The organism is Enterobacter cloacae complex sp. BZL2005, assembly GCF_049238885.1.
GTDB classification, from domain to species: domain Bacteria; phylum Pseudomonadota; class Gammaproteobacteria; order Enterobacterales; family Enterobacteriaceae; genus Enterobacter; species Enterobacter roggenkampii.
In genome coordinates this window covers 228,267-285,937 of record NZ_JBMKGI010000004.1, presented here as the reverse complement: position 1 = coordinate 285,937, position 57,671 = coordinate 228,267, and the positions used below count along the sequence as shown (strand labels likewise).

Sequence of the window (57,671 nt, the reverse complement as noted above, 5' to 3'; positions counted from 1 at the left end):
GCTCACCGCGTTTCACCTGGCCATACTGCACCATCTGCGCGGTCAGGTTTTTCACCATGTTACTTGGGATAGCAAAGCCGATCCCGATGTTGCCGCCGTCCGGTGCCAGGATCGCGGTGTTGATACCGATCAGCTCGCCGTTCAGGTTCACCAGCGCGCCGCCGGAGTTACCGCGGTTGATCGCTGCATCCGTCTGGATGAAGTTTTCATAGTTTTCGGCATTGAGGCCGCTGCGGCCCAGTGCAGAGACGATACCCGAGGTCACGGTTTCACCCAGACCGAACGGGTTACCGATCGCCACGGTGTAGTCACCCACGCGCAGCGCGTCGGAGTCGGCAATTTTAATCGCCGTCAGGTTTTTCGGATCCTGAATCTGGATCAGCGCGATGTCGGAGCGCGGATCTTTGCCGACCACTTTGGCGTCAAACTTACGGCCATCGCTCAGCTGAACCTTAATGCTGCTCGCGTTATCGACAACGTGGTTGTTGGTGACGACATAGCCTTTCGCTGCATCAATGATTACCCCCGAGCCAAGCGCCATGAATTTCTGCTGCTGGCCGCCGCCCTGGCTGTCATCCCCTGCGCCACCGCCCTGACAGAACGGAGAGCTCTGGAATGGCGAACCGTCCTGGCAGAACGGCGAGTTGTCGCCGAAGAACTGCTGGAAGTTACGCGGCATGCGCGGCGTATTGACGGTCGTGCTACCCTCAACGTTAATACTCACCACCGATGGCATCACTTTTTCGAGCATCGGTGCCAGGCTTGGCATCTGCTGCGCGGTTGCTGCCGACGACGCGGTCTCGGCTGCAGTAGCAGTCAGAGGAGACAGCGCTAAACCTAAACTCAGAGCCAGTGCACTCATTGCTAATGTGGTTTTTTTCATGTTTCTCAATCTCGATTTACAGGTAACGCAAAATTGCTGTGTAACTCAGATTCGTTTTATACCGCTTAGTTCCGGCGATAAGTTTATGGAAAAGGTAAAAATTTATTGGCCGTCTTTACAAAACTCCGGAATTATTCCACCGCCATCAGCTTGCGGTATTCATCCCAGGCATACAAATCCGTCATGCCGCTGATATAGTCCTGGATAAGACGGCAGCGGTAATAATATTCCATCACCGGCCACTGCGGTGACTGGCGATCCAGCTTGCCAATCGCTTCGACATACGCCAGACGGTGTCGGGTAGAAAGTTTTTGATAAAGTCGTGATTCAATGGGAATACGGCGCACGCGCTCGTGTTCTACCAGCTCGCTGAATTCGTCGACCGACAGCTGGAGCAGCGGAGCATAAATTTCCAGTAACCCACTGATCACTCTATATCCCTGCAGCTCTAACTGTTCGACATCCGGATGGCTGAATACATGCCGCATCGCCACATGTTTATAAAGCTCGAGGAGCTGGCTGAAACTGCTGTCATCTTCCAGCAGGGCGTGGTTGAATTCCCCGCTGAAAATCAGCGGCAAATTATCAATAAAGCGTGACGCCGCGTACGGCACCAGCTTATTTAATGTATTGACCCGCAAATACATAAAGAACTGGTCTTCCGTACTGCGGCTTAATGTATTTGAGCGCGATTTTTCCCAGGCATTTTCGACAACCTGCGCAAACAGCGAGCCTTTTTCATGGGTGCCCCAGGCCGTATAAAGATGCTGATAAAGCTCCTCGACGCTGAAAATTCTTTTCTCAACGGCGTCTTCCAGATCGGCCACGCAATAGGAAATATCATCGGCGGCTTCCATAATCCAGGTCAATGGAAAACGGCCGTTTGGCGTCAATGAAAGTTCTTTACGTAACCGTTCAATATAAGCCTCTTCGGAAAGGTAATAGCCCGGTTTTTTCATTAAATAACTGTGGGACGCGGGCGTCTCCCCCATCCACCACGCGGGGCGCGTATATTTAAGAATGCAGCCGACCTGCGCCCAGGTCAGGTTCATACGCATCAGGGAATGCACCAGCCGGATCCCCTGCGCGTTACCCTCAAAGTGACAGAGGTCCTGGCGCACCTTGCGGCGCAGATCGTTCAGCCCCTCTTCCCCTTCACGCAGGCGTAAATCGCGTACGATGCAGCGGTCGTCGCTCAGCGGCTGGCTTACCGCATCCGAAGGGTAAAGCCGTTGCTTAAACCAGTCATTGATAGCCGCCTCTCCAAAGTGACCGAAAGGCGGGTTGCCAATGTCATGCATCAGGCAGGCCATCTCAACGATGCTCTCAAAAGGCCCCGTCAGCTCGTCCAGACCATAGGTTTCCAGTAAGCGCTGCTCTTTGAGACGGCTTAAAATCTCTTTGGCGATGTAGCGCCCGACCTGCTGCACCTCCATGGAGTGGGTTAAGCGCGTGCGCACCGCGGCGTTACGCTCCAGCGGAAAGACCTGGGTCTTTTGCTGCAGACGGCGGATGGCGGGCGAGTTAATGATCCGCCCGCGATCGCTTTCGAAGATACGCAGAATCTCATGTTCGCTCTTGTCGCCCTGCGGCGAACGGAAACGTCGGTGCCAGTTAATTTTGGTGCGAAAATCGATTGGTGACATGTGCTCCCCCGCGTGAGAATGCGTTTCCCCTTAACCGCATGATAGACTATGCATCTTAACAAGGCACATCGCGAGTAAATCTATGAAAATCGGCATTATTGGTGCAATGGAAGAAGAAGTTACGCTTCTGCGTGACAAAATTGAGAACCGTCAGACCCTCTCTCTGGGAGGTTGTGAGATCTATACCGGTCAGCTAAACGGTGTTGACGTGGCTCTGCTGAAATCAGGCATCGGTAAAGTCGCTGCGGCGCTGGGTGCCACCCTGCTGCTTGAGCGCTGCAAGCCGGACGTGATCGTGAATACCGGCTCTGCGGGCGGCCTGGCGCCGACGCTGAAAGTGGGTGACATCGTTGTTTCCGACGAAGCGCGCTATCACGATGCGGACGTCACCGCGTTCGGCTACGAGTACGGCCAGCTTCCGGGCTGCCCGGCAGGGTTTAAAGCGGACGACAAACTGATTGCGGCGGCAGAGACCTGCATTGCGGAGCTCAACCTCAACGCGGTACGCGGTCTGATTGTCAGCGGTGATGCGTTCATCAACGGCTCCGTTGGCCTGGCGAAAATCCGTCATAACTTCCCTCAGGCGGTGGCCGTTGAGATGGAAGCGACCGCGATTGCGCACGTTTGCCATAATTTCAACGTACCGTTTGTAGTGGTTCGCGCCATCTCTGACGTGGCAGATCAGCAGTCCCACATCAGCTTCGACGAGTTCCTGACCGTTGCGGCAAAACAGTCTACCGTGATGGTGGAACGCCTGGTGCAGAACCTGGCACGTGGCTAAACATCCCCTCAGGGCGCTGGCCGCCCTGCTTCTGCTCGCACCGGCGTGGCTTTTTGCCGCGCCGCGTGTGATTACCCTCTCTCCCGCCAATACCGAACTGGCGTTTGCCGCCGGGATCACGCCCGTTGGCGTGAGCAGCTTTTCGGATTATCCCCCTCAGGCGACAGGCATTGAACAGGTGGCGACCTGGCAAGGGATGAACCTTGAGCGCATCGTGGCGCTGAAACCGGATCTCGTGCTGGCCTGGCGCGGCGGCAACGCCGAGCGGCAGGTTAACCAGCTTACCTCCCTTGGCATCAAGGTCATGTGGATTGATGCCGTCAGCATTGAGCAGGTCGCTCAGGCGCTACAGGCCCTGGCACCCTATAGCCCTACGCCCAAAAAAGCCGAGGCTGCAGCGAAACAGATGCTCAGCGACTATGCCGCGCTGAAATCCCGATACGATACCCCTGTTAAAAAGCGCATCTTCCTGCAGTTTGGCAGCCAGCCGCTGTTCACCACCGGTAAAGGGTCGATTCAGAATCAGGTACTGGAAGTCTGTGGCGGTGAAAACATCTTTGCAGCCAGCCGGGTACCGTGGCCTCAGGTAAGCCGTGAGCAGGTTCTGGCGCGCCAGCCACAGGCCATCGTGGTGGTCGGAAATGCGAGCGAAATTCCCAAAATCGAGCAATTCTGGCAAAAGCAGCTAAAAATACCGGTAATACCCCTCAACAGCGACTGGTTTGAACGCGCCAGCCCGCGTATTATCCTCGCCGCAAAACAGCTCTGTGCCGCGCTGGCAGAGAGTCACTAACATAAGACCCTTTTCGAGGATTTAACGATGCTCGTTTATTGGCTGGATATTCTTGGCACAGCCGTTTTTGCTATCTCCGGCGTCCTGCTCGCCGGAAAACTACGCATGGATCCGTTTGGCGTGCTGGTGCTGGGCGTGGTGACCGCCGTGGGCGGCGGGACTATCCGCGATATGGCGCTGGCCAATGGCCCGGTGTTTTGGGTGAAAGATCCAACCGACCTGGTGGTCGCGATGGTCACCTGTCTGTTAACCATTGTGCTGGTTCGCCAGCCCCGTCGATTACCAAAATGGATATTGCCGGTACTGGATGCCGTCGGTCTGGCCGTGTTTGTCGGTATTGGCGTCAATAAGGCGTTTAATGCGGGCACCGGTCCGATGGTGGCGATCTGCATGGGCGTATTAACCGGCGTGGGCGGCGGGATCATTCGCGACATTCTGGCACGTGAGGTGCCGATGATCCTGCGTACTGAAATTTACGCAACGGCCTGTATTGCGGGCGGCATTGTCCACGCGACCGCTTATTACACCTTTGCCATTCCGCTGGAAAACGCCGCGATGCTGGGGATGATCGTGACGCTGGCGATACGTTTAGCGGCGATACGCTGGCACCTGAAGCTGCCGACGTTTGCGCTGGATGAAACTTCAAGATAGGCGTCGTTTATAAGCCCGGTGGCGCTTCGCTTACCGGGCCTACAATCCGCATTCAGGCTTAAATGCTGAACGAAGACCCACACCCGCAGGTGCTTGTTGCATTCGGGTTGGTCACCACAAAGCGTGAACCTTCCAGACCTTCGGTGTAGTCGACCGAACCACCTACCAGATACTGCAGGCTCATCGGGTCAACCACCAGCGCGACGCCCTGTTTCTCAATGGTCATATCGCCATCGTTAACCTGATCGTCAAAAGTAAAACCGTACTGGAAGCCGCTGCAGCCGCCACCGGTAATATAGACACGCAGTTTCAGATCCGGATTGTCTTCGTCGGCAATCAGGGTTTTCACTTTGTTGGCTGCTGCTTCGGTAAATTCCAGCGGCACAGCTACGTCATCACTCATCTTATGCTCCCATGAATACTGCTATTGGGTAAAATTCACCCAATTCTTTTCGTCATTATCTAATACCCTGGTAATTCATTCAAGTATTCTGCGCGGCGGCCCGCTCCGCCTCTTGTTTTGCCAGGGTACGCGCGAGGATGGTGGAGTATAGCGGTTTTCCACCCAGGAACTGGGCTAATAGTGTCGCCCCGAGACAGGTAATGATCATTGGCAAAATGAGCTGGTAATTGTCCGTCATCTCCAGCACCAGCACGATCCCGGTCAACGGCGCGCGCAGGGAGGCGGCCAGCAGCGCCCCCATTCCGGCTACCGCAAAGGTCCCTGCATCAAGGTGATAGGCGGGAAAGCCCGCTTGAGCCGCCATACCAAACGCGGTGCCCAACAAGGTTCCCAGCGCCAGCATCGGGGCGAATATCCCGCCGGGCGCGCCGGAGGAAAAACACAATACCGTGGTGATGACGCGGGAGATAAACATAAACAACAGCAGACCCACGCTGAAGTTCCCCGCCGCCGCAATCGGGATCAGCCCGAAGCCGCCGCCCGCGGCATTTGGCTCGATAAACCCGAGCACGCCACAGATTCCGCCAAGCAGGCCGCCCATCAGCACCCATTTAGTCGTATTCCCACCGTGAATACGCTGGAACATATCCTGAGCGCGCAGGATAAAGGTGTTAAACAGCGGTCCCACCACGCCAAAAATCATGCCGAGGATCAGGTAAAGCCACAGGGTGTTAACCGGCGCGTTGGTCAGTTTACCCACCTCAATGACCGCCCCTTCGCCATTAAAGAGGCGAAACACGATGCTCGACATAATGACGCCGGTAAAAACCGCTTTAATGGAGATCAGGTTGTAGCGAAACTGCGCGCGCATCTCTTCGATGATAAACAAAATGCCCGCCAGCGGCGCGTTAAAGGCCGCCGATAGCCCCGCCGCCGCACCGGTAGCCAGCAGCGTATGGCGCGCTTCGGCGCTGCGCATCCGAAAGAGATCGCCCACCATGCGGCCGACGTTCCCGCCCAGCTGAACCGTGGGCCCTTCCCTGCCGAGCACCATTCCCGCGCCCAGCGTACCCATGCCGCCGATAAATTTTACCGGAATGACTCGCCACCAGCGCACAGGACGCAGCTCCTCCAGCGCCCCTTCAATTTCCGGGATGCCGGACCCGCCCGCCTCCGGCGCGAATTTACGCACCAGGAAATACCCCACCATGGCAAACAGCGCCGACAGCCCGAACGCCGCAACCCAGACCAGCCATCGGCTGTCGGCGAAACCGGCCACGGTTCCCACTCGCCAGTTGAGCACGGCATTAACCGCTTTTTCAAACGCCACGCCCACCAGACCGGCGAGCGTTCCCACCACGGCAGCGGCCAGCAGGATCGCCAGCGGCGTTTTATCGCGATTGAGCAGCCGTCGAATACTGATTCGATGCTGGGCGCGCGTAAACTGTTGTTCTTCAAAAGACGGAGAATCTGATTTCATGTCCTGTACTTATTCGTCATACAAAAGCCGCGTGGATTTTACCAGAGACTGCCCCACCGTCTCCTGAAAATTACTTAACAAATCTTAAAGCATTACCAGGCTAAAAATTTCATAACCTTCCCCGAATCACTTAGAATAGTGGGCTTAATCATTTTATACGAACCAGGAACGACGCCATGAGCAAGTCTGAAAACCTCTACAGTGCAGCCCGCGAGCTTATTCCGGGTGGCGTGAACTCACCTGTGCGCGCCTTTACCGGCGTGGGCGGCACGCCGCTGTTTATCGAGCGTGCTGACGGCGCGTATCTGTATGATGTCGATGGCAAAGCCTATATCGATTACGTCGGCTCCTGGGGCCCGATGGTGCTGGGTCACAACCACCCGGCCATTCGTAACGCGGTAATTGAAGCCGCCCAGCGCGGCCTGAGCTTCGGTGCGCCTACCGAAATGGAAGTGAAGATGGCGGAACTGGTCACCGAGCTGGTCCCGACCATGGACATGGTGCGCATGGTGAACTCCGGTACCGAAGCCACCATGAGCGCCATCCGCCTGGCGCGCGGCTTTACCGGCCGCGATAAAATCATCAAGTTCGAAGGCTGCTACCACGGCCACGCGGACTGCCTGCTGGTGAAAGCGGGTTCCGGCGCGCTGACGCTCGGCCAGCCAAACTCGCCTGGCGTGCCTGCGGATTTCGCGAAGCATACCCTGACCTGCACCTACAACGATCTGAACACCGTTCGCGCGGCGTTCGAGCAGTATCCGCAGGAGATCGCCTGCATCATCGTTGAGCCGGTTGCGGGCAACATGAACTGTATCCCACCGCAGCCTGACTTCCTGCCGGGCCTGCGCGCCCTGTGCGATGAGTTCGGCGCGCTGCTGATCATCGACGAAGTGATGACCGGCTTCCGCGTGGCGCTGGCGGGCGCCCAGTCTTATTACGGCGTGGAGCCGGACCTCACCTGCCTGGGTAAAATCATCGGCGGCGGCATGCCGGTCGGCGCGTTCGGTGGTCGTAAGGACGTCATGGAAGCGCTGGCACCAACCGGCCCGGTTTACCAGGCGGGCACGCTCTCCGGCAACCCTATCGCCATGGCGGCGGGTTTTGCCTGCCTGACCGAAGTGGCGCAGCCAGGTATTCACGAAACCCTGACCGACCGGACCACGCAGCTGGCAAACGGCCTGCTGGAAGCGGCAGAAGAGGCCGGTATTCCGCTGGTGGTTAACCACGTAGGCGGGATGTTCGGGATTTTCTTCACCGAGGCGAAAACCGTGACCCGCTATCAGGACGTGGTGAAGTGCGACGTTGAACGCTTCAAGCGCTTCTTCCACCTGATGCTGGAAGAAGGCGTGTACCTGGCACCGTCCGCATTCGAGGCGGGCTTTATGTCCGTGGCGCACAGCGAAGAAGATATCAACAACACCATCGACGCGGCGCGTAAGGTGTTTGCGAAGCTCTAAGAGCATTGCCGGGTGGTGCTAACGCTTACCCGGCCTACGGTGTTCTCCCTCTCCCCGTGGGAGAGGGCATCAAGCCGCACCTGATTACCGACTCTGCTTTCTCAACAGATAGATAAAATACGGCGCACCAATAAAGGTCGACAGCAGCCCCGCCGGGATCTGATACGGGAACAGCACCATTCTTCCGCACCAGTCTGCAAACACCAGCATCACCCCACCCGTGAGGGCCGACATGACGATATGCGGCATCGTCCGGCGGAACCCCATCATTCTGGCGATATGCGGCGCCATTAACCCCACAAAACTCAACGGGCCAATCGTCATGGTGGCCGTCGCCGTCAGGCACGCGGCGAGCAGCAGCAGCGCTACACGTGCTGGCGTCAGCGCCATTCCCACCGCACGTGCGGTTTCACCGCCGAGCGGCAGAATAGTCAGCCAGCGTCGGCACAGCGGCACCATCGCCAGCAGTACGATCATCACGAGCCCGGACCCGATCGCCTGGCTGCCGGTCGCGCCGTACGTTGAGCCGGATATCCAGGTCAGGATCTTCGCCATACGCGGATCGCCGCTTGCCTGCAGCATCATCAGCAGCATGGTGAACGCGGTGCTGAGCGCCATCCCCGCCAGCAGCATGCGGTGCGGTGAAAACCCGCCGCGACCGGCGGCAATCAGGATAATCAGCAGCGTAACCGCCGCCCCGAGACTGCCGGCAGGCATCAGCCAGCCAAACGCATTGCCCGGCACAAAGAACAGCATCAGCACCACGCCAAAGGCGGCGCCAGAGCTGATCCCAAGCACTTCCGGGCTCGCCATCGGGTTGCCGGTCAGACGCTGAATAATGCACCCCGCCACCGCCAGCATTACCCCTGCAATCAGCGCAGCAAAGATACGCGGCCAGCGCCACTGCAGCAGGTCGTTGAGTAAATCGCCCGTTGCCCAGTGCCAGCCCGCGGCATCGCGACCGAATGAGAGCGCCGCGAACGAGGCGATAACCAGCACCGCCAGCCCGGCAAGGCTAAACCACAGTACCGACTGACGTTCAGCATGGACTTTATCGCCCGCATCCATCGCCGGCGCGCTCATGCTGCGCAGACGCGGCAGCAGCCAAAGCAGCAGCGGCGCACCGATAAGCGCCGTGACCGAGCCGGTAGAGACTTCCCGCCACACCCGCGCCAGCCAGAGAATAAGCTGATCGGAAAGCCAGAGGATCAGCGCCCCAATCAGCGAGGCCAGCAGCAGACGCGCCAGCAAACGGCGCGCCCCAAGCATTTTCGCCAGCAGCGGCGCAAACAGGCCGATAAACCCGATGATGCCGACCGCGTTCACCAGCAGGGCGCTTAATACAATCGCCAGCGTCAGCGCCGCCAGGCGAGCCAGCGACAGCGCCAGCCCCAGGTTACGCGCCACGCCATCATCCAGTCCCATCAGCGTCAGGGGACGCAGGAGCAGCAGCGTCAGCACAACACCGCCAGCCAGCTGCGGCCACAGGCGCAGCACAACGCTCCAGTCGGTTTGGGTGAGCGTGCCGGTACTCCACAGGAACATGCTTTGCAGCCTATCGTGGTGGAACAGCACCAGCAGCTGGTTAATGGCGCCACAGTAGAGGCTCACCACCAGCCCGGCCAGGATAAGCGTTACCGGAGAAAGGCGCTTGCCCCAGGCCACGCCAAAGACCAGCGCGCCCACTACGCACGCCCCCGCGAGTGCCGCAAACTGCGAGGTTAACGCTCCCGGCAGCGCCCACAGCGTGGTGATAGTGATCCCAAGCTGCGCGCCGGTCGCGACGCCGAGCGTGGTTGGCTCTGCCAGCGGGTTACGTAACACCTGCTGGAACAGCACGCCCACCAGCCCTAAGCCGGCACCGACTAAAAGGGAGATTGCCAGACGCGGCAGCAGGCTGTAGTGGAACAGCATCTGCTGAATATTGTCGATATCCGGCGAGGCCAGCGCGGCTCCCCATTGCGCGCGCGGTAACGCGGCAGAGAGGTTGAACCCGGTTAACGCCAGCGCGGCAAGAAAAATCAGCATCAGCAGAAGCGCCGGGAAACGGGCAATACGCGTACTCATGCTTTACCTCCCAGGGCGTTATCCAGCACGCGGGCAAAATGCATCGCCGACAGCGTCGCGCCGTAGAACCAGACCGCCGGAGCGCGCTGGAAGCGCCGCTCGCGCACAAACGGCATCGCCTGCCAGAGCGGGGTCGCCATCAGGGTTTGCATGTCGCGCTCGTTGCCGTGATCGAAGCACAGCACATCCACATCGCGAAACGCCGCGAGGCGATCGATACCCACAGCGGTACTGCCCCAGAACGTCATCTCCCCTTCCCAGGCGTTGCGAATGCCGAAGCTGTCCAGCACCTCCTGGAACAGGCAGTTTTTACCAAAGACCAGCATATGGCGGGCATCCAGCAGCGTCACCATCAGCAGCGGACGATCGCCCCGGTGAGCAAAACGAGGCTTGAGGGAGTCGATCAGGGCATCAAATTCGGCGAGATGCCGTTTGGCCTCCGCTTCCCGGTTAAGGAAATGCGCCATCTCGCCAATCGAATTTTTCGCTACGGCCAGCGGTTTTTTACCGTCGCTGAAAGCGAATCCGCGCCCGGGCGCAATGCGCGCCATCACCTCTTCTGACGGACCGTAGCCCGCGGACCAGAACAGGAACGAGGGTTTCATCTGGGTGAGCAGCTCGAGGTTTGGCTCCGTGCGCAGGCCGACGTCGATCACCGAGTCCGGCAGCTTCGGCTCGTTCACCCAGAGGTTATAGTTGGGAATGTCCGCGACGCCGTAGGGCGTAACGCCGAGCGCCATCATCAGCTCGACCGGCAACCACTCCAGCGCCACTATGCGGTGCGGATCGACGGCGGCGGCACGCGCCGTATTCATTTTTAACAGCAGCGGTGAGAGGGCCATCGCCGTCAGCAGGCGACGGCGGCTAATGCGCATGTTGTCCAGCATCAGTACACGAAGCTCACCGGTGCAGCCCCGGCCGGGTGAGGCAGAATACCCATCGGAATACCATAAATCTGTTCCAGCGTTTCGCTGCGCATCAGCTCGGACGGCGTTCCCTGCGCAATCATTTCGCCGCCGCGCAGCGCAACAAGGTAATCACAGTAGCGTGCCGCCATGTTGATATCATGCAGCACCGCAATCACCGTCAGCCCGCGCTGCTGGCTCAAGCGGTGCACCAGCGCCAGAACATCGACCTGATGGGCGATATCAAGTGCGGAGGTGGGTTCGTCGAGGAGCAGGCAGCGGCTGTCCTGGGCCACCAGCATTGCAATCCACGCGCGCTGGCGTTCACCGCCGGACAGGCTATCCACCAGACGGTGCGCCAGCGGCTTAAGCCCGACCAGCGCAATCGCCTCTTCCACTTTCTCTCTGTCGGCCACGCCAAAGCGTCCAAGCGCGCCATGCCACGGATAACGCCCAATCGCCACCAGTTCTCGCACCGTCATCCCCTCCGCCTGTGGCAGCTGCTGCGGCAGATACGCCACTTTGCGCGCAAAGGCTTTACTGCTCCAGCTCTCCAGCGGTTGGTCATCCAGCAGGATGTCGCCTTCTGACGGCGGCTGATGGCGTCCCAGCATCTTGAGCAGCGTGGACTTACCGGAACCGTTGTGACCAATCAGGCCAGTGACTTTACCTGCGGGAAACGTCAAAGAGAGCGGATGCAGTAGGGTGCGCCCGGGTACGCGAAAGGAGAGATGGTTGAGCGTAAAGGTGGTGTCGGGTTGCGTTTGATTATCCTGCATATCAGCCAACTTAAATAAAAAGGGCACGGCGAACCGTGCCCGAAGAGAGATTAGAAGCGGAAGGTCGCGGTAGCAACAACCTGACGTCCTGCTCCCCAGTAGCAGGCATATTCGCTGTAGCAGCTGGAGACGTATTCGCGATCGAAGATGTTGTTCACGTTGACGCCGACAGAAGAGCCGGGAAGTCCAAAGCGTGCCAGATCGTATTTCACGGTGGCATCCGCCAGGGCATAGCCCGCGACGTTGAATGACTGGTAGGCTTTTGGCGACGAGGCAGAGTAATAGGACACGGTGTTACCAATGTAACGGGTGCCAGCCCCTACCGTCAGACCGCTCAACGCCGTCTCATGGAAGGTGTAATCTGCCCACAGAGACGCCATATTGCGCGGCACTTCCGCCGGACGACGGCCTTCATACCAGGTATCGTGCGTGTATTCCGCATCAGTAAAGCTATAGGAAGCCGTCACGTTCACGTTGGCAGAGACGGCAGCTTTCGCTTCCAGTTCGAAACCGCGAGAGCGAATTTCACCGCCCTGCACGCTAAAGCCGCTGGTCGGGTTCGCCGGATCGGCCGTCAGGTTGTTGTTTTTGGTTAACTGATAAACAGCAGCCGTGACCACAACAGGCAGATCTTTCGGTACGTACTTCACGCCCGCTTCATACTGCTTGCCGCGTGCAGGATCGAACGGTTTGCCGCCCTGAGTGGTACCTGAAATCGGTTCGAACGATTCGCTATAGCTGAAATAAGGCGTGATGCCGTTGTCGAACAGGTAGTTAATCCCGCCGCGCCACGTGAATGCCTGATCGTTGATTTCCGCGGTAGTACCGGTTGTACGCGTCAGTGCTGAGGTTTTCGCAAAGTCATAGCGGCCACCCATTGTGAGTACCCACTTATCCCATTCAGCCTGATCCTGCGCATAAAGGCCGGTTTGTTCCTGACGGTTGAGCACTTTGTAAAGGTAGTAAACGTCGACATTTGGATTGCCGTACGCAGGCTTCGTCATACTGATGGGATCGGCCGTGCCGTAGTCAGCATCAATATCGTTACGCATGCGCAGGTAATCGACGCCCGTCAACAGGGTATGATCCACTGCACCGGTCGCGAATTTGGACTGAAGCTGAGTATCAACGGTAAACGAGTTGAGGTCCTCATCGGAGCGCACATACGCGCGGCTGATCTGAGCCGGTGCAATATAGCCGTTACCGTAGACGGAACGGTAAAGCGTATTGATTTTGGTGTAACGCAGGTTTTGACGCACGGTAAAGGTGTCATCAAACTGATGCGAGAAGCTGTAACCCACCATTTTCTGACGACGGGAGATCTTGTTATCTTCTTCACCTTCGTTGAAATCGGTCGGCAGCTTGTGTGCTTTGCCGTTGGCATCGTAGTAAGGCACAACGGTACCTTCCCGCGGCAGCCAGCCGTAATAGCCTGCATCCGGATCGCTCTGGAAGTTGCTCAGGAAAGTAAAATCGGTTTTATCGTCAGGACGCCAGCTGAAAGCAGGTGCAATGGCGTAGCGGGAAGATTTCACCATCTCCTGCTGCGCATTTTCGCTGCGCCCCAGACCGGTCAGACGGTATGACCACACGCCGTCATCATCAATCGCATCGCTGAAATCAAACCCGGTCTGCCACAGGTTATCGGTACCCATTTTGAACTGAATTTCTTTCAGTGGCTCGGTGGTTAGGCGCTTGCTGACCATGCTGACCACGCCGCCCGGGTGGCTTTTACCGTACAGAACGGACGTTGGGCCACGCAGCAGCTCGACGCGCTCAAGGAAATACGGATCCATGGACGCTTCAGAATAGTTATCTCCCTGCAGCTTCATCCCGTCCAGATACTGGTTAGTATTCACGGTACTGGAAGTGGTGAACCCACGAATAGAAACAACATCATACGTTGTAGACGCCCCGCGTGTTGCGAACACGCTCGGCGTATAGGCCAGCGCCTGTTTAACCGTCCCCGGCTGCTTCATGTCCATCTCTTCACGGGTGACGACAGAAATAGACTGCGGGGTTTTCTCAATCGGGGTATCGGTCTTGGTCGCGGTGGCGGTGCGTTTAGCCGCAATCGTGGGTGCCGGTCCCCAGGCACTTTCCTGTGCCGCAGGTGCTGCGGTTACCGTAATGGTTTCTTCTTTTTTCGGGGTTTCGGCAGCATGTGTATAAGCCGACATGCCGGCAACCGCTGTGGCGACGACGACCGCGATTTTACGCAGCGACGTATTGATTGGCTGAGCAGTATTGGAAAGCGCCATGGTGTATCTCTGATGGAAAAGTGAATGATAACGTAAACGAGAATTATTATTATGACCGCAGCATAATAGGCGAAACGCTGACTGCATAGCAAGCAGTAAGCGGCCCTACGAGAATTAAGGGTTTAAGAAATAACCAGGAGAGAACGAAGGGTTAATCAATATTAAAAAGAGGGTTAAAAAAAGGGGGGGAATGGGTAAAAAAATCCCCCCTTGCGGGGGGACCTCACGCGGTTAGTTACCGCCGAACATATCTTTAATCCAGCCTGCGACACCATCGCTGTCTTTCTTCTCGTTCTGCTGCTGCGGCTGTTGCTGCTGCGGCTGCTGTGGCTGAGAAGACTGCTCAAACGGGTTACCCGTTGGCTGTTCTGGCTGGCTTTGCTGGCACAGGGAATCCGGGTTGGTTGTCCAGACCGGCAGAGTACGCATTCCGCCGCCGCAGACGAAGTTACCGGAGCTGTCCACGCCCATATCGACGATATCTTCCGGCGCAACCAGGTTCAGCGGCACTGGTGACTGATTCGCCAGATAGCGCTGATAAATCGACATCGCCCCGCTCGCGCCGTACAGCTTGGTCGGCTGGTTGTTGTCGCGTCCTACCCAGGTAATGACCACTTCACGGCCATCGATACCGGCAAACCAGGTATCGACGTTATTGTTGGTGGTCCCGGTCTTACCAGCCAGATGCAGGCCCGGATACTTCGCACCCAGTTGACGACCCGTACCGCGCTGCACCACCTGCTGCATCGTCCACAGCGTCATATAGGCCGCCTGCGCAGGAACGGCACGTTCCGCCTGCGGGAAGCTCTGATACAGCACGGAGCCATCTTCGGCAATCACCGAACGCAGGGCGGAGAGCGGCGCGCGGTTACCGCCGCTGGCGATCGTCTGGAACGCCTGCGCCACTTCGATCGGCGTCAGGTTGAGCGCCCCCAGGATCATCGCCGGTACCGGGTGCAGCTGATCTTTCGCCACGCCCAGCTTCTGCCAGGTATCGACAATCGCTGGCAGACCCAGCGACATGCCCAGGTTCACCGTCGGCACGTTCATGGAGCGCGTCAACGCATCCACCAGCATCACCTGACCGCTAAACTGCTTGTCGTCGTTCTGCGGTGACCACACCTGGCCGTTAGGCTGGCGCAGGGAGATCGGCGCATCCGCAATCCAGGTATTCAGACGATACTGGTTTGGCTGACTCAGGGCAGTGAGATAGGTTGCCGGTTTTGCCAGAGAGCCGATCGAGCGACGCGCCTGCATGGCACGGTTATAGCCAGCAAACTGCGGCTCGGCGCCGCCCACCATCGCACGAACTTCGCCGGAGTTACGGTCAACCACCACCATCGCTGTTTCAAGATCGGAGAGCTTACGCTGTTTCTTCAGCGCCGGAATGCCTTCCACCGCCGCTTTTTCTGCTGCATCCTGCGCCACGGAGTCAAAGGTCGTAAAGATCTTCACGCCGGAGAGATCTTTCACCTTATCGCCAAGCTTGCTCTGCAGCTCCTGACGCACCAGCTGCATAAACGCAGGCTGAGGCGAGATCACCCCACCGCGCGGCTGCACGCCGAGCGGACGCGCGCTCAGCATGTCGTACAGCTCCTGGTCAATCACCTGCTGCTGTTGCAGCAGACGCAGAACGAGGTTACGACGCTCCAGCGCCAGTTTCGGGTTACGCCACGGGTTATAAATGGATGCCCCTTTCACCATGCCCACCAGCAGCGCCTGCTGATCCAGGCTCAACTCTTCGACCGGACGACCAAAGTAGTACAGGCTCGCCAGCGGGAAGCCGCGGATTTCGTTGTCGCCGCTCTGACCGAGGTACACCTCGTTCATATACAGCTCAAGGATACGATCCTTGCTGTAGCGCGCATCCATCAGCACGGCCATATACGCTTCGTTCGCTTTACGCCAGTAAGAGCGCTCGCTGGAGAGGAACAGGTTCTTCACCAGCTGCTGGGTCAGCGTACTTGCCCCCTGCACGGTACGGCCCGCGGTCAGGTTCGCCAGGACCGCACGGCCAATCGAGTAGAGGCTGATGCCGTCATGCTCGTAGAAGTGGCGGTCTTCGGTTGCCAGCAGGGTATCAACCAGCAGATCCGGGAAGCCGTTACGCGCCACGAACAGACGCTGTTCGCCGTTCGCCGACGAGAGCATGGTGATCAGACGGGGGTCGAGACGGAAGAAACCGAACTGACGGTTGTTATCCATGTTCTCGATGGTATCCAGACGATCGCCGTCAAAGGTCAGACGCGCGCGCACCTGACCCTCTTTGCTGTCCGGGAAATCAAACGGACGGCGGATCATCTCAATGCTGTTGGCCTGCACGGTGAATTCGCCAGGGCGCGTCATTTTTGACACCTGACGATACTGGGTGGCTTCCAGCAGTTTTACCATTTCGTTTTTCGTGATGGACATATCTGGCTCAAGATTCACCATACGGCCATACACGGCCGCAGGTAACTGCCAGACTTTACCGTCGATACGGCTGCGGATCTTCTGATCCAGATAGACGCCGTAAATTGCCATCAGCACAACAAAAACAATAAAGAGCTTCAGCAGCAGCCAGAACCAGCCGCGTTTGCCCCGAGGCTTGCGCCCTTTGCCTTTCCCTTTACGCGGCATCGGTTCTTCATCTTCATCATCGTCTTCATAGTCATCGTCATAGTCCTCATCTCTGAGGCGACGACGGCTTACCTTTTCTTTCGCCGGACGCGTTGGTCTTCCCTTACGTCCTATTGGCTCGCGGTCATTCCCCGCCATGCTTTTTCTCCGCAACTTTCAGGCGCAAGGGCCCGATTCTCTTTTCTTCCACCGGTCTGTGAAAGAAGAAATCTCTCAAAATTAGTTCTCCCTCTCCCTGTGGGAGAGGGCCGGGGTGAGGGCATCAGGCCGCACATCCCTATCAGGAATACTTCTTCGTCCGCTTCGTCGGCGCCGTATTCGCCGGATCGTCCGGCCAGACGTGTTTGGGGTACCGCCCTTTCATCTCTTTCTGCACGTCACGGTAGCTCCCCGCCCAGAACGCCCCCAGATCGCGAGTGATCTGCAAGGGTCGATGCGCGGGCGACAGCAGTTCAAGCACCAACGGCACGCGCCCTTCAGCGATAGACGGCGTGGTTGCCTCGCCAAACATCTCCTGCATTCGAACCGCCAGCGCCGGCGGATTATCCTCATGATAACGGATGGCAATCCGGCTTCCGGTCGGCACAGTGTAATGCCCTGGCAGTTCACTATCCAGACGTTGACGCAATGACCAGTCCAGTAAATTCTGTAACGCGACCTTAACATCAAGCGCTTTCAGCGCCCGCAGGGAGTGTACGCCGCTCATCTGCGGCAGTAGCCAGGTCTCCAGCGACGCGAGTAACGTTTCGTCATCCACCGCTGGCCAGGCGTACTCCGGCAACCAGCGAGCGGCGCAGTGCAGGCGAATGCGGTACTGCTCAGCCTCCGGTGTCCAGTTCAGCACGCTCAGCCCTTTTTCCCGAATGCCGTTCAGCATAGCCTGATGGAGCTCGTCTTCCGACGGCTTCGCCAGCGGCTTCGTTCCGAGTGTCAGTTTGCCAATCTGGCTGCGACGAAACGCCTTCAGCGTGCCCTGGGCGTCATCCCACTCGACGATGTCCGATTGCTGGAGCAGATGCGGACAGGTACGGGTCAGGGCGTCAATATCGACGGCAATCGCCTGCAGGATACGCGCATCCGGGGAGTTGCTCCCCTGCAACAGGAGCGGCGCAATCAGCCACTCATGACGCGTCAGGGCATCATCGCTGTCCAGCATCGCCCCCATACCATTTGCCAGCTGGTAGCGACCGTCCAGCCCGCGCCGACGCGCAATCCGGTCCGGAAACGCCTGCGCTAACAGCCGGGAGATGCTCTCACTGTCTGGCACGCCGCCGCGGCTGTTAAGCCGCTTACAGAGCTGCTGCGCCCGCTGCTGCCAGTTCCCCTGATTGCGCGAAAATGCCTGCCCCAGATCGCTACTGCCTCCGCGCGGCGGCTCCTCAAGGATAGCTGCCAGTTTGGCCGCCGTGGCAATCTCATCTTCCCCCTGCGCGGCCACCAGCATCGCGGCCAGACGCGGATCGTTGCCCAGTGCCGCCATTTTCTGGCCGCGTACCGTCAGACGTTCGCCTTCCAGCGCACCAAGCTGGGTCAACAGGTTGCGCGCAGCGGTGAGGTTCACGGCTGGCGGGGAATCAAGCCAGGTAAGCTGTCCAGGATCCGGGCAGCCCCACTGCAGCAGATCCATTACCAGGCCAGACAAATCGCTTTGTAGAATTTCCGGTGTGCTTTGCTGCGCCGCGCGTTCCGCCTGCTCTGCGCTGGTCAAATGCAGGCAGATACCCGGCTCAAGTCGCCCCGCGCGGCCCGCGCGCTGCACCATTGATGCCTGGCTGATGCGCTGCGTCAGGAGTTTAGTCAGCCCGGTGCGCGGGTCAAAGCTTGCCACCCTCTCCTGCGCGCTATCGACCACCAGGCGAATACCTTCGATGGTCAAACTGGTTTCAGCAATATTGGTTGCCAGTACCACCTTGCGCTGTCCAACCGGGGCAGGAAGGATAGCTTTACGCTGCTCCTGCAGCGACAGCGCGCCGTAGAGCGGGCAGAGCAGTACATCACCGCCTACGCGAGAGGAAAGCTGCTCCTGCACGCGCTGGATCTCCCCGACGCCCGGCAAAAACAGCAGCAGCGAGCCGGGTTCCTGACGCAGCAGTTCTGCGGTGGCAATGGCGACCGCTTCGTCAAAACGCTGATGGGAGGGAAGCGGTTGATAGCGGCGTTCAACTGTAAACGCCCGCCCTTCAGAGCTGATGACAGGCGCATCGGGTAGCGCCTGCCGTAGCCGCGCATTGTCCAGCGTGGCCGACATTATCAGCAGCCGGAGATCGTCACGCAGTCCCTGCTGAACGTCCAGCAACAGCGCGAGGGCCAGATCCGCCTGCAGGCTGCGCTCGTGAAATTCATCCAGGATCACCAGCCCGACGCCGGTCAGCTCCGGATCGTTTTGCAGCATGCGGGTGAGAATGCCCTCGGTGACCACCTCAAGGCGCGTTGTCGGACCCACGCAGGTCTCGGCGCGCATCCTGTATCCTACCGTTTCGCCCGGTTTTTCATTCAGCAGTTCCGCCAGGCGCTGCGCTACGTTGCGTGCGGCCAGCCTGCGCGGCTCCAGCAGGATAATTTTCCCGCTGATACTGCCCTCTCTCAGGATCTGCAGCGGCAGCCAGGTCGACTTACCCGCCCCCGTCGGGGCATTCAGCAAAACCTGCGGGGAATGGCGTAAGGCAGCGAGAAGGTCAGGAAGAACAACGGCGACCGGCAATGAGGACACTAACAGCTCCAGAGGGTTAACATTCGTCGGCGTACATTGTAGCATCGGCGCATATCATTACCGAGTCCTCCGTATGCCTGAGTCGAAACGGCTGTTTTTTGCCATTGAATTGCCCACCCCCTTACAGCGTCAAATTGTTCGCTGGCGCGCTGACCACTTTCCGCCGGAGGCCGGTCGCCCTGTCGCGGCGGCCAACCTGCACCTGACGCTGGCTTTTTTGGGCGACGTCAGTGCCGAAAAACAGCGGGCGCTAGCCGCCCTGGCAGGGCGTATTGCCCAGCCGGAATTTACGCTGCACCTCGACGACGCGGGCCAGTGGCTGCGTTCGCGCGTGGTCTGGCTGGGTACGCGACAGCCTCCGCGCGGATTATTACAGCTGGCGAACATGCTGCGCGCGCAGGCGGCGCGCAGCGGCTGTTATCAAAGCCCACAGCCGTTTCATCCGCACATCACCCTGCTGCGCGATGCCGGTCAGGCCGTTGCCATCCCGCCGCCGGGTTTTCACTGGGCCTTTCAGGTCAACACATTCGCGCTTTATGAATCCGTCTTTATTCAGGGACGCACCCGCTACACGCCGCTACAGCGCTGGACGCTGGGCGACACCGAAAGGAATTCTGATGAAGTTTAGTCCTCCCCTGCAGCACGCTACGCTTGTCCAACGCTACAAACGCTTCCTCGCCGATGTGATCACGCCAGAAGGCGAACAGCTCACCCTGCACTGCCCCAATACCGGTGCCATGACGGGCTGTGCGACGCCGGGTGACAGGGTCTGGTATTCCACATCAGAAAATACTAAACGCAAATATGCTCATACCTGGGAAATGACCGAAACCCAAAACGGGGCATTTATTTGCGTTAATACCCTGCGCGCCAATCAGTTAGTTAAGGAAGCGCTGACCCATGGCGTTATTCCCGAACTGGTTGGTTATGGCACGCATAAAAGCGAAGTGAAATATGGCGATGAAGGCAGCAGAATTGACTTCATGTTACAGGCGGAAGACAGGCCGGAGTGCTATATTGAAGTAAAATCAGTGACGTTAGCGGAACAGGAAAATGGCTACTTCCCGGATGCGGTAACGCTACGTGGCCAGAAGCATCTGCGAGAGCTAATGAGTGTTGCGGCGGCGGGCAAACGCGCCGTATTGCTGTTTGCGGTATTGCATTCAGCCATTGAACGTTTCTCCCCTGCCCGCCATATTGATCCTAAATACGCGCAATTGTTGAATGAGGCACAAAAGCAGGGGGTAGAGGTTTTCGCTTATAAAGCGGAACTTTCTGCCGATAATATGACTCTGAGATCCTCTCTTCCCATTGTCTTATAAGGGATTAGACGATTGACTATTAAGTGTTCTGGCCGCGTGCGCAAATACGCTTTTCCTCACAGGCTTGTCAAGTGTTACGTTTAGATAATTGCCATACGGAAAAGCATCTGCTATTTATAGCGACCTGATTTTTCCCCCAACACGGGGATCGATAGTGCGTGTTAAGGAGAAGCAACATGCAAGAAGGGCAAAACCGTAAAACATCGTCCCTGAGTATTCTCGCCATCGCTGGGGTGGAGCCGTATCAAGAGAAACCGGGCGAAGAGTATATGAACGAAGCCCAGCTGTCGCACTTCAAGCGTATTCTTGAAGCATGGCGTAATCAACTCAGGGATGAAGTCGATCGCACCGTTACTCATATGCAGGATGAAGCTGCTAACTTCCCGGATCCGGTAGACCGTGCCGCTCAGGAAGAAGAGTTCAGCCTCGAACTGCGTAACCGTGACCGCGAACGCAAACTGATCAAAAAGATCGAGAAAACGCTGAAAAAAGTCGAAGACGAAGATTTTGGCTACTGCGAATCCTGCGGTGTTGAAATTGGCATTCGTCGCCTGGAAGCGCGTCCAACCGCCGATCTGTGCATCGACTGCAAAACGCTGGCCGAAATCCGCGAAAAACAGATGGCCGGTTAACACCAGCGCTGTTTACACACTCCAAAGGCGGGAGTCTCTCCCGCCTTGTTACTGTTGATATGTCTGAATCACACTATATTGGGCGCTTCGCGCCATCTCCTTCCGGTGAATTACACTTCGGCTCATTAATTGCCGCGCTCGGCAGCTACCTGCAGGCTCGCGCCCGTCAGGGAAAATGGCTCGTCCGCATTGAAGATATTGACCCTCCGCGTGAAGTTACCGGTGCAGCAGAGACGATTCTGCGTCAGCTGGAACATTACGGTCTTCACTGGGATGACGAGGTTCTGTGGCAGTCGACACGTCACGAGGCGTATCGGGAACGTCTGGCCTGGCTTCGCGCTCAGGGGCTTTCCTATAACTGCACCTGCACCCGCGCGCGTATCCAGAGCGCAGGCGGCGTCTATGACGGCCACTGCCGCACGTTGAACAACGGTCCTGAAAATGCCGCCGTGCGAATACTGCAGCGCTCACCGGTGACGCGCTTTCACGATTTACTCTCCGGTGAGATTCATGCCGATGAACGTCTGGCGCGTGAGGATTTTATTATTCACCGTCGCGATGGCCTGTTCGCCTACAACCTGGCCGTGGTGGTGGACGATCATTTCCAGGGCGTGACGGAAATTGTGCGCGGGGCGGATCTGGTCGAGCCGACCGTACGGCAAATCTCGCTGTATCACCAGTTTGGCTGGACAGCACCGGACTACATTCATCTGCCGCTGGCGGTTAATGCGCAGGGCTTAAAATTATCAAAGCAGAACCACGCCCCGGCCCTGCCAGACGGCGATCCGCGTCCTGTTTTGATCGACGCGCTGCGTTTTCTCAACCAGAATGTAACCAACGAATGGCAGGATCTGCGTATTGACGAACTGCTGAAAATGGCCATCGCCAACTGGACGCTCAGGGCTGTGCCAAAAATCCAGCATTCTCAAATGCGTTGCGCTGAGCTATGATTAGCCGCTTTTTTCATAACAAAACACACTACGAGGTGTACCATTTTTACCCGAGTCGCTAATTTTTGCCGTAAAGTGCTAAGCCGCGAAGAGAGCATGGCGAATGATGCTATTGCACAGCCACACATGTCGGTTATTCCGCGTGAGCAGCACTCTATTTCCCGCAAAGATATCAGTGAAAATGCCCTCAAGGTACTCTATCGTCTGAATAAAGCGGGCTACGAGGCCTATCTCGTCGGCGGTGGGGTGCGTGATTTACTGCTGGGCAAAAAACCGAAAGATTTCGACGTGACGACCAGCGCCACGCCTGAGCAGGTGCGCAAATTATTCCGCAACTGTCGTCTCGTTGGCCGCCGCTTCCGTCTGGCTCACGTGATGTTTGGGCCGGAAATTATCGAAGTGGCGACCTTCCGCGGCCACCACGAAGCGGGCGCATCCGATCGCACCACGTCGCAGCGCGGCCAGAACGGTATGCTGCTGCGCGACAACATCTTCGGCTCTATCGAAGAAGATGCCCAGCGTCGCGACTTCACCATCAACAGCCTCTATTACAGCGTGGCGGATTTCACCGTGCGCGATTACGTCGGCGGCATGCAGGACCTGAAAGAAGGTCTGATCCGCCTGATCGGCACGCCGGAAACGCGCTACCGTGAAGATCCCGTACGTATGCTGCGCGCCGTGCGTTTTGCCGCCAAGCTCAATATGCGCATCAGCCCGGAAACGGCCGAGCCGATCCCGCGTCTGGCGACGCTGATTAACGACGTGCCGCCTGCTCGCCTGTTTGAAGAGGCGCTGAAGCTGCTGCAGGCCGGCCACGGTTTTGAAACCTATAATCTTCTGCGCGAATACAACCTGTTCCAGCCGCTGTTCCCGACCATTACCCGCTACTTCACCGAAAACGGTGACAGCCCAATGGAGCGGATGATTGCGCAGGTGCTGAAGAATACCGATACCCGCATTCGCAACGACATGCGCGTGAACCCGGCGTTCCTGTTTGCCGCGATGTTCTGGTATCCGCTGCTGGAAACGGCCCAGCGCATTACCCAGGAGAGCGGGCTCGCCTATTACGATGCGTTCGCGCTGGCCGCCAACGACGTGCTGGACGAAGGCTGCCGCACGCTCGCCATTCCGAAACGTATTACCACTCTGGTGCGCGACATCTGGCAGCTTCAGCTGCGCATGTCACGTCGTCAGGGCAAACGCGCCTGGAAGCTGATGGAGCATCCTAAATTCCGCGCGGCCTTCGATCTCCTGTCGCTGCGCGCGGAAATTGAACGCAACCAGGAGCTGCAGCGTCTGGCGCAGTGGTGGGCTGAATTCCAGGTCTCCGCCCCGCCAGAGCAGAAAGATATGTTGACCGGGCTGGATGAAGAGCCGGAACCGCGTCGCCGTCATCGTCGTCCGCGCAAACGCGCGCCGCGTCGTGAAGGGACAGCATGACCCTCGCGTATATCGCCATCGGCAGCAATTTAGCCTCACCGCTGGAGCAGGTGAATGCTGCCGTAGAGGCGCTGGGTGAGATCCCGCAAAGCCGCATCGTGGCGGTCTCCTCGTTCTATCGCACCCCGCCGCTGGGGCCGCAGGATCAGCCAGACTACCTCAACGCCGCCGTGGTTCTTGAGACTGAGCTGGGTCCCGAAGCGCTGCTGGACAATACCCAGCGTATTGAGCTTCAGCAGGGCCGCGTACGCAAAGCCGAACGCTGGGGGCCGCGCACGCTTGATCTCGATATTATGCTGTTCGGCCATGAGGTGATTAACACTGAACGCCTCACCGTACCGCATTACGACATGAAAAATCGCGGGTTTATGCTCTGGCCGCTGTATGAAGTTGCCCCTTCCCTTACCTTCCCTGACGGGCTCTCGCTAGAGGCCGTTCTCAACAGTCTCGGTGCGGAGAAACCCGCCCGCTGGTAAGGCTGTTTTTTTAGCGATTAACCATAAAATATTTATGGTTAATCGTTTACCTAAAATCATTGTTCCCTCGAATGTTACTGTTAGAATGCGCAAAGATTCGCTTTTGGGCTATCAGGAAACAGTATGAAACCAACCACCATCTCCTTACTGCAGAAATGCAAACAGGAAAAAAAACGCTTCGCCACCATCACCGCGTATGACTACAGCTTCGCCAAACTGTTTGCCGAAGAGGGGATCAACGTCATGCTGGTCGGGGACTCGTTAGGGATGACGGTACAAGGACATGATTCCACCCTGCCGGTAACGGTTGAGGATATCGCTTACCATACCCGCGCCGTGCGCCGTGGCGCCCCAGCCTGCCTGCTGCTTTCCGATCTGCCGTTTATGGCCTATGCCACGCCGGAACAGGCATTCGAAAATGCGGCGGCAGTGATGCGTGCCGGTGCCAATATGGTCAAAATTGAAGGCGGCGCCTGGCTTGTGGATACGGTGAAGATGCTCACCGAGCGCGCCGTGCCGGTGTGCGGGCATTTAGGCCTGACGCCGCAGTCCGTCAATATCTTTGGCGGCTATAAGGTGCAGGGCCGTGGCGATGCCGCCCAGACGCTGCTGGATGATGCCCTGGCGCTGGAAGCCGCAGGTGCCCAGCTGCTGGTGCTGGAGTGCGTGCCGGTTGAACTGGCGAAACGCATCACCGACGCGCTGTCCATTCCGGTGATTGGTATTGGTGCAGGCAACGTCACCGACGGTCAGATTCTGGTGATGCACGACGCCTTCGGTATCACCGGCGGACACATCCCGAAATTTGCCAAAAATTTCCTCGCCGAAGCGGGCGACATGCGCGCTGCGGTCAGGCAGTATATTGCCGACGTTGAATCCGGTGTTTACCCGGGTGAAGAACACAGTTTCCATTAAGGAGTCTCGTTGTGCTAATCATTGAAACCCTGCCGCTGCTTCGCCAGCATATCCGCCGCGCGCGACAGGAAGGTAAACGTATCGCACTGGTCCCGACCATGGGCAATCTGCATGACGGCCACATGAAGCTCGTCGACGAAGCCCGTGCACGAGCAGATATCGTGGTGGTCAGTATCTTCGTGAACCCCATGCAGTTTGACCGCGCAGACGATCTGGCACGCTACCCGCGTACCCTGCAGGAAGATTGCGAGAAGCTCAAAAAACGCCACGCGGATATCGTTTTCTCACCTGCACCGGCGGACGTTTACCCGCAGGGTACCGAAGAGGCAACCTACGTTGACGTCCCGGGCATTTCCACCATGCTCGAAGGCGCCAGCCGCCCTGGCCATTTCCGCGGCGTTTCCACCATCGTCAGCAAGCTGTTCAACCTGGTACAGCCGGACGTAGCCTGCTTTGGCGAGAAAGATTTCCAGCAGCTGGCGCTGATCCGCAAGATGGTTGCGGATATGGGTTACGATATCGAGATTGTCGGCGTACCGATTGTACGCGCCAAAGACGGTCTGGCACTCAGCTCGCGAAATGGCTACCTGACTGCCGAACAGCGTAAAATCGCGCCGGGCTTAAGCAAGGTCATGAACACCATGGCAGAGCAGATGCTGGCAAAAGAGTTAACAGCAGAAGAAATTATCGCCCTTGCCGAGCAGGCGCTTAACGATAAAGGCCTTCGTGCTGACGACGTACAAATTCGTGATGCTGATACGCTGCTGGAATTAACCCAGAACAGCAAGCGCGCAGTCATCCTGGTGGCGGCCTGGCTAGGTCAGGCGCGTCTGATCGACAATAAAGTGGTTGAGCTGGCGTAGTTCCCTTCACCCCTGATAATGATAGGTAAACGTAATGATTCGCAAAATGCTGCAAGGTAAGCTTCACCGTGTGAAAGTCACGCAGGCCGACCTGCACTATGAAGGCTCCTGCGCCATTGACCAGGATTTCCTTGATGCAGCAGGTATCCTCGAAAACGAAGCGATTGATATCTGGAACGTGAACAACGGCAAACGCTTCTCTACCTACGCGATTGCCGCCGAGCGCGGGTCCAAAATCATCTCCGTTAACGGCGCAGCCGCGCACTGCGCAGACGTGGGTGATATCGTGATCATCGCCAGCTTCGTGATGATGTCTGACGAAGAAGCGCGCCGCTGGCAGCCTAAAGTCGCCTACTTCGAAGGCGACAATGAAATGAAGCGCACCGCAAAGGCGATTCCGGTTCAGGTTGCATAAGCACTACCCCTGCGGCTGATTGCTGATCAGCCGCGACATCGTCTCCAGCGAATCCGTTCTTAAGATGTACAGGCGTTTCAGTAAGAACGGATTATCCCCCGGCTTCACCTTTCCTTTCACCGTCGTCACCGCCAGATGGAAACCGGCATCATTCGCCGCCTTTATCGCTTTATTGTCGTAGCCGCCGAAGGGGTAAGAGACATACAGCACGCGCGGGTTAAACTGCGCCAGCGCGCGACGCGAGCGTTCAAAATCAAACAAAATCACGTGATAGCTGCGGCTCAGTAAAATCGGATGCTTATTGGCATCCACGCGGTGCAGGAAGTGGGTATGAGACTGAATATCGAACACATCCTGAATCCCCTTAATCTCCTGCACGCTCATAAACTGCAGGGATTTAGGATCCCACTTCTGCGGATGGCCTTTTATGCGGGAAGAGATAATAAACGCGGTAGCCTTGAAGCCGTACTCTTTCAGCACAGGATAAGCATAGCGGCTGACAGATTTCAGGCCATCGTCAAAGGTTATCACCACCGATTTCGCAGGCAGGTTCATTTTGTTACGCACGTACCCTTCCAGCTGGTACATCGTCAGGCTGGTATAGCCCTGATCGCGAAGCCATGCCATCTGGTTATTGAACGCACGTACGCTGGTCGTCGTGGACGTATGTCGAAAGCGCGTGTTTTCTTCATCACGCAAAATATGATGGTAGGTCAGAACAGGAAGGCCGTTATCTTCCTGCGCATCCAGGCTGCTGATCCACGCCAGACGATTACCGATGCGGATCTGAAACCAGGTCTGGTTTAAACGGTCTTTAAGTTTGTTCAGGATCGGATAGCGAAGATTGGCGCTTAAGGTGCCGAAGGGTGCGCTGCCGTTGTTCGGGGCGTTATAAACGGGCGTGTCTTTCCACGTTATCAGGTTTTGATTGCTCAGCGGTTTGTTCAAATCCCCCAGGCCATCCTCGACGCGCTGTTTGCCCTGAACCGGCTCCAGATGCCCCTTGTCGATAAAGCCCGTGCCAAATCCGAAGCGAAATTCATAGTAGTCCGCCGCCGCAGGCACCACCGCGAGGATCTGCCCTGCCCGCACGTTGCCAACGTTAATGACGCTGTTGCCGATCTGCGCCCAAATCGCCGCATCTTCGGTGGTTTGCATATATTGAGCAGGCAGTCTTTGCTGACTTAATAAACTGGCAGAAACAGTGCCGGACACGAACATCAATAGCAGGAAAACAATACGCGTGAACATGAGGGTCTTATTCGAAGCGGAAATACTTGCGCCATTGTAGCAAAAGCGACATCAATACCAATGTTTAATTCTTATACAGGTCATGCAGCAGGACAAAGGGAGGATTTTTTTGCTGTTGATGCCACAAGCTGCTGACGCCCGGGGTACCCAGCGAAACAATAGCGTTACGGAACGCTGCGCTGGTTAAGGTCTCGCGATGGGGATACATCATTTCAAGCAGTGGAAAGCTAATACCGGAGATCACCTCGCAGCAGTCGTGCTTATGGCTCATCAGGGCCGCAGCACGGTACGGCGCCGCGCCGGATTTATCGGTAAGAAAAATCACGCCGTCTCCGGTGTCGGTTTCATGAAGGGCATCGCACATCATCCGGCCAAGCATATTGGTACTCAAACCGCGCCAGTAGTTAACCGCGCGACACTGTGGCAGCGGACCAAACCTGGCTTCCAGCTTCAGCAGCATGTCCTGCGCCCGTTCATCGTGGCAGGTGATAACCCATCCCAGCATAACTCTCTCCTTAGCAGGCAAGTAGTTTAGCGGAGTGAAGGTTAGCTTTCGGTGATAACTGTCAAAGAAAGTGCCCGGCAGACAGAATGTCGCCGGGCTGAGGGCTAGCTGCGCAGACCGCGTCCGCGCTGGATCAGATACCAGCACAGCAGGTAGAAGACGATGATGAACACCACCAGCACCGCCACCGTGGTAAACAGCGGCACATCGGTGATGCCGAGGAAGCCAAAGCGGAAACCGCTGATCATGTAGACGATCGGGTTCAGGTGCGACAGCGCCTGCCAGAACGGCGGCAGCAGCGTCAGGGAGTAGAACACCCCGCCGAGATAGGTCAGCGGCGTCAGCACGAAGGTCGGGATCAGGCTGATGTCGTCAAACGTTTTGGCAAACACGGCGTTCAGCAGACCGGCCAGCGAGAAGAGGATCGCCGTCAGGAGCAGGGTCAGGGCCACGAAAAGCCAGGAGTGCACCTGGAACGGCACGAAGAACAGCGAGATGGCCGTCACCAGGATCCCAACACACAGACCGCGCGCCACGCCGCCACCGACGTAACCGGCAATGATCACATGCGTTGGCACCGGTGCCACCAGCAGCTCCTCAATATTGCGCTGGAACTTGGCGCTGAAAAAGGACGACGCCACGTTGGCATAGGCGTTGGTGATCACCGCCATCATGATCAGGCCAGGCACGATAAACTGCATATAGGTAAAGCCGTGCATCTCACCAATCCGGGAACCAATCAGGTTACCGAAGATGATGAAATAGAGCGTCATCGTGATGACTGGCGGCACCAGGGTTTGCACCCAGATGCGCATAAAACGGTTAATCTCTTTCGCCCAGATACTTTTCAGCGCGACCCAGTAAAGATGCGTCATGCCTTGTCTCCTTGTTTATCCTGCACCAGAGAGACAAACAGCTCTTCCAGTCGGTTCGCTTTGTTACGCATACTTAAAACCTGAATACCCTGCGCGCTCAGCTGGGAGAACACGCTGTTAATCCCCTGCTCGCGCAGCACTTCCACTTCCAGCGTCGAGGTATCCACCAGACGATACTGGTACCCTTCAAGCTTCGGTAACGGGCTCTTTGCCGCCAGATCGAGAATAAAGGTTTCTGATTTCAGCTTGGAGAGCAGGTTCTTCATCGAGGTGTTTTCCACCAGCTCGCCGTGCTGAATGATGCCGATGTTGCGGCACAGCATTTCCGCCTCTTCCAGGTAGTGGGTAGTCAGAATGATGGTGGTGCCTTTGTCATTGAGGTCTTTCAGGAAGCCCCACATGGAGCGGCGCAGCTCAATGTCTACGCCCGCCGTCGGCTCATCGAGGATCAGCAGCTTTGGCTCGTGCATCAGCGCACGGGCAATCATCAGGCGGCGCTTCATCCCGCCGGATAACATCCGGGCGCGTTCGTTACGCTTTTCCCACAGATCGAGCTGCTTGAGGTATTTTTCGCTCCGCTCCAGGGCCTCTTTACGCTCAACGCCGTAATAACCCGCCTGGTTAACGACGATCTGCTGCACCGTCTCAAACGGGTTGAAGTTGAATTCCTGCGGGACCAGACCCAGCTGGCGCTTGGCGTTGACCACATCTTTTTGCAGGTCGTATCCGAACACGCTGACGCGGCCGGAGGTTTTGTTCACCAGCGAGCTAATGATGCCGATGGTAGTCGATTTCCCCGCCCCGTTCGGCCCCAGAAGCGCGTAAAAATCACCGGCCTCTACTTTAAGATCTATTCCGCGCAGCGCCTGAACGCCGCCCGGATAGGTTTTTTTAAGCTGCTCAAGCTCCAGTGCAATTGCCATGAAATTAACTTACCTTCAGTTCTGACACACGTTGTGTGGTTTCATTAAAAGTCGGGTTACCCTATAGTAGCGCAACGCAATTACTCGGTTACAGGTCGCTAACCTCCATGAACAACATAGATACACTCATCAGCAACAATGCACTATGGTCAAAAATGCTGGTGGAGGAAGACCCCGGATTTTTTGGAAAACTCGCGCAGGCGCAAAACCCACGCTTTCTCTGGATTGGATGCTCCGACAGCCGCGTACCGGCGGAGCGCCTGACCGGCCTCGAGCCCGGCGAACTGTTTGTTCACCGCAACGTTGCCAACCTGGTGATTCACACCGATCTCAACTGTCTTTCTGTTGTTCAGTATGCCGTTGACGTTCTGCAAGTCGAGCACATCATCATCTGCGGCCACTACGGCTGCGGCGGCGTGCAGGCGGCGGTTGAAAATACGGAGCTGGGGCTCATTGATAACTGGCTGCTCCACATCCGCGATATCTGGTTCAAACATAGCTCACTGCTGGGCGAAATGCCGCAGGAGCGCCGCATGGATACCCTGTGCGAACTCAACGTGATGGAGCAGGTGTATAACCTGGGCCACTCAACGATCATGCAATCGGCGTGGAAGCGCGGGCAGAAGGTCTCGATCCACGGCTGGGCGTACGGTATTCACGATGGTCTGCTGCGCAACCTGGAAGTGACCGCCACCAACCGCGAAACGCTGGAGCAGCGTTACCGTTCGGGAATTGCCAACCTTCAGCTTAAGCACGTAAACCATAAATAAACAAAGCCGGGTGGCGGCTGCGCCTTACCCGGCCTACATGTGCCCATTCGTAGGCCCGGTAAGCGCAGCGCCACCGGGCAACAAACCGCAATTACTCGTCCAGCAATACCACTTTCCCAACATACGGCAGATGACGATAACGCTGTGCGTAGTCAATACCGTAACCGACGACGAACTCGTCCGGGATAGAGAAACCGACGAACTCCACCGGCACCTGCACTTCACGGCGGTCAGGCTTATCCAGCAGGGTGCAAATCGCCAGCGATTTTGGCTCACGCAGGCTCAGGATCTCGCGCACTTTTGACAGCGTGTTGCCGGAGTCGATGATGTCCTCAACGATCAACACATCTTTGCCACGAATATCTTCATCCAGATCTTTCAGGATTTTCACATCACGGGTGGTGGACATGCCGCTGCCGTAGCTGGAGGCGGTCATAAAATCGACCTCATGGGGCACATGCACCTCACGGCACAGGTCTGCCATGAACATGAAAGAGCCGCGCAACAGACCGACCAGCACCATTTCGCTGCCGCTGTCCTTGTAATGTTCGGTGATTTGACGACCCAGTTCGGCGATACGCGCTTTGATCTCGGCTTCCGGGATCATCACTTCAACAGTATGTTTCATATTACTAACCAAATGATTTTAATGAAAATCTCTCAATACGGATGAGTTAATATCCAGCACTGATACGCAAGCCAGCCATTATATCAGCAAATGGATAACCCTGGCGTATGAGTTATAAAAAGCAAATATTGTGATTCCGATCACACTTGTTAATACCTATAATTAGTTGCTAGCAAATTATTAACAAAAACTGACGAGTACACTTTCTATGGCTGAAACAAACTCTAAACAGCCGCGTCTACTGGTGACATTAACAGCGCTATTCGCCGCCTTCTGCGGCCTGTACCTGTTAATCGGTGGCGTCTGGCTGGTCGCGATCGGCGGCTCCTGGTACTACCCGATTGCGGGCCTGGTTATGCTTGGCGTAACCGTCCTGCTCTGGCGTAGAAAACAATCTGCACTGTGGCTGTATGCCGCACTCCTTCTTGCCACCATGATCTGGGGCGTCTGGGAAGTCGGCTTTGACTTCTGGGCGCTGACGCCGCGCAGTGACATCCTGGTCTTCTTCGGCATCTGGCTGATCCTGCCGTTCGTCTGGCGTCGCCTGATCGTGCCGTCCAGCGGTGCGGTCGCGGCGCTGGTGGTAGCGTTGTTAATCAGCGGCGGTATCCTGACCTGGGCTGGCTTCAACGATCCTCAGGAGATCAACGGTACGCTGAACGCAGAATCGACGCCTGCGGCGGCGATCTCTCAGGTTGCTGACGGCGACTGGCCTGCCTATGGCCGTAACCAGGAAGGCCAGCGTTACTCTCCGCTGAAGCAGATCAACGCGGACAACGTTAAAAACCTGAAAGAAGCCTGGGTATTCCGTACCGGCGATCTGAAGATGCCGAACGATCCGGGTGAACTGACCAACGAAGTGACCCCGATTAAAGTGGGCAACATGCTCTACCTGTGTACGGCGCACCAGCGCCTGTTCGCGCTCGACGCGGCCACCGGTAAAGAGAAATGGCACTTTGATCCACAGCTGAACTCCAACCCGTCGTTCCAGCACGTGACCTGCCGCGGCGTCTCTTACCACGAAGCGCGCGCAGATAATGCCAGCCCGGAAGTCATTGCCGACTGTCCTCGCCGCATTATGCTGCCGGTGAACGATGGTCGTCTGTTCGCCATCAATGCCGAAACGGGCAAGCTGTGCGAAACCTTTGCCAACAAAGGTATCCTGAATCTGCAGACCAATATGCCGGACACCACGCCGGGTCTGTATGAGCCGACCTCCCCGCCAATCATCACCGATAAAACCATCGTGATTGCCGGTTCGGTAACGGATAACTTCTCCACCCGCGAAACCTCCGGCGTTATCCGTGGTTTCGACGTGAATACCGGTAAACTGCTGTGGGCCTTCGACCCGGGCGCGAAAGATCCGAATGCGATCCCGTCGGACGAACACACCTTTACCTTTAACTCGCCAAACTCCTGGGCACCTGCAGCGTATGACGCGAAGCTGGACCTGGTCTACCTGCCGATGGGCGTTACTACGCCAGATATCTGGGGCGGTAACCGCACGCCGGAGCAGGAACGTTATGCCAGCGCTATCGTGGCATTGAACGCGACCACCGGTAAGCTGGCCTGGAGCTACCAGACCGTTCACCACGATCTGTGGGATATGGATATGCCGTCCCAGCCGACGCTGGCGGACATTACCGTTAACGGCAAAACCGTACCGGTGATTTACGCTCCAGCGAAAACCGGCAACATCTTCGTGCTGGATCGCAGCAACGGCAAGCTGGTTGTGCCTGCACCGGAAAAACCGGTTCCGCAGGGTGCGGCGAAAGGCGATTACGTCAGCAAAACCCAGCCGTTCTCCGATCTGAGCTTCCGTCCGAAGAAAGACCTCAGCGGGGCAGACATGTGGGGTGCCACGATGTTTGACCAGCTGGTGTGTCGCGTGATGTTCCATCAGCTGCGCTATGAAGGCATCTTCACGCCGCCTTCTGAGCAGGGCACGCTGGTCTTCCCGGGTAACCTGGGGATGTTCGAGTGGGGTGGGATCTCCGTTGACCCTAACCGTCAGGTCGCGATTGCCAACCCAATGGCGCTGCCGTTCGTTTCCCGTCTGATCCCACGCGGTCCGGGCAACCCAATGGAGCAGCCGAAAGACGCGAAAGGCAGCGGTACCGAAGCCGGTATTCAGCCGCAGTATGGCGTACCGTTCGGCGTGACGCTGAACCCGTTCCTGTCGCCGTTCGGTCTGCCGTGTAAACAGCCTGCCTGGGGTTACATCTCCGGTCTGGATCTGAAAACTAACCAGATCGTATGGAAAAAACGTATTGGTACCCCACAGGACAGCATGCCGTTCCCAATGCCGGTTCCGGTGCCGTTCAATATGGGTATGCCAATGCTGGGTGGCCCAATCTCCACCGCCGGTAACGTGCTGTTCATCGCGGCAACCGCAGATAACTACCTGCGCGCGTACAACATGACCAACGGTGAAAAACTGTGGCAAGGCCGTCTGCCAGCGGGTGGACAAGCCACGCCGATGACCTATGAAGTGAATGGCAAGCAGTACGTTGTCATCTCTGCGGGCGGTCACGGTTCGTTTGGCACGAAGATGGGCGACTATATTGTCGCGTATGCACTGCCTGACGAAAACAAGTAACTGAAAAGCCCGGTGGCGCTTACGCTTACCGGGCCTATGGATACGCTATGCAGGCCGGGTAAGGCGAAGCCGCCACCCGGCTTTTTTTATACGGTAAAGCCCAGCATCATCCCCGTATCTTCATGCTCCAGCAGATGGCAGTGCGCCATATAGGCAAACTCCTTCGGCGCATCGTGGTCAAACTTCACCAGCACCTCGCTGACGCCGCCTTCCACCTTCACCGTATCCTTCCAGCCCGCGCGATGCGCGTCCGGCGCTTTGCCGTTCTCAGAGAGAATGCGGAACTGCGTGCCGTGGATATGGAACGGGTGCAGCATCATGTCCCCTTCACCTGAAATCACCCAGCGCTCAAGCTGCCCTTTTGTCGCAGCAAACATCGGCGTGTTCATGTCGAACGCTTTGCCGTTGATCATGTTGGCGTTGTGGAAATCAAAGCCATGGTCGCCGTGATTCATGTTCCCCATGCCGCCCATGTTGCCGTGGTCCATGTTCATGTGACCCATCATCTGCCCGTGATGCATCCCCGCCATCGCCTTATCGCCATATTTCGCCATCAGCGCCTGCATGCCCATCATGTCGAGCATCGGGTTCATGGAGAGCTGCAGTTTCCGTTGCGTAAGCCCATCCAGCGACGGAAGTGCCGGCAGCGTGGTTAACGTATCAGGGAGCGTGCCGGAAGCGGTCACCCGTAACGGCTGGATACGCAGCACCGGATGCGGCTTGTCAAACGGCGCGACCGCCATCCCCATCTGGCTAACCGGCAGCGTCACGAGGTCAAACGCCTTGCCGTCGCTGATATCCACCAGCACCTCAAAGCGCTCCCCCATCAGCATCGGCAGTTCGTTGACCTTCACCGGCTCAGGCAGCAGCCCGCCGTCGCTGGCGACCACGTACAGCGGACGCTTATCGCTGGTGGCGAAGTTGAGGGAACGCGCGTTACAGCCGTTAAGCAGACGCAGGCGCAGCCAGCCTTTCGGCGCGGCGTGCTGAGGATAAATGGCGCCGTTGGTCAGCAGCGTGTCGCCAAACCAGCCTACCGCCGCGCTCATCACATCCAGCTGGTAGTCAATTTGCCAGTCAGCGGTGAATTTCTTGTCCTGCACAATCACCGGCACATCGTCGATGCCCCACTGCTTCGGCAGGCGCAGCAGGCGGCTTTCGTCGTCTTCAATCAGCACCAGCCCCGCCAGCCCCATCGCTACCTGATGGCCCGTTTTGCCATGCTGATGCGGATGGAACCAGCAGGTCGCGGCGCGCTGGTTGGGCGTAAAGGTGACGCTGCGCGTGCCGCCCGCTTTGATGATGCCCTGCGGCCCGCCGTCTACCTCGCCCGGCACTTCCAGTCCGTGCCAGTGCAGCGTCGTCTCTTCGGCGAGCGTGTTGTGGATATCCACCGTCACCGCTTTACCTTTGCGCAGCTGTAGCGCAGGACCGAGAAGATTGCCGTTATAGCCCCAGGTTGTCGCGTTGTGCGCACCGAACAGCGTATTACCGGACTGAACGACAAGCTGGATACGGCTGCGGGCGTCAGCGGTCAGCAAATCAGGGATGGGTAAGGCAGGCCTGTCAGCCGCGAAAACCGCACGGCTCCAGAGGGGTAAGGCGCTGGCAGCCCCCAGCGCCACGGAATATTTTAAAAAATCACGACGTTGCATGTTCATTTCCTTATTTCCAGCAGGCGATCTTTTGAGCATAAACCCTCCCCTTACCGGAAGGTCAAGTAAAGCGGCAATAATAAAGATCGTCGCACTGGCACCAAGTATGCTAACGTTAATTTTCCGTGAAGAAGTGGTAGAAGCAATGAAGACGTTTTTCAGGACAATTTTGTTCGGTAGCCTGATGGCAATGTGTGCGAACAGCTATGCGCTCAGTGAAAATGAAGCGGAAGATATGGCCGATTTAACGGCGGTTTTTGTATTCCTGAAAAATGATTGTGGCTACCAGAATTTACCCAACGGGCAAATTCGTCGCGCGCTGGTCTTTTTTGCCCAGCAGAACCAGTGGGATCTCAGCAACTACGACAGCTTTGACATGAAGGCGCTCGGCGAAGACAGCTACCGTGACCTAAGCGGTATTGGCATTCCCACGGCTAAAAAATGCAAAGCGCTGGCTCGCGATTCGCTCAGCCTGCTCGCCTACGTCAAATAACCTTCCCGACGCCTCCTGTTAAACCTATAGCCGTGCAACCACGGTTATAGTTAGCTATCATGTTTCGCTCATTTTTTGTGAGCGTAACGGATGTTAACAAAGGAGGAGTCCGCGTATGGCCGACCACACGTTGTGGCATGAAACACTGCATGACCAGTTTGGTCAGTACTTTGTCGTTGATAACGTGCTCTATCATGAAAAAACCGATCACCAGGATCTCATCATCTTCGAGAATGCTGCCTTTGGCCGCGTGATGGCGCTGGACGGCGTGGTGCAAACGACCGAGCGAGATGAGTTTATCTATCATGAGATGATGACCCACGTTCCGCTGCTGGCCCACGGCCATGCAAAGCATGTCCTGATTATCGGCGGCGGCGACGGCGCAATGCTGCGTGAAGTTTCCCGCCATCGCTCGATTGAAACCATCACCATGGTGGAAATCGATGCGGGCGTCGTCTCGTTCTGCCGCCAGTACCTGCCCAACCACAATGCCGGTAGCTATGACGATCCGCGTTTTAGCCTGGTGATTGACGACGGCGTTAACTTCGTTAACCAGACCTCGCAGACCTTTGACGTGATCATCTCCGACTGCACCGACCCTATCGGCCCTGGCGCGTCGCTGTTTACCTCCTCGTTCTACGAAGGCTGCAAGCGTTGCCTGAACCCGGGCGGGATCTTCGTCGCCCAAAACGGCGTCTGCTTCCTGCAACAGGATGAAGCGCTGGATAGCCATCGCAAGCTCAGCACCTATTTCGAGGATGTCAGCTTCTATCAGGCGGCCATTCCGACGTACTACGGTGGGATCATGACCTTTGCCTGGGCGACGGATAACGACGTATTACGTCATCTTTCCACCGAAATTATTCAGGCCCGCTTCCATCAGGCAGGTCTACAGTGCCGATACTACAATCCGGCTATTCATACCGCAGCGTTTGCTCTGCCGCAGTACCTGCAAGACGCATTATCCACTAAGGGGGTGAGCTAATTGAAAAAGCTTAAACTGCATGGCTTTAACAATCTGACCAAAAGCCTGAGTTTTTGTATTTACGATATCTGCTATGCCAAAACAGCGGAAGAACGCGATGGTTACATCGCCTATATCGACGAACTCTACAACGCCAACCGTCTGACCGAGATCCTGTCAGAAACCTGTTCCATTATCGGCGCCAACATCCTGAATATTGCCCGACAGGATTATGAACCCCAGGGCGCCAGCGTGACCATACTGGTCAGCGAAGAACCGGTCGATCCGAAGCTTATCGACAAAACGGAACATCCGGGCCCGCTGCCGGAAGTGGTGGTTGCTCACCTGGATAAAAGCCATATCTGCGTCCATACCTACCCGGAGAGTCACCCGGAAGGCGGGCTGTGTACGTTCCGCGCCGATATTGAAGTGTCGACCTGCGGCGTGATTTCCCCACTGAACGCACTGAACTATCTCATCCACCAGCTGGAATCGGATATCGTCACGATTGATTACCGCGTGCGCGGTTTTACCCGTGACGTCAACGGCATGAAGCACTTCATCGACCACGAGATCAACTCTATTCAGAACTTTATGTCCGAGGACATGAAGTCGCTGTACGACATGATGGACGTGAACGTGTATCAGGAAAACATCTTCCATACCAAGATGTTACTTAAGGAGTTCGACCTTAAGCACTATATGTTCCACACGAAGCCGGAAGATTTGAGCGACGAAGAGCGTAAGGCGATTACTGACCTGCTCTGGAAAGAGATGCGCGAGATCTACTACGGCCGCAACATTCCGGCCGTGTAAGTGTTGCCCGGAGCAGGGATGCTTCGGGAAATTACCGCTGTTTCATGAACTCGCGGTAGGCATTCACCACCTGCAGGAAGTCTTCCACGCCGCACAGCGACAGGCTTTCTTCGTCATAGTAGCTCATCCCCTCTTCCATCTCGTCGCCTGAAAACTCGAGCTGGTTGGCACGCACCATGACCTCTTCACCGTCCATCCACAGCGTGTATTCGTGCCCGGCGCGTTGCCAGGAGCGCTCACTGCCTTTCACCGTCTTTGCCGCCTGTTCAACCTCATCAAGAAGGGAGAGATTTTCTTTCACCTCTTCGTTAAACCAGTGTCCAACGGCTTCGTGGCCCATCGACATACGCACTTTCACCACTCCGGTGATGTCGCGCAGAAATTCGTAATCCATAGTGTTTTCCTCTGCAAAGCCATTAAGGTAATTATCGCAGCAGCGAGGAAGAAAAAAAGCGTGGGAGGTGGGAGGAATGAAAATAAAAAAACCCACCGTAGTTGCGATGGGTTTTGTAGGCCCGGTTAGCGTAGCGCCACCGGGCAATGGGTCAGGTGCGGTCTGGTGCCCTCACCCCCAGCCCATCTCCCACGGGAGAGGGTAGCATTTATACTGCCGTCTGGAAGATAACCCCGTCGGCCTTCTCGGTGTACTGAGAGAGCTGGTCGAAGTTCAGATAGCGATAGGTATCCACCGCCGTCTTATCCACCTGCGCCACGAAGGTCTGGTACTCTTCCGGCGTTGGCAGTTTGCCAATCAGCGCCGCAACCGCCGCCAGCTCCGCAGAGGCCAGGTAGACGTTCGCACCAGTACCTAAACGGTTCGGGAAGTTACGGGTCGAGGTGGAGACCACCGTCGCGCCGTCGGCGACGCGCGCCTGGTTACCCATACACAGGGAACAGCCAGGAATTTCGATACGCGCACCGCTCTTACCAAACACGCTGTAGTAGCCCTCTTCGGTCAGCTGAGCCGCGTCCATACGGGTTGGCGGCGCCACCCACAGACGGGTTGGCAGCTGGCCTTTGTGGGTATCCAGCAGCTTACCGGCCGCGCGGAAGTGACCGATGTTGGTCATGCACGAACCAATGAACACTTCGTCGATCTTCTCGCCCTGGACCTCAGACAGCGGACGCGCGTCGTCCGGATCGTTCGGTGCACACAGGATTGGCTCTTTGATATCCGCCAGATCGATGTCGATCACCGCCGCGTACTCTGCGTCAGCATCGGCTTCCAGCAGCTGCGGATCGGCCAGCCATTTTTCCATGCCCTGGATACGACGCTCCAGCGTACGACGGTCGCCGTAGCCTTCTGCAATCATCCACTTCAGCAGCACGATGTTAGAGTTCAGGTACTCAACGATCGGCTCTTTGTTCAGCTTGATGGTACAGCCCGCAGCCGAACGCTCGGCGGAGGCATCGGTCAGCTCGAACGCCTGCTCTACTTTCAGATCCGGCAGACCTTCGATTTCCAGGATACGGCCAGAGAAGATGTTTTTCTTCCCTTTCTTCTCAACGGTCAGCAGACCCTGTTTAATCGCATACAGCGGGATCGCGTGGACCAGGTCGCGCAGCGTGATGCCCGGCTGCATTTTGCCCTTGAAGCGCACCAGCACCGATTCCGGCATATCCAGCGGCATCACGCCGGTCGCGGCAGCAAACGCCACCAGGCCGGAGCCCGCCGGGAAGGAGATACCGATTGGGAAACGGGTATGGGAGTCACCGCCGGTACCCACGGTATCCGGCAGCAGCATGCGGTTCAGCCAGGAGTGGATAACGCCGTCGCCCGGACGCAGAGACACGCCACCGCGGTTCATGATGAAATCTGGCAGCGTGTGGTGCGTGGTCACGTCAACCGGCTTCGGATACGCCGCGGTGTGGCAGAAGGACTGCATCACCAGATCGGAAGAGAAGCCCAGGCACGCCAGGTCTTTCAGCTCGTCACGGGTCATTGGGCCAGTGGTGTCCTGAGAACCGACGGAGGTCATCTTCGGCTCGCAGTAGGCGCCAGGACGAACACCGGCGACGCCGCAGGCGCGACCCACCATTTTCTGTGCCAGCGAGAAGCCGCGGTTGCTTTCCGCAACGTCTTTCGCGTGACGGAATACATCACTGTGCGGCAGACCCAGTGCTTCACGCGCTTTGGTGGTCAGGCCGCGGCCGATGATCAGCGGAATACGGCCACCGGCGCGCACTTCGTCAATCAGCACGTCGGTTTTCAGCTCGAAGCTTGCCAGCAGCTCGTTGGTGTCGTGGTTACGCACTTCACCTTTGTACGGGTAGACGTCAATCACGTCGCCCATGTTCAGGTTAGAGACATCCACTTCAATTGGCAGTGCGCCCGCATCTTCCATGGTATTGAAGAAGATTGGGGCAATCTTACCGCCCAGGCACAGGCCGCCGCCGCGCTTGTTCGGCACGTGCGGAATGTCGTCACCCATAAACCAGAGGACGGAGTTGGTGGCGGACTTACGGGAAGAACCGGTACCCACAACGTCACCCACGTAAGCCAGCGGGAAACCTTTCTTCTGCAGGGCTTCGATCTGTTTGATCGGGCCGACGCTGCCCGGCTGATCCGGCTCAATGCCTTCACGGGCGTTTTTCAGCATCGCCAGGGCGTGCAGCGGGATATCCGGGCGAGACCACGCGTCCGGTGCCGGAGAGAGGTCATCGGTGTTGGTTTCACCGGTCACTTTGAAAACAGTAACGGTAATTTTTTCAGCCAGCGCTGGACGATTCAGGAACCATTCGGCATCAGCCCAGGACTGCATCACCTGCTTCGCATAGACGTTGCCAGCTTTGGCTTTTTCTTCCACATCGTAGAAGTTATCGAACATCAGCAGCGTAGACGAGAGCGCTTTAGCGGCAATCGGTGCCAGCTTGTCGTTATCCAGCGCGTCAATCAGCGGATGAATGTTGTAACCACCCTGCATGGTGCCGAGCAGTTCGATGGCTTTTTCAGGAGTAACCAGTGGGGAGGTGGCTTCGCCTTTGGCGATAGCAGCAAGGAATCCGGCTTTTACGTAGGCAGCTTCATCTACGCCAGGCGGTACGCGGTTGATCAGCAGATCTAACAGGAATTCTTCTTCGCCCTTAGGCGGGTTCTTCAGCAGCTCGACGAGCGCGGCCATTTGGGTTGCATCTAACGGTTTGGGTACAATTCCCTCGGCGGCACGTTCTGCTACGTGCTTACGGTATTCTTCTAGCACGACGGTTCTCCTCGCTCTCATTGTCATATGCGGCGGGCGTTCTCTTCACGCTCCTGTGAGACAGCAGTTTGTAGGGTAAATGCCCGATACCGCGTCGGGCAGCATAGCAGGATTTCTGCACAGTGTTAATCCGTTTACAAAAAAGCAACATTAAAAAGTTTGCTGAATCGTTAAGCATGGTGTAGCGGGGATTTAGGGCATCATTTTGCGGTTCTTCTGCACCGTGACGCTTCAGTTTTTTCTTCATCAGATATAATTGTGTAATAAATACTCACACTCTTTATCCGGACGTACCGGACGCTTCCCAATAAAAGTCAAAACAGTAAAAGACGGGTGAATAATACTCACGCCAACCGTAACGCCTCACGGCACAGCGCTGGTCTCGTTGGAGTCATTTTATGAAGTTGCCCTTTAAGCCACATCTGCTCATCCTTCTGTGCAGTGCCGGGCTGCTTGCCGCCTCAGGCGTCTTGTTTGTCAAAAGTCGTGCAACGGAACCCGTTGCACCAGCCCCCGTCGCTCAACAACCGGCGGCGCCTGCCGTAGCCCAGCCCGCCCCTGTGGTCGCGCCGACCTACACTGCCGCGCAAATCGATCAGTGGGTTGCCCCCATTGCGCTCTACCCTGACGCCCTGCTTTCACAAATTCTGATGGCCTCGACTTACCCGGCCAACGTGATTTAGGCGGCTCAGTGGTCAAAAGACAACCCTAAAATGGAAGGGGACGCCGCCATTCAGGGCGTTGCCAGCCAGCCCTGGGATCCGAGCGTAAAATCGCTGGTCGCGTTTCCTCAGCTCATGTCGCTGATGGGTGAAAACCCGCCGTGGGTACAAAATCTGGGCGATGCGTTTCTCGCGCAGCCGAAAGACGTGATGGATTCCGTTCAACGCCTGCGCGCGCTGGCACAGAAGACCGGTGCTTTACAATCTACGCCTCAGCAGACGGTCACCACCGTGACAAAGCCAGCACCAGCGAAAACCCGCGCCACCGAGGCAACAACAACAACCGCGTCTGCGCCCGCCCCAACGGTGATCAAAATTGAATCTGCCGATCCGCAGGTCGTTTATGTTCCCACCTATAACCCCAATACGGTTTACGGGACCTGGCCCAACACCGCCTATCCACCCACGCCCGGAGAGCAGTTTGGCAACAGCTTCGTCAACGGCTTAGGCTTCAGCCTGGGCGTTGCCACAACCTATGCCATTTTCAGCAATATCGACTGGGATGACGACGATGACTGGGACCACCACCATGACGGTGACTGGGATAATCACGGCGGCTATAACCGCAACGGTGATAACAACATCAATATCAACGTTGAGAACTTCAATAAAATCAGCGGACAGCGTCTGACGGACGCCAACCGTACCTGGCAGCATAACCCGGCCTACCGGGAGGGTGTGCCCTATCCGACTAACCAGCTCAACACCCGTTTTCACTCCACCAGCACAGTCACCGGGCTAAGCTCAACGCAGCAAAAACCGGTTAACCGGGATAGCCAGCGTCAGGCGGCCCTGAGCCAGATGGAGAAATCCACGGGGAAAACCTTCCCGCAAACGGCACGTCCCGGCACGAAGGATGTGCAGCGTCAGGCCTCGAGTGAACAGCTGAAGCAAATTTCGCAGCGCAACAACTACCGTGGCTACGACACCAAACCGCAGACGGCGAAGCGGACCACCACGCAGCAGCGAGAAAATCGTCAGGCTGTAACCCAAAGACAGGAGAAACGCGCTTCACAGCCCGCGCAGCAACGCGCTCTGCAGCAGCGAAACGGTCAGCCCCGGGCCAATGCGCTGAGCGGCAACGACAGCCGTTCCGCGAACTGGCAGGCGCAGCAGCAGCGCGGTGCGCAAAGCAGGCAGCTTGCGGCTCGCCAGCAGCAGCCCCGTCAGGTGTCTGGTGGACGCGCTGAACGCCGTGAATTTAGACATCGCTAAGGGAACCGACATGAAAAGTAAACTACTCAGTGGAATGGTGTTGTTCATGCTTTCGGCCTCGGTGATGGCGCAGCAGTCCTTTAGCACGCCCGACCAGGCGACCGATGCGCTGGCCAGCGCCATTAGTGAGCATAATGAGCGCGCGATGAGCAATCTGCTTGGAGAGAACTGGCGCGATTTTCTCCCCCCCGAAGGCGTTGATCCGGATGCCGTCGATCGTTTCCTGCGCGACTGGAAAGTTCGTCATAACACCGTTGTCGAAGGAGATACGGCGCATCTTGTTGTTGGAGACAACAACTGGCAGCTTCCCATCCCGGTGATCAAAACCGCCGCCGGCTGGCAATTCGATATCAAAGAAGGGGCTGAAGAGATCCTGACCCGTGAAATCGGGCGTAACGAACTTGCCGCCATTGAAGCCCTGCATGCCTATGTTGATGCGCAGCAAAGCTACTTTGCGATGAACCAGAAATACGCGCAGAAGATTGTCAGCTCGGAAGGGAAGAAAGACGGTTTGTACTGGCCCGTCTCACCCGGCGAAACGCCCAGTCCGCTCGGACCGGCATTTAGCCCGAAAGAGCCGGGTACCGGCTATCACGGCTATCGCTTCCGGATCCTGCCGGATAATAACGGTTTCGCGATGGTGGCGTGGCCGGTCAGCTACGGTCAAACGGGCGTGATGAGCTTTGTGATAAATCAGGACGACAAGGTGTATCAGTCCGATCTCGGCAAGGATTCTGAGCAGAAAGCCCGGGCGTTAACCGCCTATAACCCGGATAAAACCTGGCACCCCGTGGCTCCCTGAACGCAGCGCATAAAAAAAGCGGCCTCAGGCCGCTTTTTTTCATCTGAAGAAACTTATTTCTTCTTCGCTTTCGCGTTTGGCAGGTCGGTGATGCTGCCTTCAAACACTTCTGCCGCCAGGCCCACGGACTCGTGCAGAGTCGGGTGAGCGTGGATGGTCAGCGCGATGTCTTCCGCGTCGCAGCCCATTTCGATAGCCAGACCGATTTCACCCAGCAGCTCGCCGCCGTTGGTACCGACAATCGCACCACCGATTACGCGGTGAGTCTCTTTGTCGAAGATCAGTTTGGTCATACCGTCTGCGCAGTCGGACGCGATAGCACGGCCAGAAGCAGCCCACGGGAAGGTGGCGGTTTCGTAGCTGATGCCTTTCTCTTTCGCTTCTTTCTCAGTCAGACCTACCCACGCCACTTCTGGCTCGGTGTACGCGATAGATGGGATCACTTTCGGATCGAAGTAGTGCTTCATGCCGGCGATAACTTCAGCGGCAACGTGACCTTCGTGAACACCTTTGTGCGCCAGCATTGGCTGACCGACGATATCGCCGATAGCAAAGATGTGCGGCACGTTAGTGCGCAGCTGTTTGTCAACGCGGATGAAGCCACGGTCGTCCACTTCCACGCCAGCTTTGCCCGCGTCGAGGTTCTTACCGTTCGGCACACGGCCGATCGCCACCAGCACGGCGTCGTAACGCTGTGGTTCGGATGGGGCTTTTTTGCCTTCCATGGAAACGTAAATACCGTCTTCTTTCGCTTCAACGGCAGTCACTTTGGTTTCCAGCATCAGGTTGAATTTCTTGCTGATGCGCTTGGTGAAGACTTTAACGATGTCTTTGTCAGCAGCCGGGATAACCTGGTCGAACATTTCAACCACGTCGATCTCTGAACCCAGCGCGTGGTACACGGTACCCATTTCCAGACCGATGATACCGCCGCCCATCACCAGCAGACGCTTAGGAACGGTTTTCAGCTCCAGCGCATCGGTGGAATCCCACACGCGCGGATCTTCATGTGGAATGAATGGCAGTTCGATTGGGCGAGAGCCTGCCGCGATGATCGCGTTGTCGAAGTTGATCACGGTTTTGCCGTTTTCGCCTTCCACTTCCAGGGTGTTCGCACCGGTGAATTTACCCAGACCGTTTACCACTTTCACTTTACGGCCTTTGGCCATACCCGCCAGACCGCCGGTCAGCTGAGTGATAACTTTCTCTTTCCAGGTACGAATTTTGTCGATGTCGGTTTTCGGCTCGCCGAAGACGATACCGTGTTCAGCCAGCGCTTTGGCTTCTTCGATAACTTTCGCTACGTGCAGCAGCGCTTTAGAAGGGATACAGCCGACGTTCAGACAAACACCGCCGAGGGTGCTGTAACGTTCTACGATGACGGTTTCCAGACCTAAATCCGCTGCGCGAAATGCTGCGGAGTAACCTGCCGGGCCTGCCCCAAGTACTACGACCTGAGTTTTGATTTCTGTGCTCATCATGACCTCTTAGTTTATACCCGTCGTCCACCGGGTCGTTCTATCCGCCCGCAGTTTACAAAATTGTTAACAATTTTGAAACAACAAACGGCTCACGAATTGTCGCTTTCGCCAATAACCTCACAAACGCCATGAGATTATCAGAAAAAAGCCGGCCGACTGGCCGGCTTTTCGATTACATCACCAGGCGGCGAATGTCGCTCAGCATGTTGTTGATGATGGTGATGAAACGCGCACCATCAGCACCGTCGATCACGCGGTGGTCGAAGGACAGAGAGATTGGCATCATCAGACGCGGCACGAACTCTTTGCCATTCCACACCGGCTCCATCGCGGACTTGGACACACCGAGGATAGCCACTTCCGGCGCGTTAACAATCGGTGCGAAGTGGGTGGTACCCAGGCCGCCGATGCTGGAGATAGTGAAGCAGCCGCCCTGCATTTCGCCGGCAGTCAGCTTACCATCACGCGCTTTTTTGGAGATGGTGGTCAGTTCACGGGACAGCTCAGTGATGCTCTTCTTGTTCACGTCTTTGAAGACCGGAACAACCAGACCATTTGGCGTATCAACCGCAACACCGATGTTGATGTATTTCTTCAGCGTCAGCTTCTGGCCGTCTTCGGACAGGGAGCTGTTGAAGCGTGGCATCTGTTCCAGAGCCGCAGCAACCGCCTTCATGATGAAGACCACTGGGGTGAATTTCACGTCCAGTTTACGCTTCTCAGCTTCGGCGTTCTGCTGTTTACGGAACGCTTCCAGATCGGTGATATCGGTCTTATCGAAGTGCGTAACGTGCGGGATCATCACCCAGTTACGGCTCAGGTTCGCACCAGAGATTTTCTGGATACGGCCCAGCTCCACTTCTTCGATTTCGCCGAACTTGCTGAAGTCCACTTTCGGCCATGGCAGCATGCCCGGGATACCGCCGCCAGCGGCTGCAGCTGGTGCAGCTTCGGCGCGTTTCACGGCGTCTTTCACGTAGGTCTGAACGTCTTCGCGCAGGATACGACCTTTACGGCCAGTCCCTTTCACTTTCGCCAGGTTCACACCGAATTCGCGCGCCAGGCGACGAATCAGCGGCGTCGCGTGGACGTAAGCGTCGTTTTCAGCGAACTCTGATTTTTCTGCTTTTGCAGCAGGGGCAGCGGCTGGTTTAGCAGCCTGAGCCGGTGCAGCAGCCGGTGCTGGAGCAGCCGCGGCAGCCGGAGCTGCGGCAGGCGCAGCGCCTTCCACTTCGAAGACCATGATCAGAGAGCCGGTAGACACTTTGTCGCCGGTGCTGATTTTGATCTCTTTAACGGTACCCGCGAACGGCGCAGGCACTTCCATGGAGGCCTTGTCGCCTTCAACGGTGATCAGTGACTGTTCAGCGGCAACTTTGTCGCCCACTTTTACCATCACTTCGGTCACTTCAACTTCGTCACCGCCGATGTCCGGTACGTTAACGTCTTTCGCGCCGCCAGCAGCAGCTGGTGCTGCGGCTGGCGCCGGAGCAGCGGCCTGTGCAGGCGCGGCAGCAGGTGCAGCACCTGCCACTTCGAAGATCATGATCAGGGAGCCGGTAGACACTTTGTCACCGGTGTTGATCTTGATCTCTTTAACGGTACCCGCAAACGGTGCTGGCACTTCCATAGAGGCTTTGTCGCCTTCTACGGTGATCAGTGACTGCTCGGCCGCAACGGTATCGCCCACTTTCACCAGGATCTCAGTAACTTCAACTTCGTCACCGCCGATGTCCGGCACGTTCACTTCTTTCGCGCTCGCGGCAGCTGCTGGAGCAGCGGCGGCCGGAGCGGCTTTCTTCTCTTCCTGCGCAGGTGCAGCAGCTGCTGCACCGTCGGCGGAATCGAAAATCATGATCAGTTTGCCAGTCTCGGTTTTATCGCCAACAGAGACTTTGATCTCTTTAACGATGCCAGCCTGAGGAGACGGGACTTCCATAGAGGCTTTGTCGCCTTCTACGGTGATCAGCGACTGTTCAGCTTCAACTTTGTCGCCTACTTTGACCAGGATCTCGGTGATTTCAACTTCATCAGCCCCGATGTCCGGTACATTGATTTCGATAGCCATTATTCTTTTACCTCTTACGCCAGACGCGGGTTAACTTTTTCTGCATCGATGTTGAATTTGGTAATTGCGTCTGCAACCACTTTCTTATCGATTTCGCCACGTTTAGCCAGTTCGCCCAGTGCTGCTACAACCACGTAAGAAGCATCAACTTCGAAGTGGTGACGCAGGTTTTCGCGGCTGTCAGAACGACCGAAGCCGTCAGTACCCAGAACGCGATAATCATCAGCTGGAACGTAAGTACGAACCTGCTCAGCGAACAGTTTCATATAGTCAGTAGACGCCACCGCTGGCGCGTCGTTCATCACCTGAGCGATGTACGGTACGCGTGGGGTTTCCAGTGGGTGCAGCATGTTCCAGCGCTCACAATCCTGGCCATCACGCGCCAGTTCAGTGAAGGAGGTCACAGAGTACACATCGGAACCGACACCGTAGTCTTTCGCCAGGATCTGCGCTGCTTCACGAACGTGACGCAGGATAGAACCGGAGCCCAGCAGCTGAACTTTACCTTTGCTACCTTCGATGGTTTCGAGTTTGTAGATACCTTTACGGATACCTTCCTCGGCACCTGCTGGCATTGCCGGCATGTGGTAGTTTTCGTTCAGGGTGGTGATGTAGTAGTAAATGTTCTCCTGCGCTTCACCGTACATGCGCTGCAGACCGTCATGCATGATGACTGCCACTTCATACGCGTAAGACGGGTCGTAAGAGATACAGTTAGGGATAGTCAGAGACTGAATGTGGCTGTGACCATCTTCGTGCTGCAGACCTTCACCGTTCAGGGTCGTACGACCGGAAGTACCACCGATCAGGAAGCCGCGAGCCTGCTGGTCGCCTGCCTGCCAGCACAGGTCACCGATACGCTGGAACCCGAACATGGAGTAGTAAATGTAGAACGGGATCATCGGCAGGTTGTTGGTGCTGTAAGAGGTCGCAGCGGCCAGCCAGGATGCGCCTGCGCCCAGCTCGTTGATACCTTCCTGCAGGATCTGACCTTTCTCGTCTTCTTTGTAGTATGCAACCTGCTCACGGTCCTGCGGGGTGTACTGCTGGCCGTTCGGGCTGTAGATACCGATCTGACGGAACAGACCTTCCATACCGAAAGTACGCGCTTCGTCGGCGATGATTGGCACCAGGCGATCTTTGATCGACTTGTTCTTCAGCATCACGTTCAGGGCACGAACGAAAGCGATAGTGGTAGAGATCTCTTTGTTCTGCTCTTCCAGCAGCTGAGAGAAGTCTTCCAGCGCTGGCAGTTCCAGCTTCTCGGTGAAGTTAGGCTGACGAGCTGGCAGGTAGCCTTTCAGCGCCTGACGACGTTCGTGCAGGTACTTGTGCTCTTCGGAGCCTTCCGGGAAGGTGATGTAAGACAGGTTTTCGACCTGCTCATCGGTCACTGGAACGTTGAAACGGTCGCGGATATAGCGCACGCCGTCCATGTTCATTTTCTTAACCTGGTGAGCGATGTTTTTACCTTCTGCGGTATCACCCATGCCGTAACCTTTGATGGTGTGGGCCAGGATTACAGTCGCTTTACCTTTGGTTTCACGCGCTTTTTTCAGTGCAGCGTAGATTTTCTTCGGATCGTGACCACCGCGGTTCAGGGCCCAGATCTGCTCATCAGTCCAGTCTGCAACCAGGGCTGCGGTTTCTGGATATTTGCCGAAGAAGTGCTCACGCACGTAAGCACCGTCTTTGGATTTGAAGGTCTGGTAGTCACCGTCAACGGTTTCGTTCATCAGCTGGATCAGTTTACCGCTGGTGTCTTTACGCAGCAGTTCGTCCCAACGGGAACCCCACATGACTTTGATCACGTTCCAGCCAGCACCTGCGAAGATGCCTTCCAGTTCGTTGATGATCTTGCCGTTACCGGTTACCGGACCATCCAGACGCTGCAGGTTACAGTTGATGATGAAGCACAGGTTGTCCAGCTTCTCACGGGTCGCGATGGTGATCGCGCCTTTAGATTCTGGCTCATCCATTTCGCCGTCGCCCAGGAAGGCGTATACGGTCTGCTCAGAGGTGTCTTTCAGACCACGGTGTTCCAGATACTTCAGGAATTTCGCCTGGTAGATCGCACCGATTGGGCCCAGACCCATGGATACGGTTGGGAACTGCCAGAATTCAGGCATCAGTTTAGGGTGCGGGTAAGAAGACAGACCTTTACCGTGAACTTCCTGACGGAAGTTGTTCATCTGCTCTTCAGTCAGACGACCTTCCAGGAATGCACGTGCATAGATGCCCGGAGAGATGTGGCCCTGGAAGTACACCAGATCGCCGCCGTCTTTCTCGTTCGCTGCACGGAAGAAGTGGTTGAAGCACACTTCGTAAACGGTCGCAGAAGACTGGAAGGACGCCATGTGGCCACCCAGTTCCAGGTCTTTCTTGGATGCGCGCAGAACGGTCATGATGGCGTTCCAACGGATTGCAGAACGGATACGACGTTCCAGATCCAGATTGCCCGGGTATTCCGGTTCGTCTTCAACGGCAATCGTGTTTACGTAGTTGCTAGCCCCTGCACCTGAAGCAACCTTCACGCCGCCTTTGCGGGCTTCAGAAAGCAGCTGATCAATCAGATACTGAGCGCGCTCAACACCTTCTTCACGGATGACCGATTCGATCGCCTGTAGCCAGTCGCGAGTTTCGATCGGATCCACGTCATTTTGGAGACGTTCTGACATGGGGGTATTCCTTATCTATCTAATACGTTGATTTGTCTGGAACCTGTCCCATTGTGCTCTTGGGCAAGAACACAATAAGACAGGTTCTGCGTTTAGTTGCCGCGCTCTAAAAGTACCTGGCGCTTAATCCTTTCGTTGCTGTATGCGGCGTAATGAACGTTCGCGACGCGATTGTTCACGGCTGCGGTCCAGCAAGATTTCCTCAATGAAAGCCAGATGGCGGTGCGACGCTTCGCGCGCCTGCTCCGGTTCCCCGGCCATTATCGCCTCGAATACTCGGGTGCGATGGTTGCTTACCAGTGGGAGCATGTCCCGACGGGCATACAACAATTCAAAATTTTGACGAACGTTCTGGGCCAGCATCGGCTCCATGCAGCGTAGCAGATGGAGGAGCACCACGTTGTGGGCCGCTTCGGTGACGGCAATTTGATACTGGACGACGGCGCTGGACTCGGCGTCTAAATCGCCGGACTGCTGTGCCCGTTCAATGGCCTGATGCAGCTCGCGGATACGCACGCGATCTTCATCAGTGCTGCGAAGGGCAGCGTAATAGGCCGCAATACCTTCCAGCGCGTGACGGGTCTCAAGCAGATCAAACTGGGATTCTGGGTGGTCAGAGAGAAGTTCTACCAGCGGATCGCTGAAGCTCTGCCACAGGCTGTTTTGCACAAAGGTTCCGCCGCCCTGGCGACGAAGCAGCAAGCCCTTTGCTTCGAGACGTTGAATCGCCTCACGCAGAGAGGGACGTGAAACGTCGAACTGTTTTGCCAGTTCGCGTTCTGGCGGAAGTTTCTCACCCGGGCGCAGAGTCCCTTCGAGGATTAAAAACTCCAGCTGCTGCTCAATCACATCAGATAGTTTTGGTTGGCGAATTTTGCTGTAGGCCATATTCCCTGTCTTACGCCTTTTTGCCCGGAGTCAATTGGTCTTACCAATTTCTATTTCGTATCGCTAAAGTAACAAAGTATTCACCTTCTGTCCATATTGGTTTTGATTGAAATCAGTAAACCCTGCACATTTTAACAACCTTACAGAAATAACGTTTCAGAAATGTAACTTTGCACAAATGAGTTGATTACTCCTAAAGAGGGAGTTTTAACCATAATGAAACGAGGGTTTTTGCAATCTGAAGCGATTCAACAAGGCAAATAATGAAAATTCGCCCACTTAAGGCGCATTTCTATTCTATAGGTTGGGTGAGGAACAACGAGCGGGCCGATTTACAAATGCTTTCTTTTTATTCAAGTCGTCATCACCCCTTCATAAAGCAGGTGCATTCGCAGGCACTTACCACTATTCTGGCGCTTACGGAAGTCATCTCCGCTTTTTTCGGTCTCGTTAACCGTAAAGAAATAAATACAGAATATGGATTTTCATAATTACACACGCTCAGCGTGAACATAACAACCACACACGAGGTTTCAAATGGAAGCTCAACAGCACGGCGATCAGCTAAAGCGCGGGCTTAAAAACCGCCATATTCAGCTCATCGCACTGGGCGGTGCGATTGGTACCGGCCTGTTTCTGGGCAGCGCATCCGTTATCCAGTCTGCCGGTCCGGGTATTATTTTGGGTTACGCGATTGCGGGTTTCATTGCTTTTCTGATCATGCGCCAGCTGGGCGAAATGGTCGTGGAAGAGCCGGTCGCAGGCTCCTTCAGCCACTTTGCCTATAAGTACTGGGGCAGCTTTGCCGGTTTCGCCTCGGGCTGGAACTACTGGGTGCTGTACGTTCTGGTTGCCATGGCCGAACTGACCGCCGTCGGGAAATACATTCAGTTCTGGTATCCCGAAATCCCAACCTGGGCTTCTGCTGCAGCCTTCTTCGTCATTATCAACGCCATTAACCTGACCAACGTTAAAGTGTTCGGGGAGATGGAGTTCTGGTTTGCCATCATCAAGGTCATTGCCGTGGTGGCGATGATTATCTTCGGCGGCTGGCTGCTGTTCAGCGGCAACGGCGGCCCGCAGGCCACGGTGCGCAACCTCTGGGAACAGGGTGGCTTCCTGCCTCACGGCATGACCGGCCTGGTGATGATGATGGCGATCATTATGTTCTCCTTCGGCGGCCTGGAGCTGGTGGGCATCACCGCTGCTGAAGCCGACAACCCGGAGCAGAGCATCCCGAAAGCCACAAATCAGGTTATCTACCGCATCCTGATCTTCTATGTGGGCTCACTGGCGGTGCTGCTCTCCCTGCTGCCGTGGACGCGCGTGACTGCTGACACCAGCCCGTTTGTGCTGATCTTCCACGAGCTGGGCGACACCTTTGTCGCCAACGCGCTGAACATCGTGGTGCTGACCGCAGCGCTCTCCGTTTACAACAGCTGCGTATACTGCAACAGCCGCATGCTGTTCGGCCTCGCCCAGCAGGGTAACGCGCCGAAGATGCTGCTTAACGTTGATAAACGTGGCGTGCCGGTGAATACCATCATTGTTTCCGCCATCGTGACAGCCCTGTGCGTGCTCATTAACTACATGGCACCGGAATCGGCGTTTGGCCTGCTGATGGCGCTGGTGGTCTCTGCGCTGGTCATCAACTGGGCGATGATCAGCCTGGCGCACATGAAGTTCCGCCGCGCGAAGCAGCAGCAGGGCGTCACCACGCGCTTCCCTGCCCTGCTCTATCCGCTGGGTAACTGGATCTGCCTGCTGTTCATGGCGGCCGTGCTGGTGATCATGCTGATCACCCCAGGTATGGCGATTTCCGTCTACCTGATCCCGGTATGGATTGCAGTACTCGGCGTTGGCTATCTCTTCAGTCAGAAAAGCCGTAATGCCATGAAGGCGCACTAAGCCTCCCACCGCGGTGCCTGCTTTTGCGGGTGCCGCGCGTTGTTACCTCCTTCACACTTTCACGCCCACAGCGCATTTATCCATATCACCGCCCTGATACTGCAACGCATATATCCCTTCGCCAGCGAATAATTCTCTCCATACCGTAAACCGGAGAGCTGTCGATGGATAACAACACACTGTCAGTAAAAGAAAAGATCGGCTATGGGATGGGCGACGCCGGATGCAACATTATCTTCGGCGCCATCATGCTGTTTGTTAACTATTTTTATACGGATATTTTTGGTCTGGCCCCTGCGCTGGTCGGCGTGCTGCTACTGTCCGTCCGCGTGATTGACGCCGTAACGGACCCGATCATGGGCGCGATTGCCGACCGCACCCGCAGTAAATATGGCCGGTTTCGTCCATGGCTGCTGTGGATCGCTTTCCCGTACGCGCTGTTCAGCATCCTGATGTTCACCACCCCGGAGTGGAGCTATAACAGCAAAGTTATCTATGCCTTTGTCACCTACTTCCTGCTGTCGCTCACCTACACCGCCATCAACATCCCCTACTGCTCGCTGGGCGGGGTGATCACTAACGATCCTAAAGAGCGCGTCGCCTGCCAGTCGTATCGCTTCGTGCTGGTCGGCATCGCCACGCTGCTGCTCTCATTAACGCTGCTGCCGATGGCCGACTGGTTTGGCGGGGACAACAAAGCCAAAGGCTACCAGATGGCCATGACCGTGCTGGCGCTGATTGGCACCTGCATGTTCCTGTTCTGCTTCGCCACCGTGCGCGAGCGCGTGCGCCCGGCAGTCCAGACCAATGACGAGCTGAAAAACGACCTGAAAGACGTGTGGAAGAACGACCAGTGGGTGCGCATTCTGCTCCTGACGCTCTGCAACGTCTGCCCGGGCTTTATCCGCATGGCGGCCACCATGTATTACGTCACCTGGGTCATGGGCCAGAGCACCCACTTCGCCACGCTGTTTATCAGCCTGGGCGTTGTCGGCATGATGCTCGGCAGCGTGCTGGCAAAAGTGCTGACCGACCGCTGGTGTAAGCTGAAGGTCTTCTTCTGGACCAACATCGTGCTGGCGATTTTCTCCTGCGCCTTTTATTTCTTCGACCCGAAAGCCACCGTCACCATCGTGGTGCTCTACGTCCTGCTGAACATCCTGCACCAGATCCCGTCTCCGCTGCACTGGTCGCTGATGGCCGACGTGGATGACTACGGCGAGTGGAAAACCGGGAAGCGCATCACCGGCATCAGCTTCTCGGGCAACATCTTCTTCCTCAAGCTGGGTCTGGCGATTGCCGGGGCGATGGTCGGTTTTCTGCTCTCCTGGTACGGCTACGACGCGGGGGCGAAAGCGCAAAGCGCAGACGCCATCAACGGGATTGTGCTGCTGTTTACCGTTATCCCGGGGGTGGGTTATTTGATTACCGCGGGCGTGGTGCGCCTGCTGAAGGTGGATCGTGAAACCATGAAGCAGATCCAGGCCGATCTGGAAAAGCGCCGTACCAACTACCGCGAGCTGAATGACTATCAGGAACTCAAAGCCGCTGAGACTAAATAAGGAAAGCCGAATGCAAACCTGGCCAAACCCGTTTATTGAACAACGCGCCGACCCGTATATCCTGCGCCACGATGGGCAATATTACTTTATCGCCTCCGTGCCGCAGTACGACAGGCTGGCGATCCGCCGTGCAGACTCGCTGGAAGGCTTACGTCATGCCGCAGAGGTGGTGGTCTGGCGTAAACCCGACGCAGGCCCAATGAGCCAGCTGATATGGGCGCCGGAACTGCACCACATTGACGGAAAGTGGTATATCTATTTTGCCGCGACGCACACCCAGGCGCTCAACGCGCTCGGGATGTTCCAGCACCGCATGTTTGCCATTGAATGTACCGACAGCGATCCGCTCACCGGCAGGTGGGTAGAAAAAGGCCAGATCGAAACCCCGTTCGACACCTTTGCGCTGGACGCCACCACCTTTGTGCATCAGGGGAAACGCTGGTATCTGTGGGCGCAAAAAGCGCCGGACATCTCCGGGAACTCCAACCTTTATCTGTGTGAAATGGCGAACCCGTGGACGCTGAAAGGCGAGCCGGTGATGCTCAGCAAGCCGGAGTATGACTGGGAGTGTCGCGGGTTCTGGGTCAACGAAGGCCCGGCGGTGCTGTTCCATGGCAACAAACTGTTTATCAGCTATTCCGCCAGCGCCACCGACGAGAACTACTGCATGGGGCTGCTGTGGATAGACCTGAATGCCGATCCGCAAAACCCATTGAACTGGCACAAATCCCCGCGCCCCGTATTCGCCACCAGCTACGAAAATCGTCAGTACGGCCCGGGACACAACAGCTTTACGCAAACGCCGGAAGGGGAAGATGTGCTGGTGTATCACGCGCGGAACTACACCGAAATTGAGGGCGATCCGCTGTACGATCCAAACCGCCATACCCGCCTGAAGCGCGTCCGCTGGGACGAAAACGGGATGCCTGATTTCGGCATCCCGCCTGCGGACACGCTTTAATCGTTACGGCGCGCTGGCTTACACCAGCGTGCCGTAGATCGTCAGCAGCGCCACGATAACCACGACCACAAACGACGTTTTCTTCGCCATGGAGACAGCGGCTTTCGGCGTTTCAATCTTGTCGGTATGCGGCTCACGCGCCAGCGAGAACTGCGCCAGACGCGTTAACACCTGATACTGCGACGTATGGCGGTCGGCAAGCGAGGCGAACCACGCGGGCAGCGCTTTTTCACCGTGGCCAATTAACGCGTACACCACGCCCACCAGACGCACCGGAAGCCAGTCAACCACGTGCAGGATGGCATCAATGCCGGACAGCAAACGCTCGTGCGGCGTCAGATAGCGAGCAAGCCAGGTCTGCCAGGCGCGCAGGAACGCATACCCCATCAGCAAGACCGGTCCCCATGGACCGCCCACCACAAACCAGAACAGCGGCGCCAGGTAGTAACGGAAGTTAATCCACAGCAGCGCGTTCTGCAGTTCGCGCAGGAACTCGCGCTCGTCGCAGTCCGGCGGCACGCCGTGGATCATCGTCAGCTCGCTCGCCATGGCATTGCGCGCATGGGCATCGTCACGGGAGGCGGCTTTCAGGTACGCGTGATAGTGCAAACGCACCTTGCCCGCACCAATGCACAGCACGCCGAGCAGGATCCACACCACCAACAGCGGCACGTTGAAAAAGAGTCCATACAGCGCGCGCAGCAGCAGGAACGTAATCACCATCACGCCCGCCATCATCAGCAGCGTGCGCAGCATGGAAAAGTGCTTGATACGGCGGAATAACACCTCCAGCCGGTGATCCAGATGCCAGTGCTCACCGAGCTTGAACAGGCGTTCAGCGATGATAACCAGCAGCATGGTAAACAACGTCATGGTATCTCCTTATTCTGACGACGCGGTGAGCATGGCGCGGAACCGCGGCCAGTCAAATGCCGGGCCGGGATCGGTTTTTCTCGCCGGAGCGATATCGCTGTGCCCGGTAATATTGTCGGCAATGGCCGGGTAAAGTCCGATAAGCGTACGGGTCACAGCCGCTAGCTGTTGATACTGTGAATCGGTGTAGGGCGTGGTATCCGTGCCTTCCAGTTCGATCCCGATAGAAAAATCGTTGCACCGTTCGCGCCCGTGATACATCGACACCCCGGCATGCCAGGCGCGCTTATCAAAGGGAACATACTGAACCACTTCACCATCGCGACGAATCAGGCAATGAGCCGACACGCGCAGATGCGCAATCTCAGCAAAGAAAGGATGGGCATCGGGATCTATCGTTCCCGTGAATAACGCATCGATCCACGGGCCGCCGAATTCCCCCGGCGGGAGACTAATATTATGAACCACCAGCAGTGTGGGCTTTTCATCCTCCGGGCGGCAGTCGTGGTGCGGCGAAGGCACATGCCGCGCATCCACCAGCCATCCGTTTTCTAACAACATGCTGGAACTCCTTATGTATGGTGCTGTTACTCGGTTCAGAGTAGCATGTTTCAATATTTTGATTCGTTACCAATTTGGAGTTTTATCATGCCGCCTCGCCGCTACAACCCCGACCACCGACGTGAAGCGCTTCTGGAACGTATTAATATGGATATTCCGGCAAGCGTTGCCCATGCTTTGAAAGAAGATCTGGGCGGTGACGTCAATGCCGATAAAGATATTACCGCACAATTGTTGCCGAAAGAGACGCGCTCCCACGCGGTCATTATCACCCGTGAAGAGGGTGTTTTTTGCGGCAAGCGCTGGGTTGAAGAGGTCTTTACCCAGCTGGCGGGCGATGATGTGCAGGTAACATGGCACGTGGAGGACGGCGATAGCGTCACGCCAAACCAGCCGCTGTTCGAGCTGGACGGCCCTTCCCGCGTCTTGCTGACCGGCGAACGTACCGCGCTTAATTTTGTACAAACGCTCTCTGGCGTCGCCAGCGAAGTGCGTCGTTACGTTGACCTGCTGGCCGGCACCCGAACCCAGCTGCTGGATACCCGCAAAACGCTGCCGGGCCTGCGCACGGCGCTGAAGTATGCGGTGCTCTGCGGCGGCGGCGCAAACCATCGTCTGGGCCTGTCCGACGCTTTCCTGATTAAAGAGAACCACATTATTGCATCGGGTTCCGTACGTCAGGCGGTGGAGAAGGCCTTCTGGCTGCATCCGGATGTGCCGGTTGAAGTAGAAGTAGAAAACCTGGACGAGCTGGAGCAGGCGATTAAGGCCGGGGCCGATATCATCATGCTCGATAACTTCGAAACCGAGCAGATGCGTGAGGCG

At 56.7% G+C, this 57,671-nt stretch carries 48 protein-coding genes and 1 pseudogene (2 of these 49 cut by a window edge); 25 read left to right on the top strand and 24 right to left on the bottom strand.

Annotation, left to right across the window (positions count from 1 at the left end; genetic code table 11):
- Both degP and dgt read right to left on the bottom strand, forming a co-directional pair.
- On the bottom strand, positions 1 to 883 hold the 5' portion of the coding sequence (gene degP, locus ACOTXI_RS10860; RefSeq protein ID WP_058654195.1) for a serine endoprotease DegP. It extends 554 nt beyond the left edge of the window; only the first 883 of its 1,437 coding nucleotides appear in the window; it begins with the start codon at positions 881 to 883; the stop codon falls past the left edge of the window.
- A gap of 131 nt (positions 884 to 1,014) precedes the next feature.
- A complete protein-coding gene (dgt, locus tag ACOTXI_RS10855) occupies positions 1,015 to 2,529 on the bottom strand; it encodes a dGTPase (protein ID WP_008501919.1) in 1,515 nt (504 codons plus the stop codon).
- An 82-nt stretch (positions 2,530 to 2,611) separates the two neighbouring features.
- Between dgt and mtnN the strand changes: the two genes are divergently transcribed.
- Genes mtnN through ACOTXI_RS10840 form a run of 3 tightly spaced genes read left to right on the top strand, consistent with a single transcriptional unit; the run spans position 2,612 to position 4,754 of the window.
- The gene (gene mtnN / locus ACOTXI_RS10850; protein ID WP_008501920.1) at positions 2,612 to 3,310 is read left to right on the top strand and encodes a 5'-methylthioadenosine/S-adenosylhomocysteine nucleosidase; all 699 of its coding nucleotides are present in this window, start codon (positions 2,612 to 2,614) and stop codon (positions 3,308 to 3,310) included.
- Entirely contained in the window at positions 3,303 to 4,103 is an 801-nt protein-coding gene (btuF, locus tag ACOTXI_RS10845; RefSeq protein ID WP_039265702.1) for a vitamin B12 ABC transporter substrate-binding protein BtuF, read from the top strand. Before mtnN ends, btuF begins: the two co-directional genes overlap by 8 nt.
- A gap of 27 nt (positions 4,104 to 4,130) precedes the next feature.
- A complete protein-coding gene (locus ACOTXI_RS10840) occupies positions 4,131 to 4,754 on the top strand; it encodes a TRIC cation channel family protein (protein ID WP_008501922.1) in 624 nt (207 codons plus the stop codon).
- A 58-nt stretch (positions 4,755 to 4,812) separates the two neighbouring features.
- Here ACOTXI_RS10840 and erpA read toward each other — a convergent pair whose 3' ends face one another.
- Complete coding sequence (gene erpA / locus ACOTXI_RS10835) at positions 4,813 to 5,157, bottom strand: iron-sulfur cluster insertion protein ErpA (protein ID WP_008501923.1); 345 nt, start codon at positions 5,155 to 5,157, stop codon at positions 4,813 to 4,815.
- A 79-nt stretch (positions 5,158 to 5,236) separates the two neighbouring features.
- Positions 5,237 to 6,637, bottom strand: a complete 1,401-nt coding sequence (gene clcA, locus ACOTXI_RS10830) for a H(+)/Cl(-) exchange transporter ClcA (protein ID WP_008501924.1) — start codon at positions 6,635 to 6,637, stop codon at positions 5,237 to 5,239.
- A gap of 176 nt (positions 6,638 to 6,813) precedes the next feature.
- Here clcA and hemL point away from each other — a divergent pair, with 176 nt between their 5' ends.
- Entirely contained in the window at positions 6,814 to 8,094 is a 1,281-nt protein-coding gene (gene hemL, locus ACOTXI_RS10825) for a glutamate-1-semialdehyde 2,1-aminomutase (RefSeq protein ID WP_008501925.1), read from the top strand.
- Positions 8,095 to 8,178: 84 nt separating this feature from the next.
- Here hemL and fhuB read toward each other — a convergent pair whose 3' ends face one another.
- The 6 genes from fhuB to hrpB form a co-directional block, all read right to left on the bottom strand.
- Positions 8,179 to 10,161, bottom strand: coding sequence for a Fe(3+)-hydroxamate ABC transporter permease FhuB (fhuB, locus tag ACOTXI_RS10820; RefSeq protein ID WP_058654196.1), 1,983 nt, complete (start codon positions 10,159 to 10,161; stop codon positions 8,179 to 8,181).
- Positions 10,158 to 11,048 (bottom strand): Fe(3+)-hydroxamate ABC transporter substrate-binding protein FhuD, encoded by an 891-nt coding sequence (fhuD, locus tag ACOTXI_RS10815; protein WP_023345453.1) that lies wholly within the window; start codon positions 11,046 to 11,048, stop codon positions 10,158 to 10,160. Before fhuD ends, fhuB begins: the two co-directional genes overlap by 4 nt.
- Positions 11,048 to 11,845 carry a Fe3+-hydroxamate ABC transporter ATP-binding protein FhuC gene (gene fhuC, locus ACOTXI_RS10810; protein WP_008501928.1) on the bottom strand — a complete coding sequence of 266 codons (798 nt, stop codon included), beginning with the start codon at positions 11,843 to 11,845 and terminating at the stop codon, positions 11,048 to 11,050. Before fhuC ends, fhuD begins: the two co-directional genes overlap by 1 nt.
- Positions 11,846 to 11,895: 50 nt before the next feature.
- Positions 11,896 to 14,106: a ferrichrome porin FhuA gene (gene fhuA / locus ACOTXI_RS10805; protein ID WP_058654197.1), complete on the bottom strand. Its 2,211-nt coding sequence runs from the start codon at positions 14,104 to 14,106 to the stop codon at positions 11,896 to 11,898.
- Between the two features lie 231 nt (positions 14,107 to 14,337).
- Complete coding sequence (mrcB, locus tag ACOTXI_RS10800) at positions 14,338 to 16,863, bottom strand: bifunctional glycosyl transferase/transpeptidase (protein WP_008501930.1); 2,526 nt, start codon at positions 16,861 to 16,863, stop codon at positions 14,338 to 14,340.
- A gap of 142 nt (positions 16,864 to 17,005) precedes the next feature.
- Complete coding sequence (hrpB, locus tag ACOTXI_RS10795) at positions 17,006 to 19,435, bottom strand: ATP-dependent helicase HrpB (RefSeq protein ID WP_058654198.1); 2,430 nt, start codon at positions 19,433 to 19,435, stop codon at positions 17,006 to 17,008.
- Positions 19,436 to 19,508: 73 nt separating this feature from the next.
- On the opposite strand from hrpB, the gene thpR reads away from it, so the two are divergent.
- The 9 genes from thpR (at position 19,509) to panD (ending at position 26,448) form a co-directional block, all read left to right on the top strand.
- On the top strand, positions 19,509 to 20,063 hold the full coding sequence (gene thpR, locus ACOTXI_RS10790; RefSeq protein ID WP_032654719.1) for an RNA 2',3'-cyclic phosphodiesterase: 555 nt from the start codon (positions 19,509 to 19,511) through the stop codon (positions 20,061 to 20,063).
- Complete coding sequence (sfsA, locus tag ACOTXI_RS10785) at positions 20,053 to 20,757, top strand: DNA/RNA nuclease SfsA (protein WP_021240498.1); 705 nt, start codon at positions 20,053 to 20,055, stop codon at positions 20,755 to 20,757. Before thpR ends, sfsA begins: the two co-directional genes overlap by 11 nt.
- A 176-nt stretch (positions 20,758 to 20,933) precedes the next feature.
- Positions 20,934 to 21,389 (top strand): RNA polymerase-binding protein DksA, encoded by a 456-nt coding sequence (gene dksA / locus ACOTXI_RS10780; protein ID WP_001155232.1) that lies wholly within the window; start codon positions 20,934 to 20,936, stop codon positions 21,387 to 21,389.
- Between the two features lie 59 nt (positions 21,390 to 21,448).
- Positions 21,449 to 22,339, top strand: a complete 891-nt coding sequence (gene gluQRS / locus ACOTXI_RS10775) for a tRNA glutamyl-Q(34) synthetase GluQRS (RefSeq protein ID WP_058654199.1) — start codon at positions 21,449 to 21,451, stop codon at positions 22,337 to 22,339.
- Positions 22,340 to 22,381: 42 nt separating this feature from the next.
- Positions 22,382 to 23,779, top strand: a complete 1,398-nt coding sequence (pcnB, locus tag ACOTXI_RS10770; RefSeq protein ID WP_072203850.1) for a polynucleotide adenylyltransferase PcnB — start codon at positions 22,382 to 22,384, stop codon at positions 23,777 to 23,779.
- Positions 23,776 to 24,255, top strand: coding sequence for a 2-amino-4-hydroxy-6-hydroxymethyldihydropteridine diphosphokinase (folK, locus tag ACOTXI_RS10765; RefSeq protein WP_008501940.1), 480 nt, complete (start codon positions 23,776 to 23,778; stop codon positions 24,253 to 24,255). The genes pcnB and folK overlap by 4 nt, the downstream gene beginning before the upstream one ends.
- Before the next feature lie 123 nt (positions 24,256 to 24,378).
- Positions 24,379 to 25,170: a 3-methyl-2-oxobutanoate hydroxymethyltransferase gene (gene panB, locus ACOTXI_RS10760; RefSeq protein WP_008501941.1), complete on the top strand. Its 792-nt coding sequence runs from the start codon at positions 24,379 to 24,381 to the stop codon at positions 25,168 to 25,170.
- Positions 25,171 to 25,181: 11 nt separating this feature from the next.
- Positions 25,182 to 26,033 carry a pantoate--beta-alanine ligase gene (gene panC / locus ACOTXI_RS10755; protein ID WP_008501942.1) on the top strand — a complete coding sequence of 284 codons (852 nt, stop codon included), beginning with the start codon at positions 25,182 to 25,184 and terminating at the stop codon, positions 26,031 to 26,033.
- Positions 26,034 to 26,067: 34 nt separating this feature from the next.
- A complete protein-coding gene (gene panD, locus ACOTXI_RS10750; protein WP_003856284.1) occupies positions 26,068 to 26,448 on the top strand; it encodes an aspartate 1-decarboxylase in 381 nt (126 codons plus the stop codon).
- Between the two features lie 3 nt (positions 26,449 to 26,451).
- On the opposite strand, the gene ACOTXI_RS10745 is transcribed toward panD, so the two are convergent.
- The 4 genes from ACOTXI_RS10745 to ACOTXI_RS10730 all read right to left on the bottom strand — a co-directional run bounded on the left by ACOTXI_RS10745 (position 26,452) and on the right by ACOTXI_RS10730 (position 30,002).
- Positions 26,452 to 27,699 (bottom strand): polysaccharide deacetylase family protein, encoded by a 1,248-nt coding sequence (locus tag ACOTXI_RS10745; RefSeq protein ID WP_058654200.1) that lies wholly within the window; start codon positions 27,697 to 27,699, stop codon positions 26,452 to 26,454.
- Positions 27,700 to 27,763: 64 nt separating this feature from the next.
- Entirely contained in the window at positions 27,764 to 28,204 is a 441-nt protein-coding gene (locus ACOTXI_RS10740; protein ID WP_008501944.1) for a PTS sugar transporter subunit IIA, read from the bottom strand.
- Between the two features lie 104 nt (positions 28,205 to 28,308).
- A complete protein-coding gene (locus tag ACOTXI_RS10735; RefSeq protein ID WP_008501945.1) occupies positions 28,309 to 29,079 on the bottom strand; it encodes an ABC transporter permease in 771 nt (256 codons plus the stop codon).
- The gene (locus tag ACOTXI_RS10730) at positions 29,076 to 30,002 is read right to left on the bottom strand and encodes an ABC transporter ATP-binding protein (RefSeq protein WP_008501946.1); all 927 of its coding nucleotides are present in this window, start codon (positions 30,000 to 30,002) and stop codon (positions 29,076 to 29,078) included. Before ACOTXI_RS10730 ends, ACOTXI_RS10735 begins: the two co-directional genes overlap by 4 nt.
- Positions 30,003 to 30,109: 107 nt before the next feature.
- On the opposite strand from ACOTXI_RS10730, the gene can reads away from it, so the two are divergent.
- Entirely contained in the window at positions 30,110 to 30,772 is a 663-nt protein-coding gene (can, locus tag ACOTXI_RS10725) for a carbonate dehydratase (protein ID WP_008501947.1), read from the top strand.
- Positions 30,773 to 30,863: 91 nt separating this feature from the next.
- On the opposite strand, the gene hpt is transcribed toward can, so the two are convergent.
- Entirely contained in the window at positions 30,864 to 31,400 is a 537-nt protein-coding gene (gene hpt / locus ACOTXI_RS10720) for a hypoxanthine phosphoribosyltransferase (protein WP_008501948.1), read from the bottom strand.
- A 208-nt stretch (positions 31,401 to 31,608) separates the two neighbouring features.
- On the opposite strand from hpt, the gene ACOTXI_RS10715 reads away from it, so the two are divergent.
- Entirely contained in the window at positions 31,609 to 33,999 is a 2,391-nt protein-coding gene (locus ACOTXI_RS10715) for a glucose/quinate/shikimate family membrane-bound PQQ-dependent dehydrogenase (protein WP_058654201.1), read from the top strand.
- 86 nt (positions 34,000 to 34,085) lie between these two features.
- Here the strand turns inward: ACOTXI_RS10715 and cueO are convergent, their stop codons facing one another.
- Positions 34,086 to 35,654, bottom strand: coding sequence for a multicopper oxidase CueO (gene cueO / locus ACOTXI_RS10710; RefSeq protein ID WP_058654202.1), 1,569 nt, complete (start codon positions 35,652 to 35,654; stop codon positions 34,086 to 34,088).
- 145 nt (positions 35,655 to 35,799) lie between these two features.
- Between cueO and ACOTXI_RS10705 the strand changes: the two genes are divergently transcribed.
- From ACOTXI_RS10705 to speD, 3 genes are all read left to right on the top strand, one after another.
- A complete protein-coding gene (locus tag ACOTXI_RS10705) occupies positions 35,800 to 36,147 on the top strand; it encodes a YacC family pilotin-like protein (RefSeq protein ID WP_014882582.1) in 348 nt (115 codons plus the stop codon).
- A 115-nt stretch (positions 36,148 to 36,262) separates the two neighbouring features.
- Positions 36,263 to 37,132 (top strand): polyamine aminopropyltransferase, encoded by an 870-nt coding sequence (speE, locus tag ACOTXI_RS10700; RefSeq protein ID WP_058654203.1) that lies wholly within the window; start codon positions 36,263 to 36,265, stop codon positions 37,130 to 37,132.
- A complete protein-coding gene (gene speD / locus ACOTXI_RS10695; protein ID WP_058654204.1) occupies positions 37,133 to 37,927 on the top strand; it encodes an adenosylmethionine decarboxylase in 795 nt (264 codons plus the stop codon).
- A 31-nt stretch (positions 37,928 to 37,958) separates the two neighbouring features.
- On the opposite strand, the gene yacL is transcribed toward speD, so the two are convergent.
- Positions 37,959 to 38,321: a protein YacL gene (gene yacL / locus ACOTXI_RS10690; protein WP_008501954.1), complete on the bottom strand. Its 363-nt coding sequence runs from the start codon at positions 38,319 to 38,321 to the stop codon at positions 37,959 to 37,961.
- A 208-nt stretch (positions 38,322 to 38,529) separates the two neighbouring features.
- Positions 38,530 to 41,127, bottom strand: a complete 2,598-nt coding sequence (gene acnB / locus ACOTXI_RS10685; RefSeq protein WP_058654205.1) for a bifunctional aconitate hydratase 2/2-methylisocitrate dehydratase — start codon at positions 41,125 to 41,127, stop codon at positions 38,530 to 38,532.
- A gap of 398 nt (positions 41,128 to 41,525) precedes the next feature.
- Here acnB and ACOTXI_RS10680 point away from each other — a divergent pair.
- Both ACOTXI_RS10680 and ACOTXI_RS10675 read left to right on the top strand, forming a co-directional pair.
- Positions 41,526 to 43,064 (top strand): annotated as a pseudogene (locus ACOTXI_RS10680) (DUF3300 domain-containing protein).
- Positions 43,065 to 43,074: 10 nt separating this feature from the next.
- A complete protein-coding gene (locus ACOTXI_RS10675; protein ID WP_058654207.1) occupies positions 43,075 to 43,866 on the top strand; it encodes a DUF2950 domain-containing protein in 792 nt (263 codons plus the stop codon).
- Positions 43,867 to 43,919: 53 nt separating this feature from the next.
- On the opposite strand, the gene lpdA is transcribed toward ACOTXI_RS10675, so the two are convergent.
- The 4 genes from lpdA to pdhR form a co-directional block, all read right to left on the bottom strand.
- A complete protein-coding gene (lpdA, locus tag ACOTXI_RS10670) occupies positions 43,920 to 45,344 on the bottom strand; it encodes a dihydrolipoyl dehydrogenase (RefSeq protein WP_003856313.1) in 1,425 nt (474 codons plus the stop codon).
- Between the two features lie 175 nt (positions 45,345 to 45,519).
- Positions 45,520 to 47,415: a pyruvate dehydrogenase complex dihydrolipoyllysine-residue acetyltransferase gene (gene aceF, locus ACOTXI_RS10665; RefSeq protein ID WP_023326706.1), complete on the bottom strand. Its 1,896-nt coding sequence runs from the start codon at positions 47,413 to 47,415 to the stop codon at positions 45,520 to 45,522.
- Positions 47,416 to 47,429: 14 nt separating this feature from the next.
- Complete coding sequence (aceE, locus tag ACOTXI_RS10660; RefSeq protein ID WP_008501959.1) at positions 47,430 to 50,093, bottom strand: pyruvate dehydrogenase (acetyl-transferring), homodimeric type; 2,664 nt, start codon at positions 50,091 to 50,093, stop codon at positions 47,430 to 47,432.
- 123 nt (positions 50,094 to 50,216) lie between these two features.
- A complete protein-coding gene (pdhR, locus tag ACOTXI_RS10655; RefSeq protein WP_008501960.1) occupies positions 50,217 to 50,981 on the bottom strand; it encodes a pyruvate dehydrogenase complex transcriptional repressor PdhR in 765 nt (254 codons plus the stop codon).
- 263 nt (positions 50,982 to 51,244) lie between these two features.
- Here pdhR and ACOTXI_RS10650 point away from each other — a divergent pair, with 263 nt between their 5' ends.
- The 4 genes from ACOTXI_RS10650 (at position 51,245) to ACOTXI_RS10635 (ending at position 55,412) form a co-directional block, all read left to right on the top strand.
- On the top strand, positions 51,245 to 51,472 hold the full coding sequence (locus tag ACOTXI_RS10650; protein WP_021240510.1) for a hypothetical protein: 228 nt from the start codon (positions 51,245 to 51,247) through the stop codon (positions 51,470 to 51,472).
- Between the two features lie 46 nt (positions 51,473 to 51,518).
- Positions 51,519 to 52,889, top strand: coding sequence for an aromatic amino acid transporter AroP (aroP, locus tag ACOTXI_RS10645; RefSeq protein ID WP_008501961.1), 1,371 nt, complete (start codon positions 51,519 to 51,521; stop codon positions 52,887 to 52,889).
- 164 nt (positions 52,890 to 53,053) lie between these two features.
- The gene (locus tag ACOTXI_RS10640; RefSeq protein WP_058654208.1) at positions 53,054 to 54,451 is read left to right on the top strand and encodes a glycoside-pentoside-hexuronide (GPH):cation symporter; all 1,398 of its coding nucleotides are present in this window, start codon (positions 53,054 to 53,056) and stop codon (positions 54,449 to 54,451) included.
- Between the two features lie 10 nt (positions 54,452 to 54,461).
- A complete protein-coding gene (locus ACOTXI_RS10635; RefSeq protein WP_058654209.1) occupies positions 54,462 to 55,412 on the top strand; it encodes a family 43 glycosylhydrolase in 951 nt (316 codons plus the stop codon).
- A gap of 18 nt (positions 55,413 to 55,430) precedes the next feature.
- On the opposite strand, the gene ampE is transcribed toward ACOTXI_RS10635, so the two are convergent.
- Both ampE and ampD read right to left on the bottom strand, forming a co-directional pair.
- Positions 55,431 to 56,285 carry a beta-lactamase regulator AmpE gene (gene ampE, locus ACOTXI_RS10630; RefSeq protein ID WP_008501964.1) on the bottom strand — a complete coding sequence of 285 codons (855 nt, stop codon included), beginning with the start codon at positions 56,283 to 56,285 and terminating at the stop codon, positions 55,431 to 55,433.
- 9 nt (positions 56,286 to 56,294) lie between these two features.
- Entirely contained in the window at positions 56,295 to 56,846 is a 552-nt protein-coding gene (gene ampD, locus ACOTXI_RS10625) for a 1,6-anhydro-N-acetylmuramyl-L-alanine amidase AmpD (protein ID WP_008501965.1), read from the bottom strand.
- Positions 56,847 to 56,933: 87 nt separating this feature from the next.
- Here ampD and nadC point away from each other — a divergent pair, with 87 nt between their 5' ends.
- A protein-coding gene (nadC, locus tag ACOTXI_RS10620) for a carboxylating nicotinate-nucleotide diphosphorylase (RefSeq protein WP_021240514.1) crosses the window boundary here: on the top strand, positions 56,934 to 57,671 show its 5' portion. The gene runs 156 nt beyond the window's last position; 738 of the gene's 894 nt are visible here — the first part of the coding sequence; it begins with the start codon at positions 56,934 to 56,936; the stop codon falls past the right edge of the window.

Coding starts and splice junctions, on each gene's coding strand:
- fhuA (WP_058654197.1), bottom strand. CDS start 14,106: ATGGCGCTTTCCAATACTGCTCAGCCAATCAATACGTCGCTGCGTAAA.
- dksA (WP_001155232.1), top strand. CDS start 20,934: ATGCAAGAAGGGCAAAACCGTAAAACATCGTCCCTGAGTATTCTCGCC.
- aceF (WP_023326706.1), bottom strand. CDS start 47,415: ATGGCTATCGAAATCAATGTACCGGACATCGGGGCTGATGAAGTTGAA.
- clcA (WP_008501924.1), bottom strand. CDS start 6,637: ATGAAATCAGATTCTCCGTCTTTTGAAGAACAACAGTTTACGCGCGCC.
- sfsA (WP_021240498.1), top strand. CDS start 20,053: ATGAAGTTTAGTCCTCCCCTGCAGCACGCTACGCTTGTCCAACGCTAC.
- ACOTXI_RS10735 (WP_008501945.1), bottom strand. CDS start 29,079: ATGACGCATCTTTACTGGGTCGCGCTGAAAAGTATCTGGGCGAAAGAG.
- ampD (WP_008501965.1), bottom strand. CDS start 56,846: ATGTTGTTAGAAAACGGATGGCTGGTGGATGCGCGGCATGTGCCTTCG.
- ACOTXI_RS10740 (WP_008501944.1), bottom strand. CDS start 28,204: ATGCTGGGATGGGTTATCACCTGCCACGATGAACGGGCGCAGGACATG.
- ACOTXI_RS10840 (WP_008501922.1), top strand. CDS start 4,131: ATGCTCGTTTATTGGCTGGATATTCTTGGCACAGCCGTTTTTGCTATC.
- erpA (WP_008501923.1), bottom strand. CDS start 5,157: ATGAGTGATGACGTAGCTGTGCCGCTGGAATTTACCGAAGCAGCAGCC.
- fhuC (WP_008501928.1), bottom strand. CDS start 11,845: ATGCAGGATAATCAAACGCAACCCGACACCACCTTTACGCTCAACCAT.
- speE (WP_058654203.1), top strand. CDS start 36,263: ATGGCCGACCACACGTTGTGGCATGAAACACTGCATGACCAGTTTGGT.
- ACOTXI_RS10675 (WP_058654207.1), top strand. CDS start 43,075: ATGAAAAGTAAACTACTCAGTGGAATGGTGTTGTTCATGCTTTCGGCC.
- hemL (WP_008501925.1), top strand. CDS start 6,814: ATGAGCAAGTCTGAAAACCTCTACAGTGCAGCCCGCGAGCTTATTCCG.
- ACOTXI_RS10650 (WP_021240510.1), top strand. CDS start 51,245: ATGAAAATTCGCCCACTTAAGGCGCATTTCTATTCTATAGGTTGGGTG.
- ampE (WP_008501964.1), bottom strand. CDS start 56,285: ATGACGTTGTTTACCATGCTGCTGGTTATCATCGCTGAACGCCTGTTC.
- fhuD (WP_023345453.1), bottom strand. CDS start 11,048: ATGCTGGACAACATGCGCATTAGCCGCCGTCGCCTGCTGACGGCGATG.
- pdhR (WP_008501960.1), bottom strand. CDS start 50,981: ATGGCCTACAGCAAAATTCGCCAACCAAAACTATCTGATGTGATTGAG.
- ACOTXI_RS10745 (WP_058654200.1), bottom strand. CDS start 27,699: ATGTTCACGCGTATTGTTTTCCTGCTATTGATGTTCGTGTCCGGCACT.
- folK (WP_008501940.1), top strand. CDS start 23,776: ATGACCCTCGCGTATATCGCCATCGGCAGCAATTTAGCCTCACCGCTG.
- can (WP_008501947.1), top strand. CDS start 30,110: ATGAACAACATAGATACACTCATCAGCAACAATGCACTATGGTCAAAA.
- aceE (WP_008501959.1), bottom strand. CDS start 50,093: ATGTCAGAACGTCTCCAAAATGACGTGGATCCGATCGAAACTCGCGAC.
- thpR (WP_032654719.1), top strand. CDS start 19,509: ATGCCTGAGTCGAAACGGCTGTTTTTTGCCATTGAATTGCCCACCCCC.
- ACOTXI_RS10635 (WP_058654209.1), top strand. CDS start 54,462: ATGCAAACCTGGCCAAACCCGTTTATTGAACAACGCGCCGACCCGTAT.
- aroP (WP_008501961.1), top strand. CDS start 51,519: ATGGAAGCTCAACAGCACGGCGATCAGCTAAAGCGCGGGCTTAAAAAC.
- mtnN (WP_008501920.1), top strand. CDS start 2,612: ATGAAAATCGGCATTATTGGTGCAATGGAAGAAGAAGTTACGCTTCTG.
- cueO (WP_058654202.1), bottom strand. CDS start 35,654: ATGCAACGTCGTGATTTTTTAAAATATTCCGTGGCGCTGGGGGCTGCC.
- gluQRS (WP_058654199.1), top strand. CDS start 21,449: ATGTCTGAATCACACTATATTGGGCGCTTCGCGCCATCTCCTTCCGGT.
- ACOTXI_RS10640 (WP_058654208.1), top strand. CDS start 53,054: ATGGATAACAACACACTGTCAGTAAAAGAAAAGATCGGCTATGGGATG.
- mrcB (WP_008501930.1), bottom strand. CDS start 16,863: ATGGCGGGGAATGACCGCGAGCCAATAGGACGTAAGGGAAGACCAACG.
- hpt (WP_008501948.1), bottom strand. CDS start 31,400: ATGAAACATACTGTTGAAGTGATGATCCCGGAAGCCGAGATCAAAGCG.
- lpdA (WP_003856313.1), bottom strand. CDS start 45,344: ATGAGCACAGAAATCAAAACTCAGGTCGTAGTACTTGGGGCAGGCCCG.
- panB (WP_008501941.1), top strand. CDS start 24,379: ATGAAACCAACCACCATCTCCTTACTGCAGAAATGCAAACAGGAAAAA.
- fhuB (WP_058654196.1), bottom strand. CDS start 10,161: ATGAGTACGCGTATTGCCCGTTTCCCGGCGCTTCTGCTGATGCTGATT.
- panD (WP_003856284.1), top strand. CDS start 26,068: ATGATTCGCAAAATGCTGCAAGGTAAGCTTCACCGTGTGAAAGTCACG.
- ACOTXI_RS10705 (WP_014882582.1), top strand. CDS start 35,800: ATGAAGACGTTTTTCAGGACAATTTTGTTCGGTAGCCTGATGGCAATG.
- ACOTXI_RS10730 (WP_008501946.1), bottom strand. CDS start 30,002: ATGGCAATTGCACTGGAGCTTGAGCAGCTTAAAAAAACCTATCCGGGC.
- ACOTXI_RS10715 (WP_058654201.1), top strand. CDS start 31,609: ATGGCTGAAACAAACTCTAAACAGCCGCGTCTACTGGTGACATTAACA.
- dgt (WP_008501919.1), bottom strand. CDS start 2,529: ATGTCACCAATCGATTTTCGCACCAAAATTAACTGGCACCGACGTTTC.
- yacL (WP_008501954.1), bottom strand. CDS start 38,321: ATGGATTACGAATTTCTGCGCGACATCACCGGAGTGGTGAAAGTGCGT.